This window comes from Capnocytophaga sp. G1920 (genome assembly GCF_051417515.1).
In genome coordinates this window covers 1-43,216 of record NZ_JBPRKH010000024.1, presented here as the reverse complement: position 1 = coordinate 43,216, position 43,216 = coordinate 1, and the positions used below count along the sequence as shown (strand labels likewise).

Here is a 43,216-nt window from a genome sequence, read left to right as displayed (position 1 = left end):
CATTCCTGTTTCCTGACCAAGAATTTGAAAATAAGTCTTATAAACTTTATTCTCTAAAGTCGTTTCAGCAAAAGCCTCTTTAAGGGCTTTTAACTCCTTTTTAAGAGCTTGAAGCTCCCCGATTTCATCAATTGTTTCCACGCGTACTATTTTATTTAATAAGTGATCTTTGCCATACTTTTTGAGCCATTTTTGAATCGTTGTACTTCCTCCAATGCCGTACTTGCGTCGGCAGTTTTCAATACTCAATCCGTTTCTCTCAATCTCTTCTACGATACTCAACTTAAAGCAATCACTGTACCGAACTGTTTCTTTCCTCCCTTTTGTCATATCTTTTTATGGTTTTTAGTGTAAACCTATTTCAGGATATGACAGATACTACTAAAGCCTATCCACCATATTCCTACTGTAATAAACGAGATGCGCATAGTGGTGAGAGTCGTTTCAGCATCAGTAGTAGCAAAGCCTACCCATTGTGGTTTCATTACAATTATGAGGTTAAAAATAAGCAATAATACACTACCTGTATACCCTAAGCTGTAGCCTTTGGCACTTACGGCGTCGTACTGTTCAGGGAGAGCGATATCGGGTAAATAAGAATTATAGAATACGATACTCCCCCAAAAGCCTACTACGCCACAAAAATAGCACAAGAGTCCGAAGTAAATATGTTCTAAGGAAAACCAATATAACCCTACACAAGAGATAGCTCCTAAATAGCAGAAAAAGCGCATAAAGCTCTTTTTATTCCCTAAGTAATCGGCGATACCACTGAGGATAGGGGAGAGTACTACCACTACTGCAAAAGCTAAAGCGGTTACAAAAGCAATCACAGAAGTGCTTTTAATCACCATTCCAAAGAGCTCAATATGGGTGAGCTTTGCAATGCGAAATAACAATCCGTAGAAAATAGGGAAGATAGTAGAGACAATGGTGAGAGAATAGACAGAGTTAGCCCAATCGTAAAAAGCCCACGCATTGAGTAGTTTTTTATGTCCTCGTTCTAATGGTTTCATATTAATTTTGAGTGCGTTTTGCGCCTAACTTTTCAATAGAGTAAATCACACAGAAACCTATAATAGCCAATAAGATAGCGGTTAGGATTTGCGGATTGGTATTGGTGATTGTTTTGAAAGCCCAAGGCGATATGCTTTTTTCCCATATCACACTGCCATTAGTAGGGTCTGTTTCGAGAGTTTCTTTCCAAGGCCATACTTTGTTCAGTGACCCAATAATAAAGCCTGTGAGTCCTGCAAAGGTAAGGTTTCGGAATTTAGCAAATAACCATTTTAAAGCTTTTGAAAAGCTAAGAATACCTGTGATAGCTCCAATAGCAAAAACGCCAATCACTTTAAAATTCCAAGAACTAAGCGCATCTAAAACAGTGTGGTAAGCCCCCAGAAGCACCAATACAAAAGCTCCTGATATACCTGGGAGTATCATAGCGCAAATGGCTAAGGCACCACAGAAAAAGATAAAGATAATACTTTGGTTACTGCCATTTACCAAAGGAGGAATAACAGTGATAATATAAGCAACAATCCCTCCAACTATCATAGCTAAAACAGCAGCGAGATTCCAACGTTTTATTTCTTTTGTTAGGAAAAAGACACTTGCAATCATTAGTCCGAAGAAGAAAGACCATACCATTATGGGGTGATTTTCTAACAGCCATTTCATACCTTTGGCAAGCGAAAGGATACTGATACCTATCCCTGCAAAGAGAGCTACAAAGAAATTCCCATTGATGTGTTTCCAGAAAGCAACTAACCCTTTTGTAAAAAGGAGTTTGAAGGCTTGTAAGTTTACTTTGCTGATAGAATCGACTAACTCTTCATAAATACCCGAAATGAAGGCAATAGTTCCCCCTGAGACTCCTGGTACCACATCGGCAGCACCCATAGCGAGCCCTTTGAGGGTGATAAAAAAGTAATCTAAAAATGTACGTTTCATAAAGAACGGTTTCTGTTTCAATATTGAACTTAACGGGTGCAAAAGTAATAAAATAATATTCATTGACCAAAAAGATAGAAGTTTAAAAATCTTTGTTATTCACTTTGGGAGCAAGGTTAATGGTTAATGATTAATGGTTAGTGGTTAATGGTTAATGGAGAAATTGGGAGAGGATTATATAAAGCTTATAGGAAGCTTATAGGATAAACGAACGATGAGTGGGTCTACAGTGGCTCTACAGTGGGTCTACAATGGGTCTACAGTGGGTCTACAGTGGGTCTACAACGAACAAAAGACGAACAAAAGACGAACAAAAGACGAACAAAAGACGAACAAATGACGAACAAAAGACGAACAATGAACGAACAAATGACGAAGAAAAGATGAACGATGAACGAACAAATGACAGATTTAAATTAAGGATATAATGGAGGTAAGAAAGAGATTATTGGGAGCTTTCAACTTTACCAAAGTCTGAAACTTTGGCAAAGTCCATATTGTGAAAAGGGAGTGTAGCGAGGCAAAGACGGTGCGGGCTGTACGGACAGACGGACAAAAGATGAACCTTATGGGATAGTATGCAAAAGGTGTATTAAGAAGATGCTGGTAATCAATAGGTATTTTGGTGAATAGAAATACGGGAAATATACTTATTTTGCTGTTTTGCTTTTTGCTTTTCAGTTTTTTTTAGTAATTTTGCACCCAAAATAACAATGAATGAAAGAAACGGATATCATCATTATAGGGGCGGGACCTACGGGATTGTTTGCTGTGTTTGAGGCAGGATTGCTTAGGTTAAAATGTCATTTGATAGATACGCTCCCTCAGGTGGGCGGTCAGCTTACTGAGTTGTACCCCAAGAAGCCTATTTTTGATATACCAGGATACCCGAGTGTAGGGGCTTCGGAATTAGTAGATAATTTAATGGAGCAAATCAAGCAGTTTCAGCCTGAATTTACGCTTGGCGAAACAGCGATGACTCTTACTAAAAATGATGATGGTACTTTTGTGGTTACTACTGATAAAGGCACCCAAATAAAAGGGAAAGCTGTAGCTATTGCAGGAGGATTGGGTACTTTTGAACCTCGCAAGCCTGAACTGCCAAACCTTGAACAATACGAAGATAGGGGAGTGGCTTACTTTGTGAAACACCCCGAGAGTTACGCAGGCAAACACGTGGTGATAGCCGGAGGAGGCGACTCTGCACTCGATTGGAGTATTTACTTAGCCGAGAAAGTAGCAACGGCTTCGGTTACCTTAGTGCACCGCCGTAATGAGTTTCGCGGGGCATTGGATTCGGTTGAAAAAGTGAGAGCCCTCAAAGAGGCGGGGAAAATCAACTTAAAAACGCCTTATGAGGTAGTGGGATTAGGTGGAGAAAAGCATTTGGAGTCGGTAGTATTGGAGCAGGAAGGGGGCGAAAGAGAAACTCTTGTAGCTGATGCTTTTATACCTTTGTTTGGACTTACTCCTAAATTAGGACCTATTGCTACGTGGGGCGTGGAGATTGAAAGAAATGCTGTGAAGGTGAACAATGCCTTAGACTATCAAACTTGTATAGAGGGAGTATACGCCATAGGCGACGTAAATACTTACCCAGGAAAACTGAAACTGATACTTTGTGGCTTTCACGAAGCGACCTTAATGTGCCAAAGTGTGTACAACCGCATTTACCCTAATAAAAAATATGTGTTAAAATACACTACGGTAGTGGGTATAGACGGTTTTGACGGTTCTCGCAAAGAGGCTGAAAAGGCAGTGGTGAAAGCGATTTAGATGAGGTAAGAGATAAGAGGTAAAAGGTAAAAGAAATAAAAAAACTAATGATTAAATAAAAGGATATGCCCATAACACTAACTATTAATGAGACGAGTGCTTCAGCATTGGCTTTTGTGGAATATGCTAAAAAACTTAGTTTTGTACAGTATACAGAAACAAAGGATGATGATGCGTTGCCTAAAACTAAACGTTCGCTGACACCTAAAGAACAAAAATTCAAGAAGATGCTTTTGCAAGGAATGAAAGAAGTGAAAGCGGTGAGAGGGGGAAAAATGAAAGCGCGTGATTTAGATGAAGTCCTCAATGAATTGTAAATTTTTATCAGCTGCTACTTTTGACAAGAATACTATTCGGAATAATTGCTTCTAAAATACTAATAACTAAATATAAAATGAAGAGTATAAATGTACTATTAGCAAGTGTCTTATTGGCAGGTGGTGTTTCGCTACACGCCCAAATAGATACTTTGGGTAGTAAATCCCTACAACTGAAAGGGAAAGTAAAGAAAGTAGAGGATTATTCATTTCTTCTGGAAGCGAGTCCGAAAGGTACTAAAACCTTTGATGGGAACACTTATAATGTTTTTCCTTATTCCGAAGAATGGAAGGTGGAAAAAGACGAAAAGAAGCATTCTAAAACTAATATATCTTATCTGTTCGACAACGGAGGGCGCAATCTTGAAATTAAAACCTATAATGCCGAAAATCGACCTTTTGGAGGAATGCGCTTCTTTTATGACAAGAAAGGAAAAATCAATAAAAGTCAGTCGGTGTTTACCTTGGGAGACGGAGAACTGACGGTGAACCGACAGTATTTTTACAATGAGAAGAATCAGTTGGTAAAGATTGATGAGAATGATGGGGTGACCAATGAGTGGCTTATCACTATCACGTATAAATACGACGATTTAGGTAACTGTATTGAGAAGAATAAGGTAGCTAGCGTATCGGCATTGGAGAAAGATATTCAACGATATGAGCAGAAGAACCTTGTATTGGAACAGAAAATACGTCCGGAGTACACCAAAGAGAAGTCGTATAAATACAACAATATGAACAAGGTGAGCGAGACAGAGGAAAAAGTGCTCAACAAGAATGTGTTTTTAAAAACAGAGAACGAATACGACAAGGATAAGAATTTAACCAAAGCGACGTATATTAACCAAGCAGGACAAGAGACCGTATGCCAGCACAAATACAACAAAGCAGGGCAACTCATACAGACCATTTGTACGGCTAATGACGATCCTAACTTTTACGTAGAGACGAATTATATGTTTAACAAATTTGGAGAGACGCAGATTATTAAAACACGGAAAGGGGTAGCCTCGACCAAAGTGTATGATGAGCACAACTTGCTTACTGCTTATACTACTCCTGATTTCAATTATAAATACCGTTATACTTTTGATAAAATGGGTAACTGGACACAGATTATAATGTTTGAGAACGACAAGCCCGTTTGTGCTCGCGTTCGCAGAATAGAGTACTTCCCCGCAAAATAAATGAACGAGATACATCTTAAAATAACCGATCGCGAGGGGCTTCTATACGAAATAGAAGCCCCTACTGATATGAATATGAACCTTATGGAGGTAATGCGTGCTTATGAAATTGCCCAAGATGGCGAGATAGGCATCTGTGGTGGTATGGCAATGTGCGCCTCTTGCCAGTGCTATATTCAGAATGCAGAAGAGGTGTTGCTTCCTGAGATGTCAGCAGAAGAAGAAGCAATGCTTTCGGAGGCTTTTTACGTGAAGCCTAATAGTAGATTAGGTTGCCAAATTCCGATTACACCTGAAATAGATGGTTTGGAAGTGGTATTAGCACCATTTGCATAAGAAAGATAAAAAATATCGAGAAGTATTTTGTAGTTGAGCATTAAATTACTACTTTTGCGCTGTTTAAATATTAATTCGCCAAATATGTTAAAAAGGAATCTATTCTTATGGCTCTTTACAGTAGCTATAACATTCGGTGCTTCCGCTCAAAACTATGAGTGGAAAGAAGCTCAAGGAGGCGGTTACACTTATAAATATGTAACGCACGACCCCACCAATGCAAGGTTTTATACCTTGAAAAACGGACTTACAGTTATTTTGAGTCCTACGAATAAAGAACCTCGCATTCAGTGCTATGTAGCTGTGAAAGCAGGTAGTAAAACCGACCCTGCTACTAATACAGGGCTTGCACATTATTTAGAGCATTTGCTCTTTAAGGGAACTGATAAATACGGTTCACTTGATTGGGCTAAGGAAAAAGTAGAACTCGACAAAATCGACGCCCTCTACGAAGAGTACAATCACACCAAAGACCCTGCTAAACGCAAAGCTATCTATAAACTGATAGATTCGGTTTCAGGAGTAGCTAGTAAGTATGCTATCGCCAATGAGTACGATAAGATGATGACTGCTATGGGTGCACAAGGTACCAATGCTTTTACTTCGTTTGAAAAAACAGTGTATACTGACGATGTGCCTGCTAATGCTATCAACAAGTACATTACTGTACAAGCTGAACGCTTCCGCAACCCTGTACTTCGTATCTTCCATACTGAATTGGAGGCTGTATACGAAGAGAAAAACCGCTCTTTGGATAGCGACAATAGCGAGGTGTTTGAAACTCTCTTCTCTGAGCTATTCAAAAAGCACAATTATGGCTTGCAAACCACTATCGGTACGGTAGAGCATTTGAAAAATCCTTCACTGAAAGAAATTCGCAAATACTTCCATACCTATTACGTGCCCAACAATATGGCAGTAATATTGGCAGGAGATTTCAACCCTGATACTGTTATCGCTCAAATTGATAAGGCATTTAGCTATATGCAACCCAAAGCAGTGCCTCAATATACTTTTGAGAAAGAAGCTCCTATTACAGCACCTATCATTAAGAAGGTAGTAGGACCCGATGCCGAAAGCGTTTCGATGGCATTCCGCTTGCCTGGTAACCAAGATAAAGATGCTCTCTTAGCCGATTTAGTAGGGGAAATTCTTACTAATGGTAAAGCAGGTCTTATTGACTTGAACCTTGTAAAAAAACAAAAACTCCTTGGGGCAAGTGCCTTTGCTTATACGCTTATAGACTATGGCGTATTATACCTTTCTGGAAGACCTCTACAAGGGCAGTCGTTAGAACAAGTAAAAGACCTTATGTTGGGGGAAATAGAAAACCTCAAAAAAGGTAACTTTGATGATGACCTTATTCCTTCTATCATCAACAACTTGAAAAAGCAAACCATTCAAGCGACTGAGTCTTATGGCAACCGCGCTAATATGCTAATGTCAGCTTTTACTGATAACTTAGACTGGAAAGACCAAGTAGCGTATGTGAACAACCTTTCTAAACTCACCAAAGCTGATATCGTAGCTTTTGCCAATAAATATCTCGGTAATAACTACGTAGCTGTGTATAAAGAGAAAGGAACTCGCCCTAATGTAGAGAAGATTGAAAAACCGGCTATTACTCCTGTTGAGACCAATGCTGATAAACAATCAGCTTTTGTGAAAATGGTGAACGAGATGCCAAGTACTCCTGTAAAGCCTGTTTTCTTAGATTATAATAAAGACCTACAAAAAGGAAAATTAGGCAAAGCAGAAATACTTTACGTACAAAACAAAGACAATGAATTGTATCGCCTTACTTTCCGTTATAAAGTAGGTACTCTTAATGATTTGAAATTAGCAATAGCAGCTAATTATAGTCAGTTTTTGGGTACTGATAAAAAATCAGCTGAACAGCTTACCAAAGAATTCTATAAAATAGCTTCAAGCTTTAGAATTTCAAACAGTGACGAGTATACTACTGTAAATATAGAAGGTTTACAAGAAAACTTTGAAGCAGCTGTGAAACTTTACGAAGACTTTATTGCCAATATTAAAGTAGATGAAGAAGCCCTTAAAGCCTTGAAAGCTCGTGTAGTTAAATCGCGTATAGATGCCAAAGCTAATAGAAATGCTATTATGCAAGCTTTAACAAATTATGCAATGTATGGGGCTAAAAACAAATATAACTACACCTTCTCTGATGCCGAAATTGAGGCTATTACAGGGAAAGAGTTGGTAGATAAACTTAAAAACCTAAACAATGTAGAGCAAACAGTTATTTATTATGGACCTGCTACCCTTTCAGAACTTACTAATAAACTAAAAACTTTGCATAAAGTCCCTGCTAAGTTTGCTAAGGTAGCTCCTAAAAAAGAGTTTAAACAAGTAGAGCAAACTAAAAACCAAGTGCTCTTTGCCGATTATGAAATGGTACAAGCTGAAACCCGTTGGATACGCAATACCGTTCCTTTCAATCCAGCTGAAAGTACTGTAATTAGTGCGTTCAACAACTACTTCGGTGGGGGTATGGGTTCTTTGGTATTCCAAACCATTCGCGAAAGTAAAGCTTTGGCATATAGCACTTATGGTTTCTACGCTTCCCCAAGAAAGAAAGCTGATAAATACTATATGCTTGCCTATGTAGGTTCACAAGCTGATAAGTTTAAAGAAGCCGTTGAAGCAATGAATGAACTGCTCAATACAATGCCTGAATTGCCTGCTAATCTCCAATTAGCTAAACTACAAATCAAGCAAGAAATAGAAACCGAGCGCATTACACAAGACGGTATTATTTATAGCTATTTAGCCGCACAAGAATTGGGTCTTAAAGACGATATACGCAAGCAAGTATATCAAAATGTAGATGGTATTACAATGAAAGACATCAAAGCTTTCCACGACAAATATCTCTCTAAAAAACCTTATACTTATGTGATTTTAGCTTCAGAAAAGAAACTCTCAAAAGATGACCTCCAAAAAATAGGAGACTTTAAGAAGCTCTCATTAGAAGAACTCTTTGGATATTAGAATAAGAAAATATTTTTTATTTCTCATAATCAGTGTTAAAGTCGTGCGACTTTAACACTGATTATTTATATATAATACACTCATTTACAATACTCATCTAAAATATTTTAAAGATTTGTGATAAAAATATTTGGTAGTTATTATTATTATCCGTTACTTTGCACCACAAAGTACTTCATTATGGAAGAGAATAAATACTTAAACGACCTACACGAGATACGCCAGATGATGCGTAAGTCTACCCTTTTTCTTTCGCTTAGCGGACTTTCGGGGGTATTGGCAGGTGTGTATGCCCTGATAGGTGCAGCAGGGGTATATATGTTGTTGGAACATCATTACATCTATTATCCTTATGTGCTTATAGAAAGTCGTACCTTTAAAGCTATTATGACAATTGCATTAGCGGTGCTTGTAGCCTCATTGGTGACGGCTTACTTGTTTTCGGCGCGTAAGGCAAAACGCAGTGGGGAAAGCCTTGTGAATGCTACCGCCAAAAGGGCTTTGTATAACTTTGCTATTCCGCTACTTACGGGTGGGCTACTCAGTGTATTGCTCATCAAAAATGGGTACTACGGACTGCTTGCGCCAATGACGCTTATTTTTTACGGATTGGCGTGTGTGAATGTGAGCAAATACACCTTTGGAGATGTACATTATTTGGGAATTACCGAGATTGTGTTAGGCTTGTTAGCGGTATATTTTCCTGGTTACGGACTCTTGTTCTGGACATTAGGTTTTGGAGTATGCCACGTTCTCTATGGAGGCATTATGCACTTTAAATACGAACGCAATAAAGGAAAAGACCAACAGTGACATAAGTCGGGACGAATAAAGAAGAAAATTGAAGACTTTTTTAGCACATATCAATAAGGCTTTTGACCATCGCATTCGCTTAGCCATAATGTCGGTGTTGATGGTTAATGACAGTGCCGACTTTAATACCCTGAAAGAACTCTTAGGGGTAACCGACGGCAATCTGGCAAGCCATACCCGTGCCTTGGAAGCTGAAGAGTATATCACTATTGAAAAATCGTTTGTGGGAAGGAAGACGAATACGAGTTATAAGGTAACTGAAAAGGGGAAAGAGGCTTTTCAAGAACATTTGAATGCACTCGAGAAGATTATTGGGAAATTAGCAAATTAGCAGATTTGTCGATTTGCCCCCGAACCCCCGAAGGGGGACAATCCGTAAAGGAGAAACATCAACTCCTTTCTTTTTTATAGAGATACTTTGAAATGCAAAGTACTTTTATTATTGTTAATTATTAATTGTAAATTCAAATATTATGTATCCAGAAAAACCATCAACAACATCTAATGTATGGCAATCAAACACTTTTCGTTTGGTGCTTATTGGGGCACTTACTTTGGTATTGCTCATTCCGCTCTTATTAGTGCAAAACTTAGTGAGAGAGCGCAAAGAACGTCAGGAGGAGGTTATCAATGAGATTGATAGCAAGTGGGGGCGCGAGGTCTTTTTCTATGGACCTATCCTCAAAATTCCTTACAAAGTGTACAGCGACAAGAACAAAAACGCTTTTGAGACACAGTACGCTTATTTCTTCCCCGAGGAACTGAAAAATACTTCGAATGTAAAGACTGAGGTGAAGAAGCGTAACAACTACGAATCGGTGGTGTTTAATGCGTCTATGGACTTTACGGGTAGTTATGTGGCACCTAATTTTATAGCCAAAGGAATTCCTAACGAAGATATCAGTTGGGATAAGGCTACGATTCTCATTCGCACTACTAACCTCGCAAGTATTAAGAATGGGGTAAGCATTCAATTAGGTGGCAAGGATTACGCTTTTGAACCTATCTATGAGCAAAAAGACGACGAGGATTATTACTATGAAAATGATAGTAAGGCTAATGAGGTGGCATCGCTTGAAACAGGTTTTATCAACTATCAGGAGTTTTTGGCTAACCCTTCGTTTAGTTTTACGGTGCAGTACGACGGTAGTAAGAAAATAGCCATTGTGCCCATAGGGAAGACTACCGAGAGTACCCTTACCTCTAACTGGGCTAACCCCAGCTTTACAGGTAGCTTTTTGCCTTACACCAAACAGATAAACAGCAATGGGTTTAACGCTTCGTGGAAGGTGTTGCACATCAATCGTCCGTTTGCACAACAATCGTTTGGGAGTTTGCCGAACATTTCGCAATACACTTACGATGTAGATTTTATCATTCCCGTAGACCAATATCAGCAGAATGAACGCGCTACTAAATACGGTTATTTGGTGATATTTCTCACTTTCTTGATATTCTTCTTGATACAAAGCATTAGTAAGATAAAGATTCACATCTTCCAATACTCAATGATAGGCTTGGCATTGGTGTTGTTTTACACTTTGCTCATATCGATTACAGAACACAGTAGCTTCTCGTTTGCTTACTTTATATCATCGGTAATGACGGTAGGACTTATCAGTTTGTATTCGGTTTCTATACTGAAAAACAAGAAGTTCCCTACTTTTATAGGACTTTCATTAGCAGCACTCTACGGTTTTATTTACGTGATTATTCAGCTGGAAAGTTATGCTTTATTAGTGGGAAGTATAGGTTTATTTACCATTTTGGCTATTGTGATGTATGTGTCGCGGAAAGTGGAATGGTCGGATTCAGGTAAATAGGTAAAAGATAAAAGGTAAAAGGTAAAAAGGACTGTTAGAGAACATCTGGCAGTCTTTTTTTATACCATAATGCCAAAAATGCCAATAATACCAAGTTAATGACGGTGTGAGTCACACAAGCAGGTGTGAGCCACACGAGCAAATAAACAATAAACGAACAAAAGACGAACAAAAGACGAACAAAAGACGAACAAAAGACGAACAAAAGACGAACAAATGACGGTGCGAGCCGCACGGGCAGATAGAGAAAAGACGAAGGAAAGACAAACAAATGACAAAGAAATGATAAAGGATAAGGCTTGCAAAATAGTAGGAAAAGTGGAGTTTGTAGAAGGTGATTATGGGTAGTTGTTGAATAATAGAAATAAAAGTATTATCTTTGCACCCTTTTTAACTGATAATTCATAACTAAAAACATAAAACTCAAGTGGCTATAATAATAACTGACGATTGTATCAACTGCGGGGCTTGCGAACCCGAATGTCCTAACAATGCTATTTATGAAGGTGCTGACGATTGGCGTTATAGCGATGGTACGACCTTAAAGGGACGTGTGGTATTACCGAGCGGATTGGAAGTGGACGCGGACGAGCCCCAGAAAGCTATCAATGATGATATTTACTTTATCGTGGCGGACAAGTGTACTGAATGCATTGGTTTTCACGATGAACCCCAATGTGCTGCTGTATGTCCTGTGGATTGCTGTGTGCCCGATGATGCCTACCAAGAAACAGAAGAAGAACTTTTGGCTAAAAAACGCTTTATTCACGACGAAGAAGCGTAGTTTTACAAAAAAAGTAGTATATTTGTCCCCATACTTTTAAAAAAGAGTATCTATGAAAAAAGAAGTAACAGATGTATTGGTAATTGGCGCAGGTCCTTCGGGTTGTGTATCAGCAGCCTATTTGCATAACAACGGTGTGAAGGTGCGCGTGGTAGAGAAAACAAAATTCCCGCGCTTGGTAGTAGGTGAGAGCCTTATTCCGCGTGTGATGGATCATTTTGAGGAAGCGGGTTTTATGCCAGCCTTGGAAGCCCAAAAGTACGAAGTAAAATGGGGTGCCCGTTTTATTCGTGGGGAACAAGTATGTCAGTTTGATTTTGGCAAGAAGTACGGCAAAGGTTGGGATTGGACGTGGCAAGTGCCTCGTGCCGATTTCGATAATGTTTTGGCACAAGAGGTCATTCGAAAAGGAGTAAATCTCACTTTTGAAACCGAAGTTACCAATGTGCAATTCTTCCCCGACCATCAGGTCACTACGGTGAAAGACGCTAATGGCGAGGTGAGCGAAATTACCTCTAAATTTGTAATTGATGCCAGTGGTTATGGGCGTGTGTTGCCTCGCTTGTTAGACCTCAATTCGCCTTCGAAGTTAGACGACCACTCGTCTATTTTTACTCATATCAAAGAGGGGAAGGTACGTCCTGCGGGTGAAGAAGGTACGCTTATTTCATTTGATGTATTGGAGCGTGAAGTATGGCTATGGGTAATTCCGTTCTCTAACGGCAATACCAGCGTGGGCATTGTAGGACCTACGCACTATATCAACGCTTTGTCGGCTTCGGGAGATACCGAAGAAGCTCTTCGCAAAGCAATCAAACGTTCTGACTTCTACCGAGCACGCTTTGAACATTCGGATTTTCTGTTCAAGCCCAATAAGATACAAAGTTATTCCTGCTCGGTGAAAAAACTCTTTGGCGAAGGGTTTGTGCTCACGGGCAACAGTACCGAGTTCTTAGATCCTGTGTTCTCCTCAGGAGTGGCTTTTGCTACCGAATCGGGGATGTTGGCGGCTAAATTGGTAAAACGCGAACTTGCGGGTGAAAAAGTAGATTGGCAAAAGGAATACGCCGAGTATATGCAACGTGGTATAGAGGTGTTTACTTCTTATGTAAGAGAATGGTATACAGGCAATTTACAAACGCTCTTCTTTCATCAGCCAGGAAATGAAGAGGTGAAGAAGAAGATATGTTCGGTACTTGCGGGTTACGTGTGGGATACTACCAATCCGTTTGTAACCAAACACAAGCATATCATTGAAAATATGGCATATGCCATTGATAACGGTTTGGGAATGAAGGAGGCATAAACTTTTTTGGCTGAACGGTAAAAAAGTAGTACCTTTGTGCCCACTTAAATACTCTTATAACTCTTAATTTTAAACTCTAAACTAAAAAAGTGCAAACAGAAGAAAAAGAATTGTACCGCTTTGTAGAAGCGGGAGATTGGACAAATTCCCTTTCAGATAGTGAAATCGAAAAACTTTTAGTAGAGACTGATTTCTCTCGAGAGCAAACCGACGAGGGACGTGACTACTGCTATTTCTTACATAAATACAGCAAAATAGACGATAATAGTGCCTCTGACTATACGTTGATGGCTTATACCCTTACCCAACCCGAAAACTTGGAACGCGCTTCGATGTATGATATGATACTCGAAGAAAATGAGTATTTCAGTATACACCGCATCAGTGTGTATCGCAACGCTCAGCTAATTGACAAAACAGCTGATACTACTATAAAAGTATTGGACAACGAAGGGCAAAGCGGTCGTGGTATTATCAGCAGTTCTAAAAAACTGAACTTCTCCATCAAAGACCTTCACTTAGATGATATCCTTATTTTGGAAGACACCAAAGAAAAGGTATTTACTGAGAAAGAGTTCTTGCGTCGGGACTTTATGAAATACGTATATGTAACCCCAGATACTTATTGGGCGTACGGTAAATACCACTTCAAACTCATCAATAATCGCGACAAACGCGTGGCTTATAAAGATGTGTTTTTCCGCGACGAGCAAGGCAACGTAATCCCAAGTCAGGTGAAATACTTAGCACAAGGAGAAGCATTTGAGATAGTACAAGAAAACTACATCAACCCAGTAGACCCTAACCGCGAAATTTTCCCTTTTATAGACTTCGCTACTGATAGTACTTGGAAAGAACTTTCTAACTATATCTATCCGCTTTACGAAGAAGTGTTCAAAGCACAACCCGCTGATTTTGCCCCCGATTTGGTGGAGAAACTCAACGGTATGGCTACCCTCGACGAGAAATTGCAATACGCTATAGAGTTCGTACAAAACAACATCTACTACGTGTACAACGCCGATGAGATGAATGGACACAAACCGCAAGCACCTGCACTTACTTACCAAAATAAGCAAGGTGATTGTAAAGCGAAATGTGTATTGTTAAAATCAATCCTCAACTATCTCGGTGTAGAGGCTTCAGTGATATTGGTGAACTACAATTCTGATTATTACTTGCAATTCTATCTCCCTTCGTTACTTTCGTTCAATCACGTAGTGGTGAAAATCAATTACGAAGGTAAAGAATACTTTGTAGATGCCACAGCTCGTAACGAGTTTGGTAAATTGGAGAAACGCGCAGTGATTTCTTTTTGTCACTTTATGGAAATCTTGCCTGACCAAGAGTTACAAGTGCGCAAACCTACCCATTTCGACAATTTTTGTATAGATGAGCACATCACCTTAGAAGCCAAAGGCAATACGGGCAAAATACAACTGCTTACTACCTATCGTTACAATCGTGCAAACTCTATGCGCGGTTACTTTAAGTCGAGCAACAAAAACGAACGTTTGGACAGCTGGAACAACTCCTTGTTCTATGCGCTCAACTATGTGAACGACCGCAAAGGCAAAGATTTCCGCGAGATTTTCAAAGATGCTACTTTGCAAATAGTGAAGGACGATAAGGTGGAAAATGAATTTGTAGTGAAGTACGAAGCAACTATTGAACAGCCTTATTTTATAGACAATGAAGGTCGTCGTTTCTTGATGTACTACGATGGTAGTGTATTGAAAAATAGTATTCGTGAACACCAGCACAGCGATGCGAGCTTCTGGCACAACTTCGATAGTGAGCGTTACGAAATAGAGCTCAAAACTGATGAAAATATCGATACTAAGGAAAAATACACCGTACAAGAGTGTGATATCGAAAATGAGTATTTCACCCATAAAACCCAAAAGTTTATCACTAAAAACTCTGGTAAGGTGATTGTGGAGTACAATCCGCTCACGAATATCGAATTGCCATTAGATAAATTGGAACCTATTCGCGAAGATTATCACACTATGGCTGATAGTAATTTTGGTATCGGTATCGATGTAGTAGAAAAAGGATTCTTAAATTCCTTAAAACGACTTTTTAAATAAGGAAATTTACATACAACTTTGCCAAAGGTGTGAGCCACACGGGCATTAGAACCCTTGGTAAAGTTTTATTAACAAAAATAATGAGTGCACTTATTCCAACCATAGAAACCCAATCGGAAGCCGAGATTGTAGCTTTTCAAGAAGAAAAACTGCGAGAGCTATTGCAATATCTCAATGAAAAATCGGTCTTTTATCAAAATCTCTTCCGCAAGCACCATATCCGTATAGAGGATATCCGCACCCTTGCCGATTTACAAAAAATACCCACAACCCATAAAGATGATTTGCAACGCGAGAACGACGCTTTCCTCTGCGTACCTAAAACTGCTATTGTAGACTATGCTTCAACCTCAGGCACTATGGGAACGCCCGTTACTTTTGGTCTCACCGATAAGGATTTAGACCGTTTGGCGTACAACGAAGCTATCTCATTGGCTTGTGCAGGCATTCAAAAAGGCGATGTAGTCCAACTGATGACCACTATCGACCGTCGTTTTATGGCAGGCTTAGCTTATTTCTTAGGCATACGCAAAATGGGGGCAAGCATCATTAGGGTAGGGGCAGGAATACCCGAATTGCAATGGGATTCTATCCGATTGTACGAACCTAAATATCTTATTGCCGTTCCTTCCTTTGTGCTGAAAATGATAGAATATGCCGAAAAGAATGATATCGACTATCGCGCTTCTTCCGTAAAGGGAGTAGTGTGTATAGGCGAGGCGTTGCGTAATCAGGATTTTAGCCCTACGCTCTTAGCGAAAAAGATTACTGAAAAATGGCAGGGATTACAACTTTACTCCACTTATGCTTCTACCGAGATGAGCACTACTTTTACCGAGTGTGAGTACCAACACGGAGGGCATCACCACCCTGAGCTCATCATCACTGAGGTATTAGACGACGAAGGACATCCCGTACCCGATGGTGAGAGTGGCGAGCTCACGATTACCACTTTAGGAGTGGAAGGTATGCCACTGTTGCGTTTTCGAACAGGCGATATAGTAGCGATGCACAGTACCCCTTGTAAATGTGGGCGACATACGGCACGAGTGAGCCCTGTACTCGGTCGCAAACAGCAGATGATCAAATACAAAGGAACTACTCTTTACCCACCAGCCCTAATGGATTTGCTTACGGGTTTTGAAGCCATAGAGAATTACATTATAGAAATCAATACCAATGATATCCTCACCGATGAAATCCTTATCAAAATAGGGACAAAAACTCCTACTGAAGCCCTTCGTGAGCAGATAAGTCATCACTTCCGTGCTAAACTCAGGGTAGTACCTAAGATTGAGTTCTGCGATATAGCCCTCATTGAGCAGCAGCTCTATCCGTTGGGCAGTCGCAAACCGATGAAATTTGTAGATAAACGCAAACCGTTAAATTAAATTGTATATGAAAACAAAAAAACTATTAGCAAATCTTATTTTTATGTGTTACTTTAGCTGTAACAGCCCAAGATTTTCAAGAATAGAGATTTGTTAAATCTTTATCTAACTCCATTCGATTGAAAGCAAAAAGCCCTTTTTCTATTTCTCGAGCTGTTTTGTTATGTTCTCTTGCAAGTTTTCTTATAAAATCTAAATAATTAAGCCAGCTATTAGAAGTAATAACTTTCCATTCAATTTTGTAAAGAGTCTTTAAAGCTTGCATACAGCGTTCATCAATAATGGGATAGTTATTATCACTATCTGTTACGCTTAAAATTGCAGAAGCAACTGGGATTCTTACACCTTTGAGTTCTGTAAGCTTCTCTATTTTTTTCTTTTCATCACTTTCTGCAAAGGCTTCTTTGGTGATTTTCTTTACAAGGGTTGCATCGTTGGAATCATATCTTTTTTTAGCGCGGCGTGATTTCCACAAGCAAATTTGCATAAATTGTTTTTTTGTGAGAAAGCCCTTTTTACGCCATTTTTTCCCACGTTTGTAAAGTTCTTTTTCTACATCGTAAGACTTTATGTAGAAGTCTAATTTTTCAATAAATTTATTCATTTTAATTCTTTTAGTACTTTATTTTTTAGAAGTAAAAATTTCTCATAAGAGTTGTAAGGAGCTCCTTCTTTAACTCTTTCACTATATGTATCGAATAATTTTTTTAGTTCTTCATTAGATATGTTTGCCATTTTGCCTACAAAGTAGAAAAAAAGACATTGGTCATAAAGGTAAGGTTTAGTCTCTATATTTTCTTGAACTACCCAATTGTATACTTTTTTGATGTCATAACATTCATTGAGAAAAGGTATCATAATAGTTTTATAATATTCTTCCCATTCTTTAAAAAGTTCCTCAGGTTCTTTATTGCGTATCATAGTGTGTTTTCTAAGTTCCTCAGGTGTCAAACGTCTACCAAAAGAATATTTGTCTGGGATCTCAGAAAAAGTACACCCTATTAATTCACTGTGAAAAGGGCTAATACCTAATGCTTTCAACTGCTCTAAAACTAAGAGATTCCGATAGTTTACGTAGGTTGTGAACCTATTTCTCGTATAGCGAAGACCAATTTCAAACTGATGCTCTCCCTCTGTTTTGGTGAAAAACATAAAAGAAGGTCTATCATCTTTATCTGACTCATATCCTTCGTCAGTTAATTTTTTATAAACCTTTTTTACAAATTCTTCCAAATATATAACCGTTCTCATTGTAGAATGATTTTTCGCCAAAAGTAAGAAAAATAACCTTCAAAAACAAGAAAAAGCTGTTTTTTTTTGATAATTATCAATTGTCAATTATCAATTGTTTCTCCCATTCTTCAAAAAACTTAGGCTTATACAGCGATAAGCTATTATCTTTTAATGAAGTAAATACTTGTACAGTTTCTCCCGTACAAACCAACTCATTGGCTTCGTTGTAGATAAAATACTGAAAGATGAGTTTCGCTACATTAGTGGGAATATAGTGAGTTTCAATACGCAAACGTTCGCCATAGCGCACCATCTTCTTGTGTTCGCATACACTCTTCACAATAGGTGTTGCATAGCCTTCGCGCTCTACATCAAGGTAAGAAATACCGTACTTTCTCCCAAAGGCTTCTCGTCCGTCTTCAAAATATTTGATGTAGTTGCCGTGCCACACAATACCAAGTGGGTCGGTTTCGCTAAAGCGTACCGTAATAATAAGGCTCTCAGATAAATTCGCAGGTTTATACGTTTCTTTTGGCTTTGTCATAATAAATAGAGATAAGAATACAACTGATGAAAAAGAGCAGTAAAGCGCCTATTTTAGGTAGCAAACTACTCGCAGAACCGCCTCTTAACAATACCTCGTAGAAAGCTTGTAATCCCCAGTTCATAGGGGAAATGTTAGAAAGCAATTGCATAATGTGGGGCATTGCAAAGGTAGGTATCCACACGCCCCCAATGGCTGCAAAAAGCACTGTGAGGGTAGCTCCCAAAGGCGCTGATTGTTCTTGGGTTTTTGCCAAAGTCCCTAAGAGTACCCCCAAACCTATCGCCGAAAGCCCTGACACTATGGCGACTAATAACAAGGATAAAAGTTTACCTCCCACATCCAACATTGGTAAGCCTAAATAAGGAAATACAAACACGCCCATTACTACCATCAAAGCGAATTGTAGTAAGCTAATCATCAGAAAAACAATGATTTTAGCGGTGAGTAATGCCCAGTAGGGTAGGGGACTCGTAAAGAGTCGGAGTCCTGTGCCTTGTGTTTTTTCCTTTACAATACTCGCCGATAGCGGTATGGTAATGAAGAAGATAGCAAAGAGAGCCCACGCGGGTACATTGTGCTGGGTAGCGTTGGGGATAGTAGCAGTAGCGGTATTAGGATTGATTTCTCTAAAACTTACTAACGCTTCTGTTTTTGGTAAACGCACCCCTTCCTCTAACTGACTCTCAAAGGCTTTATAAATAAACTGATTTTCTATTTGGTATAGCAATTTGTCAATACCACTCTTCACACTTTCTTTAAACGAAGTCTGCAAAGTAGGGTCAAAATAGAGGCGTATTTCTTTGGTAGTATAAGCCGTTTCAGTAGGCGTTACGGTCTCGCCTGCAAAAGTGTTGATAATCGTCTCAACATTCTGTTGCACTTTATTTTGCAAGCTGGAGGAGAGTTCAGCGGGAATTACAATAGCCAGCAGATAGTTGCCTTTCAGCACCTGATCACGTGCCATAGATTCACCAATAGGTTTGCCGTCTAATGTCTTCACTATATGGAAAGCACTTCCTTCTAAACTCTTACTGATGTTTTTGGCAATTTTACCGCCATCGTTATCTACTAACAGAACGGCTGTTTTCTGCTCACTGATATTCTTAAAAGCTCCGTCCTGCAATAGTGTAATGGTTACCACTAATAGTAATGGCATTGCAAAGAGAATGATAAGTGCCCCCACATCGCGAAGTAGCAATAAGGCTTCTTTTTTTATAGATTGAAACATAACGGTTTGAATAGGGGGCAAAGATAGTAAATAAATACCAAATGATTCCTATAATATCAGAAAAGACAATAACTGTCAATTTACGAATTTGCTAAATTGCTAATTACTTCGTACTTTTGCACCCTCAAATTTTTAAAACACAAATTATACCTATGACCGCTATTAGAAATATAGCTATTATTGCCCACGTAGACCACGGCAAAACTACCTTAGTAGACAAGATTTTACACCACTGCGCTCTCTTCCGCGAAAATCAAGATTCAGGCGAACTGATATTAGATAATAACGACCTCGAACGCGAACGAGGAATTACTATTCTCTCTAAAAATGTTTCAGTAGTTTATAAAGACATCAAAATAAACATTATCGATACACCTGGACACGCCGATTTTGGTGGGGAGGTTGAGCGTGTACTCAATATGGCTGATGGCGTGCTCTTGCTTGTCGATGCTTTTGAAGGTCCTATGCCACAAACGCGTTTTGTACTCCAAAAGGCTATAGAGATGAAGTTGAAACCCATTGTGGTAATCAACAAAGTTGATAAAGAAAACTGTACTCCTGATGAGGTACACGAAGCTGTATTCGATCTTATGTTTGAACTCGGTGCTGAAGATTGGCAGTTAGATTTTCCTACGGTATATGGTTCAGCTAAACAAAATTGGATGTCAGAAGATTGGCATAAGAGAACTGATAGTATTGCACCCCTACTCGATATGGTGGTAAAGTATATTCCAGCTCCTCAAATAGAAGAAGGTAGCTTGCAAATGCTTATTACTTCATTAGATTATTCTAGTTTTACAGGACGTATTGCTATTGGTCGTTTGCACCGTGGTACCCTAAAATCGGGTATGAATATTTCATTAGTAAAACGCGACGGAACAATTGTAAAATCTAAAATTAAAGAGCTACACCTCTTTGATGGTTTAGGTCGTAAGAAAGTAGAAGAAGTACAAGCAGGCGACATTTGTGCGATTGCAGGTTTAGAAGGCTTTGAAATTGGTGATACTATCGCCGATTACGAAAAACCCGAAGCACTTCCTACTATTGCTATCGATGAACCTACTATGAGTATGCTCTTCACTATCAACGATTCTCCTTTCTTTGGTAAAGACGGGAAGTTTGTAACCTCTCGCCATATCAAAGAACGTTTAGAGCGTGAATTAGAAAAAAACCTCGCTTTACGCGTAGAACCTACTGATAGTGCCGATAAGTTTATCGTTTATGGTCGTGGGGTTTTGCACCTTTCAGTACTCATTGAAACAATGCGTCGTGAAGGTTATGAATTGCAAATTGGTCAGCCACAGGTTATCATCAAAGAGATTGATGGAGTGAAATGCGAACCTATAGAAGAACTTACTATTGATTTGCCTGAGAATGTAAGTGGTAAAGCAGTAGATTTAGTTACCCTTCGCAAGGGCGAAATGCTAAGTATGGAACCTAAAGGTGAACGTATGATTATTAAGTTTATCATTCCGTCTCGCGGTATCATTGGTTTGCGTAACCAATTACTCACAGCTACTGCTGGTGAAGCTATTATTCACCACCGTTTCTTGGAGTTCCAACCTTTCAAAGGTGAAATAGCAGGGCGTATTAATGGTTCGCTTATTTCTATGGAGCAAGGTACTGCTATACCTTATTCTCTCGACAAATTGCAAGACCGAGGCAAATTCTTCATCTTCCCTGGTGAAGATATTTATACAGGACAAGTAATCGGTGAAAACTCTCGTAGTGGAGATATCGTAGTAAATGTAACGAAGACTAAAAAACTTACTAACGTACGTGCTGCGGGCTCTGATGAAAAAGTAAAATTAGCACCGCCTATTAAGTTTTCTTTAGAAGAAGCCTTGGAATATATCCAAAAAGATGAGTATGTAGAAGTAACTCCTAAAAATATGCGCTTACGCAAAATCTACTTAGATGAGAATGAACGCAAACGCCACGAAAAGGAGTTTAAGTAATCTTTAATATTTAATAAAAGAAAGCCTCAGTATATAAAAATACTGAGGCTTTCTTTTATGAATAATAGATAGATGATGAATAATAAAAAAAGTCGTCACTTCCCAGCAACGACTTTTCCTCATTAAAACAAAAAATTATGAAAAAAACTAAATTACTTCTCTTTTTCCATCTTGTCTTTCAACTCTTGTAATGCTTCAAGATCACCAAGTGTTGATTTTTCGACTGTAGATGAGCTGGTATTTACAGCAGCTTCTTTAGCTATTTTCTCTTCTTCTTCTTTGAAGATAGCAGTGTGAGAAGCTACTACACGTTTAAATTCTTTGTTAAATTCAATCACTTTGAAATCAGCAGTGTCTCCTTTGCCCAATTTCTTTCCGTCTTCTTTTTCTAAGTGACGTGAAGGAACAAACGCTAAGATATCGTCGTTGAAAGGAACAGTAGCACCTTTATCTACCATTTTAGAAATAGTACCTTTGTGAACTGTACCTACCGCAAATTCAGTTTCGTATTTGTCCCAAGGGTTAGGAGTGGTTTGCTTGTGTCCTAATGACAATTTGTGTCCTTCGGCATCTAATTCAAGTACTACTACTTCAATCTTATCACCAGAGTTTACAAATTCTGATGGGTGTTTAATTTTCTTAGTCCAAGAAAGGTCGGTGATGTGGATAAGACCATCGATACCTTCTTCGAGTTCTACAAATACACCGAAATTAGTGAAATTGCGAACAGTACCTGTATGTTTAGAACCTACTGGATATTTTTCAGTAATGTTAATCCAAGGGTCTGGGGTAAGTTGTTTAATACCCAAAGACATTTTGCGCTCGTTGCGGTCGAGAGTCAAGATAACAGCTTCTACTTCGTCGCCGAGTTTTACGAAATCTTGAGCAGAACGCAAGTGAGTACTCCAAGACATTTCAGAAACGTGGATAAGACCTTCTACACCATCAGCAATTTCTACGAAAGCACCGTAGTCGGCAATTACCACTACTTTACCTTTTACTTTATCGCCTACTTTAAGGTCGTCAGCAAGAGCGTCCCAAGGGTGTTTGCTAAGCTGTTTTAAACCTAATTGGATACGTGATTTGTTGTCGTCGAAATCAAGGATTACCACATTGAGTTTTTGGTCTACCGATACCACTTCGCTTGGGTGATTGATACGAGCCCAAGAAAGGTCGGTGATGTGAATCAATCCGTCTACGCCACCAAGGTCTACAAATACACCGTAAGAAGTGATATTTTTCACAACTCCTTCGAGTACTTGTCCTTTTTCGAGCTGACTGATGATTTCTTTCTTCTGTTCTTCGATATCTGCTTCGATGAGCGCTTTGTGAGAAACCACTACGTTTTTGAACTCGTGATTTACTTTCACAATCTTGAATTCCATTGTTTTGTTTACGAATTGTTCGTAATCGCGGATAGGTTTCACATCGATTTGTGAACCAGGTAAGAATGCTTCGATGCCAAATACATCTACTATCATACCGCCTTTGGTACGGCTTTTTACAAAACCGTTTACGATTTCGCCGTTTTCGTGTGCCAAGTTAATTCTATCCCAAGCTTTAAGCGTACGTGCTTTGCGGTGTGAAAGTACTAACTGACCGTTTTTATCCTCACGGATATCGATAAGCACTTCTACTTTGTCACCTACTTTGAGGTTCGGGTTGTAGCGGAACTCGTTGAGAGAGATAACGCCTTCTGATTTAGCGTTGATGTCGATAATCGCTTCTCTGTCAGTGATGCGAGTTACTACTCCTTCTACTACTTCATTGTCTTGAGTGTCAACGAAATTGTTTTTAACCAATTCTTCGAAGTTTTTCAATTGGTCTTCTTGTACGCTGTCAATACCTTCTTGGTATTTGTCCCAATCAAAGTTCTGTAAGAACTCTTCTGGATTTTGAGTGTTTTCAGCCATTTGCTGATAATAAAATTTGTATTTCCTAATTAGGAACGAGAGTATTTTAGTAGGGCTATTTCTAATAGGAAAGAATGAAACAATAATGATAAATTAATACTCTATGCCCTTAAAAAATTATGGCAAAATTACGAATAATCTTTGAATTAGCCAAATAATTTTATGATTTTTGAAGATGTTTTTTTATCTGTAAATGTGTATCTATTTGTTTATTAGATAATTATATGAATATTGTGTTAAGTAGAAATGTTACTAAGAAACAATCAATTCTACTGAAAAGTTTTTGTAATTACATCATTTGTATTTCTTTAAAGAACTGAGTAAATTCTTCTTCATATAATTTTTCATCTCTTTTTAAATCTTCTATGGCATATTGCATTTTCGAAACAAAGCCTGTACGCCTATCCATTCGGTATAATATGGAAGAGATACCTTCAAAGGTTTGATAGCTTTCTAACCAACGTTCGGCAATGATGTATTTGCTCAAAGTTTGAGCTTTATCGTTGAGCAAGTGCTGATGGCGTTCTAAGGCATCGTAAAAGTGCTGAACATATTGTTCTAAGGATTTATCAGAATATTCTTTCCAATGTTTAGCAAGACAATAATCGTAAAAAATATCTACCAGCACCCCTGCGTAATGGTTGTAAGTAGGCACCAATCGGTGTTTACTTTTCCGGAAAATGGCGTGTGCATCTGTGAAAGTATCTATTCTGCGATGTAATAAAATACCCCGTTGCATTGCTTCGGGGTATTGTAAGTATTCTTTGCCTCGTACGGTATCGGCGATAAAGTTGCCAATAGTGAGCAGTTCATCGCCTTCGCCTGAAAGGTAGATATGAGCTAAAAAGTTCATTATAAATAATCTTTTACCTTAGAAAGTGCTTCGGTAATACCACCGGGGTTTTTACCTCCTGCGGTTGCAAAGAAAGGCTGTCCGCCACCTCCTCCGTGAATGTATTTGCCCAGTTCTCGTACTATCTTACCAGCATCTAATCCTTTGGCTTGTGCCAATTCTTTATTGATATAGCATAACAAGAGTGCTTTGCCTTCTTCGTGAGCTGATGCAAAGAATACAAAAGCATTTTTTACCTCATTACCCAACTCGAAAGCAAGGTCTTTTAGAGTTGCTACTTCTGCATCTACTCGTTTTACGAGACACTGAACACCATTTACTTCTGTAAATTCAGCTTTTAAACTTGTTTTAAGTTGCTTAGCTTGCTCTTTTTTCAACTGTTCAAGCTCTTTGTGTAAAGCTGCATTTTCTTCTTGCAAGTGCATAATAGCTTTTACAGGGTCTTGGGCGTTTTTCAGCGTTTCTTTTATTTGTTCTACCAGCTGTTCTTGTTCTGTAAAATACTTCATAGCTCCTCCACGGGTAATCGCTTCAATACGGCGAATACCTGCTGCTACTGCACCTTCTGAGATGATTTTGAAATACCAAATATCGCCTGTGTTCTTTACGTGAGTTCCCCCACAAAGCTCTTTGCTATCACCAAACTGAATCATACGCACACGGTCGCCGTACTTTTCACCAAAGAGTGCCATAGCACCTGATTCCACGGCTTGTTGCATAGGAATATTACGATGCTCTTGCAAAGGAATTTTCTCAAAAATACGTTTGTTTACTAATTGTTCTACCTTTTTGAGCTCTTCCTCAGTAAGTTTAGCAAAGTGAGAGAAGTCGAAGCGCAAAGTTTCAGGAGCTACACGAGAGCCCTTTTGTTCAACGTGTGTACCCAACACTTCGCGTAAGGCTTGGTGTAATAGGTGGGTAGCACTGTGGTTAGCTTCTGCCATTTCACGTCCTACTGAATGTACTTCTGCTTTGAAAGGGTCGTTTAAATTAGTAGGCAGGTGTTCTGAAATGTGAATGATAAGGTTATTTTCTTTTTTGGTATCTAAAATATAGATAAGCTCACCGTTAGCACTTTGGAGTGTACCTTTGTCGCCTATTTGTCCACCTCCTTCCGGATAGAAAGGAGTAGTGTTGAATACCAGCTGAAAATGAGTACCGTCTTTCTGACTTTCCACTCTGCGGTATTTCACCAATCGCACCACAGCCTCTAAGGTATCATAACCTATAAACTCCTCTTCATCGTCGTCGCGGAGTATCACCCAGTCGTCAGCTTTTATTTGAGCTGCTGCACGTGAACGCTCTTTTTGTTTTTGTAATTGTTCTTCAAAACTAGCTTCGTCCATAGTGAGCCCTTTCTCCGAAAGAATGAGTGCTGTCAAATCTTTGGGGAAACCGTAAGTGTCGTATAATTCAAAGGCTTTACCGCCCGATAGTTGCTTGCCAGGACTGTTTTGTATCATCACATCTAGCATTAGTAAACCTTGTTCAAGCGTCCGCAAGAAAGAGGCTTCTTCTTCTTTTATGACGCTCATAATCAGGAATTGCTGTTTCTCCAATTCGGGGAAAGTACCTCCCATTTGGTTAGAGAGTGTCTCTACTAATTTGTAGATAAACGGTTCTTTTTGGTTTAAGAAAGTAAAGCCATAGCGAATAGCACGGCGCAAAATACGGCGTATCACATAACCAGCACCATTGTTAGAGGGCAACTGACCGTCGGTAATAGCAAAAGCCACAGCCCTAATATGGTCGGAAATCACACGAATGGCAATGTTTACTTGTTCTTGTTCAGCAGTTACACGGTCGCCTGAGGTATATCTACTTTGGGTAATCTCTTCCACTTTGTGAATCAGTGGGGTAAACACATCGGTATCGTAATTTGATTGTTTCTTCTGCAAAACCATACAGAGGCGTTCAAAACCCATACCTGTATCCACGTTGCGAGAAGGTAGTTTTTCGAGACTACCGTCGGCTTTGCGGTTGAACTCCATAAATACATTGTTCCAAATCTCAATTACCTGAGGGTGGTCGTTATTCACAAGGTCGCGACCTGGCACTTTGGCTTTCTCTTCATCTGAACGAATATCCACGTGAATTTCGGTACAAGGACCACAAGGACCTTGGTCACCCATTTCCCAAAAGTTATCTTTTTTATTTCCGAGAAGTATATGGTTTTCAGCAATCCGTTCTTTCCATATATCATAGGCTTCTTGGTCAAAAGGCACGCCCTCTTCTTCACTGCCTTCAAAAACAGTTACATAGAGGTTTTCTTTGGGAATTTTGTATATTTCGGTGAGCAATTCCCACGCCCAGCTAATGGCTTCTTTTTTAAAGTAATCACCAAACGACCAGTTGCCAAGCATCTCAAACATCGTGTGGTGATACGTGTCCCGACCTACCTCTTCCAAATCGTTGTGCTTCCCCGATACGCGCAAACACTTTTGAGTATCGGCTACGCGTTTGTATTTAGGTTTAGCATTACCAAGGAAGAACTCTTTAAATTGGTTCATACCAGCGTTGGTAAACATCAGGGTAGGGTCGTTTTTAACCACCATAGGAGCCGAGGGGACAATAGTGTGCCCTTTGCTTTCAAAGAATTTTAGGAATTGTTCTCTTATTTCTTGCGAAGTCATATATTTTTAACTAACGATTGACAGTTAATAATTAACATTTTCAGGGCGCAAAGGTACGAACTAATTAGCAAATTCACAAATTTGCTAATCTGCTAATTTCTCCCTCAGCTTTAACTGAGCAATCCGCAGAATAATGATGTTTTACAAAAGAATTATCTGTGCTAAATCTGTGTAATCCGTGAAGTCTTTGCGAGACTTTCAGATAGCTTACTGACTATTTGTTAGATTTGTAAAAATTTGTAAGATTTCTGTAGCGTAAGCTACACTCTTAATTTCCCCCTCAGCTTTAACTGAGCAATCCGCAGAATAATGATGTTTTACAAAAGAATTATCTGTGCTAAATCTGTGTAATTCGTGAAGTCTTTGCAAGACTTTCGGGTAGCTTACTGACTATTTGTTAGATTTGTAAAAAATTGTAAGATTTCTGTAGCGTAAGCTACACTCTTCTCACATCAATTAATTGAACCCTTGATTGATATTAGTAACATTCTAAATTCAATTGCTATTCAGTTAGTATTCAATTAATCTTTGGTCAGTCTTCATTGTAGAGCCACTGTAGAGCCACTGTAGAGCCACTGTAGAGCCACTATAGAGCCACTGTAGAGCTACTGTAGAGCCACTGTAGAGCTACTGTAGAGCTACTGTAGAGCTACTGTAGAGCTACTGTAGAGCCACTGTAGAGCCACTGTAGAGCCACTATAGAGCCACTATAGAGCCACTGTAGAGCTACTGTAGAGCTACTGTAGAGCTACTGTAGAGCTACTGTAGAGCCACTGTAGAGCCACTATAGAGCCACTGTAGAGCTACTGTAGAGCTACTGTAGAGCCACTGTAGAGCCACTGTAGAGCCTCTTATTGTTCAACTATCTTATAAGCTTTGTATAATCCTCTCCCAATTTCACCATTAATCATTAACTACACTTCCCATTTGCCAATTCCCTAATTTTCTAATTTTCTAATTTTCTAATTTTTCATCTACCCATAGGTTTTATTTATATATGTAAATATATGACTTTCATATTGTTACTACTACCTACGTACTATCTAAATTAAATTTTTGTTCTAACCATTTGGTTAATTCAAAAACTCGTTGTACCTTTGCCCCCGAAAATCAGAAGTAACGATGAAGAAGACAAAAGATATAAGCACCGAAGAACGCATCAAAGCCGCTGCCCGCAAAGTCTTTCATCAGAAAGGTTTTGCAGGTACACGCACTCGCGACATCGCCGAAGAAGCGGGTATCAACCACGCAATGCTCAACTATTATTTTCGTAGTAAAGAAAAGCTCTTTGAAATGGTAATGATGGAAACAATGGCGCAATTCTTTAAAGGAGTAAACCTTATGCTGAACGACGAAAGTACCTCTCTCGATGAGAAAATAGACCTCATCGTCTCTAACTACGTCGATTTACTCCTCAAAGAACCCGAATTACCTACCTTTATACTCAATGAGGTGCGTCCTAACCCGCAAGCATTTGTAGAGCAAAACCCTATTAAAGAGGCACTTACTCACTCTGTGCTCACCCGTCAATATGCCGAAGCCGTAGCCCGTGGTGAAATCACAGAGCCTAACCTAATGCAAGCTATCCTAAACGTCATCGGGTTGGTAATATTTCCTTTCATTGCAAAACCTATCCTAACCTCAATTATCAACATACCCGAAGAACAGTACAAAGCCCTAATGCTCCAGCGTAAAACCCTTATCCCCCAATGGATTAAGGTTATACTATATAAACAATAACATTTTTTTATCTATACCCTAACCAAATGGTTAAACTAATTTATTAACACTATAATACCCCTAAAAGCCTTAATTCATCAGTCTTTTACTCTGTTTTATGGCTTGCTATTATGAAACACCTTATCTTAACACTCACCGCATCTATAGCCCTTACTCTCACCGCGCAAGCGCAGGCTATCTTTTCTTTGGAGGACTGCTATCGTCTTACTCGTGAGAACTACCCTACCGTCAAAAAGCTCGATTTGGTAGCCAAAACCGAAGGCTATACCCTTGCCAATGCCAACCGTGCTTACCTCCCACAGCTCTCTATCTTGGGGCAAGCCACTTACCAGTCGGAAGTAACCGACCTCTCTAAAACCATTGTAGGAGCACTCCTACTGCCTCCTAACGTCTCTTTGCCTACTATCGACAAGGAGCAATACAAGGTGGTGGGCGAGGTAAGCCAACTGCTCTATGGGGGTGGTGCGATTCACAGTCAGAAGGCAGTCGCCAAAGCCCAGAGTGCTGTCCAAATGCAAGCGGTCGAAACCCAATTATACACCCTGAAACAACGTGTGAGTAACCTATATTTTGGGGTGCTCCTCATCAATGCGCAACTCTCTCAAAACCGTCTCAATATCGAAACGTTGGAGTCACAACTCCGCAAAGCAGAAGTAGCCCTAAAAAACGGCACGACCCTCCCCAGTAATGTAGACGAGCTGAAAGCCGAAATCCTCCGTGTAAGAATGCAAACCACCGAGTACGAAGCCACCCAAGCTATCTACTTGCAAATGCTGTCTACTTTCATAGGCAAAGAGCTCACCAACGCTTCCCAGCTCGCACAGCCTGCACCTCAATCCCAGTCTCAAACCCTATCCACCGAAATTTTTCGTTCTGAACTCAAAGGGTTTCAGCTACAGGAATCGTTGCTTAAAGCGCAAGAAAAACAGCTCAGTAGCGAATATATACCCAAGCTCAGTGCCTTTTTTCAAGGCGGTTACGGGCGTCCCACACTCAATATGCTCAGCAACCAAGCGGATTTCTACTACATCACGGGGCTTCGTTTGCAGTGGAATTTAAGTCCGCTATACAACTTATCGAGCAAGAGACACATTTTGCGCCTCAACCGCGAGAGTCTCACAACCGACCGTCAAGTCTTCTTACTCAACACAAAACTCGAACTCACTCAGCAGTCCGAGCAACTCAAAAAGTTACAAAAGCTGATAGAACAAGATGAAACCTCAGTAACTTTGCGCCATTCCGTCGCTAAATCTGCTGAAGTCCAGTTAGACAACGGGGTTATCACCACTCACGAATACTTGCAGAAAGTCAATGCTTGGCATCTTGCCCAGCAAACCCTTATCCTGCACCAAATACAACTCCTCCAAGCTCAAGAAAATCATCAATTAATTATAGGAAAATGAAAAAGATAGCACTTATTACCACATTGATAGCTTTAATAGCTTGCAATAATAAGAACAAATTCGACGCTTCTGGTAACTTCGAAGCCGACGAAGTCATTGTTTCTGCTCAACAGACGGGGCAACTCATCGACTACGATGTAGAAGAAGGCAAAACTCTTACCGAAGGTCAAAAAGTCGGTCAGATAAACGTTGCCCTTCTCAAGTTACAGAAAGAGCAAGTGGAAGCTACTATTGCCTCACTCAAAGAGAAAACCCAAAACCCTGCCGACCAGGTAGCACTCATTCGTAGCCAACTCGAAGTACAGCGCGCACAACTTGCCCAACAGGAACGTGAGCTTACGCGTACACAGAACTTAGTGCGCGGTGGGGCTGCCACCCAAAAGCAATTGGACGACCTCTCCGCCCTCATCGACCAGCTTCGCAAGCAGATAGCCGTAACCGAAAACCAACTCAAAGTGAGTCTGACCAATATCAACACCCAGAACCGCAACGTGCTCAGCCAAGAAGCTCCCTTGCAAAAGAATGCCGAAGCCGTTCAAGAGCAAATCAATCAGGGTGAAATTATCAACCCCATTGCGGGCACTGTGCTTACTAACTACGCCCTAAAAGGAGAAATGCAGACGTTCGGAAAGCCTCTCTATAAGATTGCTAATACTGATGTACTAACTCTCAAAGCCTATATTACGGGTGACCAACTATCTCAAATCAAATTAGGACAGCAAGTTACCGTGCGCACCGATGCCGGAAAAGGCGAATACCGCACCTATCAAGGCGAAATTATCTGGATATCCCAAGAGAGCGAGTTCACTCCCAAAACGATACAAACCAAATCTGAACGCGCCAACCTCGTATACGCCATCAAGATAAAGGTTAAAAACGACGGCTTTTTAAAGATAGGAATGTACGGAGAAGTAGTGTTCAAAAAATAAACTGATCAAAGAAAAGTGACTATTTTCAACATCTTTCCTTATTAGTTTTAGGTATATTCCCCTACACATATGAAATATGTATGGAAAGAGAAATTGTATAGGAGAGGATAGAGAGAAAAACAAAAAATTCGTATCTTTGTCATTATAATAGCAACAAAAATATCTAATAAATTATGAACGAATTTATCAAAGCATTGCATTATGACAAAAAAGACCCACGCATACCGGAAGAATACGATTTTTTCGGTGCTTTGGTGGGCGAATGGAATATCGAATGGGTAGACCATCTGGAAGCCGACGACCCCAGACGCGTAAAAGGCGAATGGATTTTCTCTTGGGTGTTGGAAGGTACGGCGATACAAGATGTCTTTATTGTCCCCTCACGCTCGGAGCGTTTGCAAAACAAACAGCCCGATGCCGAGTACGGCACCACGCTACGTATATTCAACCCCCGAAGCTCGACGTGGGATATTTTCTACGGTTGCAGGGGCGAGGCTATCCGTCTGACAGCTCGCACTAATGAATATGGTATAAGATTCCATGACAAGGGTTTGAAAGCTACGGCAAATGGGCGTTATTTATTTGAAACTTTTCCAGCTTCACGTAATAGTCTTGCTATTAAGCCCGAATGGAATAACATGACAGATATAAAACAATGGCAAATAAAAAAAGGAACATTACTTTTTGAAGGCGTTGCTGCTCCTCAAGGGAACTTAAGCGGAGGGCAAATTCAAAAATTTGTGGTAGATGACCCTGTAACCAGTTTAATTTAATTCATATGGAAAGTTTTGCTAATAATTTAATTTGTTTAATATCAGAGTTGAAGGCAGAACTTCAGAAGAAAGATAGTTACTTTCCTGCCCATCAACTGGAGAAAGCAATTTATATCTTTTCTATCATACGTGATAATATTTCATCTAAATCATTTGGTGATAATTTATCCAATGATTTAGATAAGATTATGCGCTGGTCAATAGATTCTTGGCCTTGGGATAACTTAATTACCAAAAAAACATGGTCTATCATTGAAGAATACAACAAGATAAAAAAGACATTACCTATAAAATAATATATCTACTTATCCGATAAAGTTTTATATAGACTATATCAAAAAGTTATCAACAGGTCTTTTGCTTGTTTTCCCTTTTTTCTTCTGATGGTTTTAAGGGATTGGGGTATGCTTCGTTTTTCATGTATATTTGTCCGTTTTTCTCTTTCTTTTTTTAGTCTGATTATTGGGGCTTTCTTTATCCAGTTCATTTAAAGGGAGAACAGGTATGGAGTGATTGAACAACTCTGGTCGGAATTCTATACCCCGATATAAGTTCCAAAATAAAACAAATGATTTTAGAAATTAAATTAGTAACAATTATAAAAAAAATATGATACGTAATTATTTTTACCTTGTAGTGGGAGTATTTTGCTTACTCTCTGCCGTTACTCACGAAATGAACGGCTTCACAACCCTTTTCCCTGCCTTGTCAAACACCAACATCGATGCTGAAAGCAAGGTAACATTCAATTATCTTTGGCATATCATAGCTACCGAAAACATAGTAATGGGTGTTGCTTTAGTGCTTATAGCGCTGCGCAAAAACGACAACGCAGGCAAGTATATTGCTCAGTTTGTAATGGCTTTATTAGCAGTACGTTGGGCAAGTATTGCATTTAGTACCCTAACAAGCGATGGAGGTAACCTTACCAAAATACTTCCTGAAAGTGTTATAATGTGGCTACTTATATTCCTATTGTGGTTAGGTGCAAGAAAAAAAGAACAATAAAAAGAGATTTATATATGACCCCCCCCGCTGGCGCGAGCCTGTGGCTCGTGTGTCTATCAAGAATAGAGCTTGTAGCTCATACTCTTAGCACATTTTTTGTAGCTTACTAACAAATACAACCCTATGTTAAAGAAATACGACAAAGTAATAGCAACGGTTTTCGCCCTGCTTACCATAGTTTTTATAGTAGTCTTTCTCACTAATGACTCCTTTTTTGAGTGGACTTTTGCGCGACATCACAATATATTGAGCTGGTATGTGCGCCCGCTCTTTATCGTGCCTATGGTGTATTTTGCTTTGAGAAAATCGTATGCAGGAGTGTCATTGAGTATCTTTTGCCTATTTACCAGTATGTTTTGGTTCTCCGTTCCACAACAAACCGACCCTAAGGTGCTCGGCTTCTTAGCCTACGAAATGGACTATCTCAAAGACACGTGGGACACAAAAAAGATACTTTTCTCACTAAGTGTACCGCTCTTTTTCTATCTGCTGATAGTCTCAGCGTGGAAGAGAAAATGGCGCTTATCGCTCTACACCGTAGTGTTAGCAGCGCTTTTAAAACTATTATGGAGCGTGGTGAGCAGTGGTGCAAGCGGTTGGTCAGTAGCCAAACCCGCTCTTGTAGGACTAGTAATATGCGTAGTATTTATTTTGATAACAAGAAGAAAAGATAAAAAATAAGGGGAAAAATCAGTGTCCATTTACCTTTGAGAAGAGGTTAATCACCACCACCCCAGCGATGATAAGCAGGGAACCCAGTACAAAAGGCAGGTCTATTTTATTCTTAAAAACAAGAATACTCACAATGGCTGTCAGTACAATCCCTACCCCCGACCAGATAGCGTAGGCCACCCCCAGTGGAATATTCTTGAGAGCTAAGGATAAAAAATAAAAACAAACACCATAAGACAACAGCGAGCCTACGGCAAACAACCACTTGGTAAACCCTTCCGATTTACCTAAAAGAGCAGTGGCTAAGACCTCTAAAACAATCGCTAAAGTGAGGTATAGGTAATGCATATAAAAGTATAGTATCTAAATTCGTGGCAAAAATATAACAATTTTACTGAAAATGAAATTAAAACTCATAGAACACATAAAGCTCACTAAAGAGCTCGTAGACCAAGAACACTTTTTCTCTGTGGGCTATTGCGAAGCAATCGAAACCCATTTGATGAAAGTACTTGTAAGTTGGGTAGCAGGCTATGAACGCTATTACCGCATAAGTGCCGAAGATTACGCATCGTTCGAAGAAGACCGTCCTGCATTCTACGAATTGTACAAAAACGAGCTCGGAGAGGATAACGAATGCTTTACTCAGAAGTTTATGGGGGCGCAAGCTCTACGCGATTATGACGGTCGTAAGAACTTTCAGACGTGTTATCCCTCAAAGGAAATAAACCCTTTTGGGCATTATGCCTATTGCAACGGAGTACTATATGCTCAAATCCTTTGGGACAAGGGCACAGTATACGTACCCCCTTATCAGAAAGTAAAAACCGCCAATAGCGAGTGGGACTATCCCTTGAGAAAAGATTGTTACATAGAAAAAGACCCCGAAGGCAAAGACCTCTGCTTTTGCCTTGATACAGAAAACGAAAAATAATCACCCTGCTGGCGCGAGCCTGTAGCTCGTGCCTATTAAGAATAAAGCTTGTAGCTCGTACTTATCTAAAATAATAACAAACTAAAAATACTAAAAATGAACCCTATAAACTATCAGAAAATAAACCAACAGACTATCAATAACTGGATTGATAATGGTTGGGAGTGGGGGCAACCTATCTCCCATACCGAATTTGAGGAAGCTAAAAACGGTAATTTTGCCGTCAAACTCACCCCAACTAAAAGTGTACCTAAGAATTGGATAGGCGACTTGCGTGGCAAAAAAGTGTTAGGGCTCGCCAGCGGTGGCGGTCAGCAAATGCCCATTTTCACCGCTTTAGGTGCAGAATGTACCGTATTAGACTATTCCGATAGGCAAATAGAACAAGAGAGAATGGTTGCCCAACGTGAGGGGTACCTCATTACACTTCTACAAGAAGATATGAGCAAACCCCTTCCTTTCTCCGACGATACCTTTGATATGATATTTCACCCTGTGTCTAATTGTTATATTGAAAAGGTAAAACCGCTCTGGAAAGAGTGCTACCGTGTGCTTAAAAAAGGAGGCGTACTGCTTTCAGGTTTGGACATAGGTATTAATTATCTATTTGATGAGGAAGAAAAAACACTGATAAATACCCTTCCCTTCAACCCATTAAATAACGAAGAACACCTACGCCAGATGCAGAAAAGTAATGGTGGCATACAGTTTTCACACACCTTAGAAGAGCAAATTAACGGACAGTTGGAGGCGGGATTCACACTCTTAAGCCTTTATGACGATACCAATGGCTATGGCAACCTACACGAACACAACGTCGCAAGCTATATTGCTACAAGAAGTATCAAGTAACAATCTCTATTGTATTTGCTAATTTTCACATTTGCTAATTTGCTAATTAATAAAATGACAAGCATAAGTATACATAACCTCAGCAAGTCCTACGGCAGTACCCACGCCGTCCAACACCTTTCCTTAGAAGTTAAAAAAGGCGAACTCTTTGGGCTCATAGGTCCCGATGGGGCGGGCAAAACCACCGTCTTTCGTATGCTCACCACCCTTCTATTACCTGATGAGGGCACAGCAAGCATCGAGGGTTGGGATATCGTTAAGGATTATAAGGAAATCCGCAAGCACGTGGGCTATATGCCTGGGCGCTTCTCTCTGTACCAAGATCTCACTGTCGAGGAGAACCTCTCCTTCTTCGCTACCGTTTTTGGTACGACTATCGCTGAAAATTACGACCTTATTAAGGATATTTACGAGCAGATAAGGCCGTTCAGCAACCGTCGTGCGGGCAAACTCTCAGGGGGTATGAAGCAGAAGTTAGCCCTATGTTGCGCTCTCATTCACAAACCCAAAGTCCTTTTGTTAGACGAGCCCACCACGGGGGTAGATGTGGTTTCGCGCAAAGAGTTCTGGGAGATGCTGAAGAAACTAAAGGAACAAGGCATCAGCATACTCGTTTCCACCCCTTATATGGACGAAGCCAGCCTATGCGACCGCATAGCCTTAATACAATCAGGCAAGGTGCTTTCCACCAGTACCCCCGAGCAAATCATCGCCCAGTATCCTACGGCACTCTATGCTATCAAGGCTCCCGACCTGTACGCACTGCTCCAGCACCTGCGCGAGCACCCCAACATTGATAGCTGTTACCCCTTTGGCGAGTACCTACACGTTACTCTCAAAGAAAATACCAACATTCCCATATTCGAGCAACAGCTGAAAAACACCTTCCCCCACCTCGAATGGAAAACCATTACCCCCACCATCGAGGACAGTTTTATCCGCCTAATGGAAGAAAATTAAAGTATAATAATTCAATAAATAAACACCCCTAAGAAGTAATTCAAATCGCTTTTGCGGTATATGCTTCCCTCTCCTTGGGAGAGGGGTAGGGGGAGAGGAACACTATGAACGCAATACACTGTCATAACCTAACAAAGCAATTCGGCGATTTCAAAGCCGTGAACAACATTTCCCTAACTGTTGAAAAAGGTGAAATCTTCGGTTTTCTCGGTGCCAATGGTGCGGGGAAAACCACCGCTATACGCATCTTCTGCGGACTTTCGTACCCTACCTCGGGCGAGGCTACCGTAGCAGGTTTCGATGTCTATCGAGAGCAAGAGCAGATAAAAAAACACATCGGTTATATGAGTCAGAAGTTTTCGTTGTATGACAACCTCACCGTGCAGGAAAACATCACCTTTTATGGAGGTGTCTATGGCTTGAGTCGCAAGGAAATCAAAACCCGCAGTACCCAGCTTATCACCAAGCTCGGCTTGGAGGCTGAAGCCAACAAACTCGTAGGGTCGCTACCTCTGGGCTGGAAGCAGAAGCTCGCCTTTTCGGTGGCTATCTTCCATCGTCCCGAAATCGTATTCCTCGACGAGCCTACCAGTGGTGTAGACCCGATAACGCGCCGACAGTTCTGGGATATGATATACGAAGCCTCCGCGCAGGGCATCACTGTATTCGTCACCACCCACTATATGGACGAAGCCGAGTATTGCCACCGCATCAGCATAATGGTTGACGGCAAAGTGGAAGCAATGGATACGCCGACCAACCTTAAAAACCAATATCACACCCACTCAATGGACGAAGTGTTCTACCAGCTCGCCCGCAAAGCAAAACGTAATGAATAACCCTCGTAGGGGCGAATGGCAATTCGCCTATCATTAGATATGAAACAGTTAATAGCCTTTATACGCAAGGAATTCTATCACGTATTCCGTGACCGCCGCACGCTACTGATACTCTTCGGTATGCCCATAGCGCAGATTATCCTTTTCGGTCAAGCCCTCAGCAGCGAGGTCAAGAACATCGGTATCGCTGTATTAGATGAGGCAAACAACACTTATAGCCAACAAATCACGCACCGTTTGCAGGCGAGTCCGTATTTTAAGCTGAAAGACCCTCTGTTCCGTTACGACCAAGTAGAAGACCAATTCAAGCGTGGCACTATAAAAGCTGCGCTCATCTTCCCTCCCGATTTCGGAAAAGACCTCTACACACCCAGTGGCACCTCCCTACAACTCATCACCGATGGCAGCGACCCCAATACGGCTAAAACAGTACAAAACTACTTCTCGGCTATGGTAGCCAGCTACCAGCAAGAACTGAATCCTACTGTGCAAATGCCCTACCAAATAACCGTAGAAAACCGAATGCTGTACAACGAGGAGCAAAATGGCTCTATGAACTTCGTTCCTGGGGTAATCGCACTCGTCTTTATGATAGTGAGCACTGCCCTCACCTCGGTAGCCGTAGTGCGCGAAAAAGAGTTAGGTACTATGGAAATCCTTTTAGTATCCCCTTTCAATCCCCTAAAAATACTAATAGCCAAAGCCGTGCCTTACCTTATTCTCTCGTTCATCAACTTCACCGTGATACTCCTGCTGTCGGTCTATATGCTCGATGTTCCGATACGTGGCAATTTGCTACTGCTTTACGCCGAGAGTACTTTGTTTATCATCATCTGTTTGTCGTTGGGACTACTCATTTCCACAAGCACTTCCTCACAACAAACCGCTATGCTCATCGCTATGATGGGGATGATGTTACCTACGGCTTTCTTTACCGGCTTTATGTTCCCCATAGAGAATATGCCCCTTGTTTTTCAGGGGATAGCCAAAGTATTCCCTTCAAGTTATTACTACGCTATTGTGAAGAAAGTAATGCTTAAAGGATTGGATTTTAGTTATATATGGAAAGAAACGCTCATTCTCATCGCAATGGCAGTGCTATTCTTAACCCTTGCAATGAAGAAGTTTAAAATACGATTACAATAATCCCCCAACCCACCAAACGGACTACTCCCTCTCCTTTGGAGTAGTCTCCGAATAGGAGAGTATGTGATTGGGGAGAGGATTTAAATATAAAAGAAATGAAAGTATTAAGCTTTATATTAGAAAAAGAATTTAAGCAGATATTCCGAGATAAGACGATCTTGGCAATGATGTTTGTGGTTCCTATCATCCAACTGATTATATTGCCCTTAGTTGCCAATTTCGATGTGAAGAACATTAACCTCGTTTATATCGACCACGACCAGAGTACCTATTCTCACCAACTGATACAGAAGATTACTTCCTCAGGGTACTTTAAACTCGTAGAGGCTCCTTTCTCTTACAAAGAAGGCATCGCCCTGATAGAAGACGGTAAAGCCGATATAGTTTTGGAAGTCCCCGAAGGTTTTGAGCGCAATCTCGTACGCGAAGGAAAGCAGACGCTTGGCCTCTTTATCGATGCCATCAACGGAAGTAAGTCGTCCTTAGGGGGAGCCTATTTGCTTTCAGTGATACGCGACTTCAATGCCGAGCTTGATGTAAATGTGAAAGCTCCCCAACGCATAGGCAATGTAGCCAAATTCAGTGTGGCGAGTACACACTGGTACAATCCACAAATGGAGTACAGATATTATATAGTTCCAGGCATTTTAGCCTTATTACTCACCATTATTGGGGGATCTCTCTCTGCGCAGAATGTAGTAAAAGAAAAGGAAATAGGCACTATCGAGCAGATAAATGTAACGCCTATTAAGAAGTGGCAGTTTATATTAGGAAAGCTCATACCCTTTTTGGTAGTAGGATTAATCCTGTTCACCTTGGGGCTTACGGTGATGTATGTAGTCTATGGCATCTTCCCAGCAGGAAATCTACTCACCTTGTATGCCTTTGCCACAATGTATCTCATTGCGATTCTCGGCTCCGGACTCCTCGTCTCCACCTACGCCGATTCGCAGTTGCAGGCTATGTTCATCACCCATTTCTTTATGATGATATTCCTACTGATGAGTGGTTTCCTCACCAGTGTAGACAGTATGCCCGCTTGGAGTCGGCAGGTGAGTAATGCCATTCCCATAACTCACTTTGTGAATGCTATCCGCTTAATTGTGCTCAAAGGTAGTAGTTTTGAGCAGTTACACATAGAGTTTTTGTATCTTGTAGGATTCGCTGTGCTGCTCAATAGTTGGGCTATTTGGAATTATAAGAAGACAAGCTAACATAATTCCTAATATAATACAAGAGTTCCATCAAGAGTACTAATCTTATTGTACTCAATGATGGAACTTATCATTTTAATATTTTAGGAGAACAGATTAGTCTCTTCTCGACATAAGTATTCTCAATATATACCAGAAAAGTAGCATAATAGAAGAGAACAACTGCAAGGCTGCCCCTACGTATTGGTCTGTGCTGTATACATTTTTGATGTTGTAGGTTTCATATAGTATACCACCTGCTGCCAAAGCAACCATTGCTACTGAAAACCAAAGTCCTAAATCGAAACCAAAGATAGCTCCTGCCACAATAAGTCCTAAGGCTACAAAACCTCCTATTACCAATATACTACGCAAGAACGAAAAGTCTACACGGGTGAGGAATACCACCGCTGTAAGTCCGCCAAATAAAGCAAGTGTAATAATACCGGCTTGCGAAAGGATAGCCGTACCATCGGTAAAGTACATCGCCAAAAAGATTATTGGCATAAAGATAACAGCTTCAAGTAACACATAAAGCCCTAAGCCCATATATTGGGTATTCTTATCTTGTGCTTGCGTCCATTTGCTGGCAAGGATTGAGCCTAACCAAAAGCCTCCCAAAATCAATAGCCATACCCATTTGCCACTTACCATAGAGATGATAAGGCTTTCTGGTACTACATTTAGCAAAATAGCTTCTACAGCTATAAATGCCAAAAGTGCCATTGCTACGTGTGAGTAAGTTTTGCGGTAAAAGGTAGCTTGTGCCTCATTAGTAGCATAGCTTACTATTTGAGGTGATTGATAGTTAGTGTTGTAGCTGTCGTAATTTGAATTATATCCCATATGTTTAATTAAAAATGTTTGTGTTCATATATCAAAAACTTTGCCAAAAAGTCTATTGGCATAGGTTGCTATAGCTTCTTGGCAAAGTTGTCAGGTGGGTAAATACTACTATAAAGTATTTACGTTGTTAAGGTCTTCAAACGCTTTTTTCAAACGAGTAACAAATGTCTTTTCGCCTTCACGAAGCCATACACGTGGGTCGTAGTATTTCTTGTTAGGTGCTTCGGGACCTTCTGGGTTACCTATTTGTCCTTGCAAGTAAGCCGATTTAGCTTTCATATAGTCGCGAACACCTTCAGTGAATGCGTATTGCAAGTCAGTGTCAATATTCATTTTGATTACACCATAAGAAATAGCCTCGCGGATTTCTTCGAGGGTAGAACCTGAACCACCGTGGAATACCAGGTCAAGTGCGTTGTGAGGCAAATTGTATTTCTTTGAAACGTAGTCTTGTGAATTTCTTAATATTTTTGGTGTCAATTTCACATTTCCTGGTTTGTACACCCCGTGAACGTTACCAAAAGCAGCTGCAATGGTGAATTGTGAGCTAATTTTAGAAAGTTCTTCGTAAGCGTAAGCCACATCTTCTGGTTGTGTGAAGAGCCTGCTACTATCTACGTGTGAGTTGTCTACCCCGTCTTCTTCACCACCGGTCATACCGAGTTCTATTTCCAAAGTCATATCCATTTTGCTCATACGTTCAAGATAACGTTTGCAAGTTTCAATATTTTCTTTGATAGGCTCTTCCGATAGGTCAATCATATGAGAGCTGAACAATGGCTTACCTGTTTCTTTGAAGTGTTTTTCTGATGCTTCAAGCATACCGTCAAGCCAAGGAAGTAATTTTTTAGCGCAGTGGTCAGTGTGCAAAATGATAGAAGCTCCGTAGGCTTCTGCCAATTGGTGAACGTGTTTAGCACCTGCTACCGCTCCGAGAACTGAAGCGCGTTGGTTGTCGTTATTCAATCCTTTACCAGCCATAAACTGAGCACCACCGTTAGAAAATTGGATAATCATTGGGGCATTTACAGCTACTGAAGTTTCTAACGCAGCGTTGATAGAGTTTGAACTGATAACGTTGGCTGCAGGAAGAGCAAAGCCTTTTTCTTTAGCGTATTTGAATACTTCTTGTACTTCTTTTCCAAGAATTACGCCTTTTTTAATGTTATGTGCCATTCTTTAATATAATTAATTTTAGTTTTCAGAATTACTCATTATGTCATAATTGACGGCAAAGATACGATTTTCTCATATATCTTCAAAATAAATCTTATATTTTTTAGTTCAAAAAACCAAAATTACTTCGTGTTTTTCATCACTTATCTTCCACTTATATTTGGTTTAAATGTTCCCTTTCTTCGTTCATTGTTCGTCATTCGTTCCTCTGCCCGTGTGGCTCGCACCGTCTTTTGTTCGTCTTTTGTTCGTCATTTGTTCGTCTTTTGTTCGTCTTTTGTTCGTTCTTTGTTCGTCATTTGTTCGTCTTTTGTTCGTTCTTTGTTCGTCTTTTGTTCGTTCTTTGTTCGTTCTTTGTTCGTCTTTTGTTCGTCATTCGTTCATCTGCCCGTGCGGCTTGCACCGTCTTTTGTTCGTCTTTGCGTCGCTATAGTTCCCCCTCTTTGAGGCAGGGCTGTTACATAGAGTTACAAATGTTTGATTTATAATATATTAAATTCATAAGTTCTTTGAAATTAATGATACTCCATTCCATAGCTGACTTGATAGAGTCTTTTCCATTAAGACGAAATAGGTTAATTGATATATTTCTCATTATTGAAAGATTCTCAGGAGCATTACCTGATTTAGTCTTACTCTTGTCCTCTTTCATTTGTACATCTTTCACCCAGTGCAAACGATTTTCTATACCCCAATGAGAACGTATGTGATTAGCAAAGAAATCAGCCTTATTCTTAGCTACACTGCTAATATGGTAAACTATCTCTATTGTCTGACCTTTCTTTGTTTTGACATAACGTGTTGTTTCTATAATTCGCTTTATACCAAACCATTCAGGAGAAATACCCTCTAAATTTTTATAAACTTTGGTAATACGCAATTCATCACGACCTCTTAGCAAAGAACACTCTTGGTAAGTGTGCATTAAATACTTTTTTGTAGCAACATTTGCTTTTATTTGCTCAAAAAGCTTTTTTTGATTACCTTTTACTTGTACTATGTAGTCATTTTTTGACTTTATAATAGTTTCAAGAGTTTTTTTGACAATGTAAGGCATCTAAAGTGATTATTTCACCTTGAATGTCTAAGGCTTGTAAGAGTCTTTGAACGGTATAAATTTCAGATTCTTTTTTGTTCTCTAATTTATCACAAGCTAATACAATGCCTCTTTGTGAAGCAAAAACACTTATCAATGAAACAAAATTCTGATAGTTATTTTGAGTGTCTTTAATAGTTCCTGCAATAGCCTTTCCATCAACAGCAAGTGTTTCACCTTGACACATTGGTAAAAATTGGGCAGTCCACTGATTGAATTTTTGGGCAAAATCATCAAAATCAATTTCCATAAATATCCTTCTAATAGAGCCATATGTAGGTACTTTACAGAAAGTTAGATACTTTTTAAACTCCCATTGGTTTTCTTTGAGGAAACGGCCTATTTCTCGATAACCAGTATAACCTGACATTATTGCTGTTAGGCACATAATCAGGAAGTTAGGCATTTTATGGCGGATACCGCGTCTTTTTCTAGTATCCTCTATACTAGATAACATTTCTATCAGTGTCATAGACTTTTACATTTTATT

At 39.9% G+C, this 43,216-nt stretch carries 40 protein-coding genes and 2 pseudogenes; 28 read left to right on the top strand and 14 right to left on the bottom strand.

Annotation, left to right across the window (positions count from 1 at the left end; genetic code table 11):
- From ACSQ7D_RS11560 to ACSQ7D_RS11550, 3 genes and pseudogenes are all read right to left on the bottom strand, one after another.
- A partial coding sequence (locus ACSQ7D_RS11560) for a transposase (protein WP_437136260.1) occupies positions 1–330 on the bottom strand: 330 nt, incomplete at its 3' end.
- Between the two features lie 44 nt (positions 331–374).
- Positions 375–1,016, bottom strand: a pseudogene (locus ACSQ7D_RS11555) (MFS transporter); the annotation flags it as partial.
- 1 nt (position 1,017) lies between these two features.
- Positions 1,018–1,953, bottom strand: a complete 936-nt coding sequence (locus tag ACSQ7D_RS11550) for a DUF368 domain-containing protein (protein WP_437136333.1) — start codon at positions 1,951–1,953, stop codon at positions 1,018–1,020.
- 218 nt (positions 1,954–2,171) lie between these two features.
- On the opposite strand from ACSQ7D_RS11550, the gene ACSQ7D_RS11545 reads away from it, so the two are divergent.
- The 14 genes from ACSQ7D_RS11545 (at position 2,172) to ACSQ7D_RS11480 (ending at position 16,794) form a co-directional block, all read left to right on the top strand.
- The gene (locus ACSQ7D_RS11545; RefSeq protein ID WP_437136332.1) at positions 2,172–2,381 is read left to right on the top strand and encodes a hypothetical protein; all 210 of its coding nucleotides are present in this window, start codon (positions 2,172–2,174) and stop codon (positions 2,379–2,381) included.
- Between the two features lie 289 nt (positions 2,382–2,670).
- On the top strand, positions 2,671–3,729 hold the full coding sequence (locus ACSQ7D_RS11540) for an NAD(P)/FAD-dependent oxidoreductase (protein WP_437136331.1): 1,059 nt from the start codon (positions 2,671–2,673) through the stop codon (positions 3,727–3,729).
- Between the two features lie 65 nt (positions 3,730–3,794).
- The gene (locus ACSQ7D_RS11535; RefSeq protein ID WP_009420942.1) at positions 3,795–4,046 is read left to right on the top strand and encodes a hypothetical protein; all 252 of its coding nucleotides are present in this window, start codon (positions 3,795–3,797) and stop codon (positions 4,044–4,046) included.
- Between the two features lie 77 nt (positions 4,047–4,123).
- Positions 4,124–5,236, top strand: coding sequence for a sugar-binding protein (locus ACSQ7D_RS11530; RefSeq protein ID WP_437136330.1), 1,113 nt, complete (start codon positions 4,124–4,126; stop codon positions 5,234–5,236).
- Complete coding sequence (locus ACSQ7D_RS11525) at positions 5,237–5,572, top strand: 2Fe-2S iron-sulfur cluster-binding protein (RefSeq protein ID WP_002672959.1); 336 nt, start codon at positions 5,237–5,239, stop codon at positions 5,570–5,572.
- A gap of 84 nt (positions 5,573–5,656) precedes the next feature.
- Complete coding sequence (locus tag ACSQ7D_RS11520; RefSeq protein ID WP_437136329.1) at positions 5,657–8,584, top strand: M16 family metallopeptidase; 2,928 nt, start codon at positions 5,657–5,659, stop codon at positions 8,582–8,584.
- A gap of 180 nt (positions 8,585–8,764) precedes the next feature.
- Positions 8,765–9,397: a DUF308 domain-containing protein gene (locus ACSQ7D_RS11515; protein WP_437136334.1), complete on the top strand. Its 633-nt coding sequence runs from the start codon at positions 8,765–8,767 to the stop codon at positions 9,395–9,397.
- A gap of 28 nt (positions 9,398–9,425) precedes the next feature.
- Positions 9,426–9,728, top strand: coding sequence for a winged helix-turn-helix domain-containing protein (locus ACSQ7D_RS11510; RefSeq protein WP_002672954.1), 303 nt, complete (start codon positions 9,426–9,428; stop codon positions 9,726–9,728).
- Between the two features lie 142 nt (positions 9,729–9,870).
- The gene (gene creD, locus ACSQ7D_RS11505; protein WP_437136328.1) at positions 9,871–11,220 is read left to right on the top strand and encodes a cell envelope integrity protein CreD; all 1,350 of its coding nucleotides are present in this window, start codon (positions 9,871–9,873) and stop codon (positions 11,218–11,220) included.
- A 216-nt stretch (positions 11,221–11,436) separates the two neighbouring features.
- Positions 11,437–11,568: a hypothetical protein gene (locus ACSQ7D_RS11500; RefSeq protein WP_437136327.1), complete on the top strand. Its 132-nt coding sequence runs from the start codon at positions 11,437–11,439 to the stop codon at positions 11,566–11,568.
- A gap of 79 nt (positions 11,569–11,647) precedes the next feature.
- The gene (locus ACSQ7D_RS11495) at positions 11,648–12,004 is read left to right on the top strand and encodes a 4Fe-4S binding protein (protein WP_437136326.1); all 357 of its coding nucleotides are present in this window, start codon (positions 11,648–11,650) and stop codon (positions 12,002–12,004) included.
- A gap of 52 nt (positions 12,005–12,056) precedes the next feature.
- On the top strand, positions 12,057–13,310 hold the full coding sequence (locus ACSQ7D_RS11490; RefSeq protein ID WP_437136325.1) for an NAD(P)/FAD-dependent oxidoreductase: 1,254 nt from the start codon (positions 12,057–12,059) through the stop codon (positions 13,308–13,310).
- 89 nt (positions 13,311–13,399) lie between these two features.
- Positions 13,400–15,403, top strand: coding sequence for a hypothetical protein (locus ACSQ7D_RS11485; RefSeq protein ID WP_437136324.1), 2,004 nt, complete (start codon positions 13,400–13,402; stop codon positions 15,401–15,403).
- 80 nt (positions 15,404–15,483) lie between these two features.
- Entirely contained in the window at positions 15,484–16,794 is a 1,311-nt protein-coding gene (locus tag ACSQ7D_RS11480) for a phenylacetate--CoA ligase family protein (RefSeq protein WP_437136323.1), read from the top strand.
- A gap of 76 nt (positions 16,795–16,870) precedes the next feature.
- Here ACSQ7D_RS11480 and ACSQ7D_RS11475 read toward each other — a convergent pair whose 3' ends face one another.
- The 4 genes from ACSQ7D_RS11475 to ACSQ7D_RS11460 form a co-directional block, all read right to left on the bottom strand.
- On the bottom strand, positions 16,871–17,398 hold the full coding sequence (locus ACSQ7D_RS11475) for a hypothetical protein (RefSeq protein WP_009418101.1): 528 nt from the start codon (positions 17,396–17,398) through the stop codon (positions 16,871–16,873).
- Positions 17,395–18,045 carry a hypothetical protein gene (locus tag ACSQ7D_RS11470; protein WP_437136322.1) on the bottom strand — a complete coding sequence of 217 codons (651 nt, stop codon included), beginning with the start codon at positions 18,043–18,045 and terminating at the stop codon, positions 17,395–17,397. The genes ACSQ7D_RS11475 and ACSQ7D_RS11470 overlap by 4 nt, the downstream gene beginning before the upstream one ends.
- Before the next feature lie 76 nt (positions 18,046–18,121).
- Positions 18,122–18,571 carry an acyl-CoA thioesterase gene (locus ACSQ7D_RS11465; RefSeq protein ID WP_437136321.1) on the bottom strand — a complete coding sequence of 150 codons (450 nt, stop codon included), beginning with the start codon at positions 18,569–18,571 and terminating at the stop codon, positions 18,122–18,124.
- Positions 18,546–19,802 carry an ABC transporter permease gene (locus ACSQ7D_RS11460; RefSeq protein ID WP_437136320.1) on the bottom strand — a complete coding sequence of 419 codons (1,257 nt, stop codon included), beginning with the start codon at positions 19,800–19,802 and terminating at the stop codon, positions 18,546–18,548. The genes ACSQ7D_RS11465 and ACSQ7D_RS11460 overlap by 26 nt, the downstream gene beginning before the upstream one ends.
- 152 nt (positions 19,803–19,954) lie before the next feature.
- Here ACSQ7D_RS11460 and typA point away from each other — a divergent pair, with 152 nt between their 5' ends.
- Positions 19,955–21,760, top strand: a complete 1,806-nt coding sequence (typA, locus tag ACSQ7D_RS11455) for a translational GTPase TypA (RefSeq protein ID WP_009410703.1) — start codon at positions 19,955–19,957, stop codon at positions 21,758–21,760.
- 152 nt (positions 21,761–21,912) lie between these two features.
- On the opposite strand, the gene rpsA is transcribed toward typA, so the two are convergent.
- The 3 genes from rpsA to alaS all read right to left on the bottom strand — a co-directional run bounded on the left by rpsA (position 21,913) and on the right by alaS (position 27,159).
- Positions 21,913–23,673 carry a 30S ribosomal protein S1 gene (rpsA, locus tag ACSQ7D_RS11450; protein WP_002672939.1) on the bottom strand — a complete coding sequence of 587 codons (1,761 nt, stop codon included), beginning with the start codon at positions 23,671–23,673 and terminating at the stop codon, positions 21,913–21,915.
- A gap of 289 nt (positions 23,674–23,962) precedes the next feature.
- Complete coding sequence (locus ACSQ7D_RS11445) at positions 23,963–24,526, bottom strand: ACP phosphodiesterase (RefSeq protein ID WP_009418041.1); 564 nt, start codon at positions 24,524–24,526, stop codon at positions 23,963–23,965.
- Positions 24,526–27,159 (bottom strand): alanine--tRNA ligase, encoded by a 2,634-nt coding sequence (gene alaS / locus ACSQ7D_RS11440; RefSeq protein ID WP_437136319.1) that lies wholly within the window; start codon positions 27,157–27,159, stop codon positions 24,526–24,528. Before alaS ends, ACSQ7D_RS11445 begins: the two co-directional genes overlap by 1 nt.
- A 1,122-nt stretch (positions 27,160–28,281) precedes the next feature.
- On the opposite strand from alaS, the gene ACSQ7D_RS11435 reads away from it, so the two are divergent.
- The 7 genes from ACSQ7D_RS11435 (at position 28,282) to ACSQ7D_RS11405 (ending at position 33,693) form a co-directional block, all read left to right on the top strand.
- Positions 28,282–28,899 (top strand): TetR/AcrR family transcriptional regulator, encoded by a 618-nt coding sequence (locus ACSQ7D_RS11435; protein WP_437136318.1) that lies wholly within the window; start codon positions 28,282–28,284, stop codon positions 28,897–28,899.
- 110 nt (positions 28,900–29,009) lie between these two features.
- Positions 29,010–30,302 carry a TolC family protein gene (locus ACSQ7D_RS11430; protein ID WP_437136317.1) on the top strand — a complete coding sequence of 431 codons (1,293 nt, stop codon included), beginning with the start codon at positions 29,010–29,012 and terminating at the stop codon, positions 30,300–30,302.
- Positions 30,299–31,231 carry an HlyD family secretion protein gene (locus ACSQ7D_RS11425; protein ID WP_437136316.1) on the top strand — a complete coding sequence of 311 codons (933 nt, stop codon included), beginning with the start codon at positions 30,299–30,301 and terminating at the stop codon, positions 31,229–31,231. The genes ACSQ7D_RS11430 and ACSQ7D_RS11425 overlap by 4 nt, the downstream gene beginning before the upstream one ends.
- Positions 31,232–31,404: 173 nt before the next feature.
- The gene (locus tag ACSQ7D_RS11420; RefSeq protein WP_437136315.1) at positions 31,405–32,004 is read left to right on the top strand and encodes a hypothetical protein; all 600 of its coding nucleotides are present in this window, start codon (positions 31,405–31,407) and stop codon (positions 32,002–32,004) included.
- A gap of 5 nt (positions 32,005–32,009) precedes the next feature.
- Entirely contained in the window at positions 32,010–32,300 is a 291-nt protein-coding gene (locus ACSQ7D_RS11415; RefSeq protein WP_002672917.1) for a hypothetical protein, read from the top strand.
- Between the two features lie 313 nt (positions 32,301–32,613).
- A complete protein-coding gene (locus ACSQ7D_RS11410) occupies positions 32,614–33,012 on the top strand; it encodes a hypothetical protein (RefSeq protein WP_012796906.1) in 399 nt (132 codons plus the stop codon).
- 123 nt (positions 33,013–33,135) lie between these two features.
- Complete coding sequence (locus ACSQ7D_RS11405; RefSeq protein WP_437136314.1) at positions 33,136–33,693, top strand: hypothetical protein; 558 nt, start codon at positions 33,136–33,138, stop codon at positions 33,691–33,693.
- Positions 33,694–33,702: 9 nt separating this feature from the next.
- Here the strand turns inward: ACSQ7D_RS11405 and ACSQ7D_RS11400 are convergent, their stop codons facing one another.
- Complete coding sequence (locus ACSQ7D_RS11400) at positions 33,703–34,032, bottom strand: DMT family transporter (RefSeq protein WP_437136313.1); 330 nt, start codon at positions 34,030–34,032, stop codon at positions 33,703–33,705.
- Between the two features lie 52 nt (positions 34,033–34,084).
- Here ACSQ7D_RS11400 and ACSQ7D_RS11395 point away from each other — a divergent pair, with 52 nt between their 5' ends.
- From ACSQ7D_RS11395 to ACSQ7D_RS11370, 6 genes are all read left to right on the top strand, one after another.
- A complete protein-coding gene (locus ACSQ7D_RS11395; RefSeq protein WP_437136312.1) occupies positions 34,085–34,618 on the top strand; it encodes a hypothetical protein in 534 nt (177 codons plus the stop codon).
- Positions 34,619–34,714: 96 nt separating this feature from the next.
- Positions 34,715–35,470 (top strand): class I SAM-dependent methyltransferase, encoded by a 756-nt coding sequence (locus tag ACSQ7D_RS11390; protein ID WP_012796903.1) that lies wholly within the window; start codon positions 34,715–34,717, stop codon positions 35,468–35,470.
- A 54-nt stretch (positions 35,471–35,524) separates the two neighbouring features.
- The gene (locus ACSQ7D_RS11385; RefSeq protein WP_437136311.1) at positions 35,525–36,430 is read left to right on the top strand and encodes an ABC transporter ATP-binding protein; all 906 of its coding nucleotides are present in this window, start codon (positions 35,525–35,527) and stop codon (positions 36,428–36,430) included.
- Between the two features lie 104 nt (positions 36,431–36,534).
- On the top strand, positions 36,535–37,269 hold the full coding sequence (locus ACSQ7D_RS11380; protein WP_437136310.1) for an ABC transporter ATP-binding protein: 735 nt from the start codon (positions 36,535–36,537) through the stop codon (positions 37,267–37,269).
- Positions 37,270–37,284: 15 nt separating this feature from the next.
- The gene (locus ACSQ7D_RS11375; RefSeq protein WP_437136309.1) at positions 37,285–38,415 is read left to right on the top strand and encodes an ABC transporter permease; all 1,131 of its coding nucleotides are present in this window, start codon (positions 37,285–37,287) and stop codon (positions 38,413–38,415) included.
- Between the two features lie 95 nt (positions 38,416–38,510).
- Positions 38,511–39,629 carry an ABC transporter permease gene (locus tag ACSQ7D_RS11370; RefSeq protein ID WP_437136308.1) on the top strand — a complete coding sequence of 373 codons (1,119 nt, stop codon included), beginning with the start codon at positions 38,511–38,513 and terminating at the stop codon, positions 39,627–39,629.
- Between the two features lie 96 nt (positions 39,630–39,725).
- On the opposite strand, the gene ACSQ7D_RS11365 is transcribed toward ACSQ7D_RS11370, so the two are convergent.
- From ACSQ7D_RS11365 to ACSQ7D_RS11355, 3 genes and pseudogenes are all read right to left on the bottom strand, one after another.
- Entirely contained in the window at positions 39,726–40,454 is a 729-nt protein-coding gene (locus ACSQ7D_RS11365) for a Bax inhibitor-1/YccA family protein (protein ID WP_009410716.1), read from the bottom strand.
- Between the two features lie 108 nt (positions 40,455–40,562).
- On the bottom strand, positions 40,563–41,630 hold the full coding sequence (gene fbaA / locus ACSQ7D_RS11360) for a class II fructose-bisphosphate aldolase (protein WP_002672889.1): 1,068 nt from the start codon (positions 41,628–41,630) through the stop codon (positions 40,563–40,565).
- 457 nt (positions 41,631–42,087) lie between these two features.
- Positions 42,088–43,183 (bottom strand): annotated as a pseudogene (locus ACSQ7D_RS11355) (ISAs1 family transposase).
- Between the last annotated feature and the right edge of the window lie 33 nt (positions 43,184–43,216).

What these genes read in the sequence shown, in the direction of transcription:
- ACSQ7D_RS11550 (WP_437136333.1), bottom strand. Translation starts at nt 1,953, where the DNA reads ATGAAACGTACATTTTTAGATTACTTTTTTATCACCCTCAAAGGGCTC.
- ACSQ7D_RS11540 (WP_437136331.1), top strand. Translation starts at nt 2,671, where the DNA reads ATGAAAGAAACGGATATCATCATTATAGGGGCGGGACCTACGGGATTG.
- ACSQ7D_RS11535 (WP_009420942.1), top strand. Translation starts at nt 3,795, where the DNA reads ATGCCCATAACACTAACTATTAATGAGACGAGTGCTTCAGCATTGGCT.
- ACSQ7D_RS11530 (WP_437136330.1), top strand. Translation starts at nt 4,124, where the DNA reads ATGAAGAGTATAAATGTACTATTAGCAAGTGTCTTATTGGCAGGTGGT.
- ACSQ7D_RS11525 (WP_002672959.1), top strand. Translation starts at nt 5,237, where the DNA reads ATGAACGAGATACATCTTAAAATAACCGATCGCGAGGGGCTTCTATAC.
- ACSQ7D_RS11520 (WP_437136329.1), top strand. Translation starts at nt 5,657, where the DNA reads ATGTTAAAAAGGAATCTATTCTTATGGCTCTTTACAGTAGCTATAACA.
- ACSQ7D_RS11515 (WP_437136334.1), top strand. Translation starts at nt 8,765, where the DNA reads ATGGAAGAGAATAAATACTTAAACGACCTACACGAGATACGCCAGATG.
- creD (WP_437136328.1), top strand. Translation starts at nt 9,871, where the DNA reads ATGTATCCAGAAAAACCATCAACAACATCTAATGTATGGCAATCAAAC.
- ACSQ7D_RS11500 (WP_437136327.1), top strand. Translation starts at nt 11,437, where the DNA reads ATGACGGTGCGAGCCGCACGGGCAGATAGAGAAAAGACGAAGGAAAGA.
- ACSQ7D_RS11490 (WP_437136325.1), top strand. Translation starts at nt 12,057, where the DNA reads ATGAAAAAAGAAGTAACAGATGTATTGGTAATTGGCGCAGGTCCTTCG.
- ACSQ7D_RS11480 (WP_437136323.1), top strand. Translation starts at nt 15,484, where the DNA reads ATGAGTGCACTTATTCCAACCATAGAAACCCAATCGGAAGCCGAGATT.
- ACSQ7D_RS11475 (WP_009418101.1), bottom strand. Translation starts at nt 17,398, where the DNA reads ATGAATAAATTTATTGAAAAATTAGACTTCTACATAAAGTCTTACGAT.
- ACSQ7D_RS11470 (WP_437136322.1), bottom strand. Translation starts at nt 18,045, where the DNA reads ATGAGAACGGTTATATATTTGGAAGAATTTGTAAAAAAGGTTTATAAA.
- ACSQ7D_RS11465 (WP_437136321.1), bottom strand. Translation starts at nt 18,571, where the DNA reads ATGACAAAGCCAAAAGAAACGTATAAACCTGCGAATTTATCTGAGAGC.
- ACSQ7D_RS11460 (WP_437136320.1), bottom strand. Translation starts at nt 19,802, where the DNA reads ATGTTTCAATCTATAAAAAAAGAAGCCTTATTGCTACTTCGCGATGTG.
- typA (WP_009410703.1), top strand. Translation starts at nt 19,955, where the DNA reads ATGACCGCTATTAGAAATATAGCTATTATTGCCCACGTAGACCACGGC.
- rpsA (WP_002672939.1), bottom strand. Translation starts at nt 23,673, where the DNA reads ATGGCTGAAAACACTCAAAATCCAGAAGAGTTCTTACAGAACTTTGAT.
- ACSQ7D_RS11445 (WP_009418041.1), bottom strand. Translation starts at nt 24,526, where the DNA reads ATGAACTTTTTAGCTCATATCTACCTTTCAGGCGAAGGCGATGAACTG.
- alaS (WP_437136319.1), bottom strand. Translation starts at nt 27,159, where the DNA reads ATGACTTCGCAAGAAATAAGAGAACAATTCCTAAAATTCTTTGAAAGC.
- ACSQ7D_RS11435 (WP_437136318.1), top strand. Translation starts at nt 28,282, where the DNA reads ATGAAGAAGACAAAAGATATAAGCACCGAAGAACGCATCAAAGCCGCT.
- ACSQ7D_RS11430 (WP_437136317.1), top strand. Translation starts at nt 29,010, where the DNA reads ATGAAACACCTTATCTTAACACTCACCGCATCTATAGCCCTTACTCTC.
- ACSQ7D_RS11425 (WP_437136316.1), top strand. Translation starts at nt 30,299, where the DNA reads ATGAAAAAGATAGCACTTATTACCACATTGATAGCTTTAATAGCTTGC.
- ACSQ7D_RS11420 (WP_437136315.1), top strand. Translation starts at nt 31,405, where the DNA reads ATGAACGAATTTATCAAAGCATTGCATTATGACAAAAAAGACCCACGC.
- ACSQ7D_RS11415 (WP_002672917.1), top strand. Translation starts at nt 32,010, where the DNA reads ATGGAAAGTTTTGCTAATAATTTAATTTGTTTAATATCAGAGTTGAAG.
- ACSQ7D_RS11410 (WP_012796906.1), top strand. Translation starts at nt 32,614, where the DNA reads ATGATACGTAATTATTTTTACCTTGTAGTGGGAGTATTTTGCTTACTC.
- ACSQ7D_RS11405 (WP_437136314.1), top strand. Translation starts at nt 33,136, where the DNA reads ATGTTAAAGAAATACGACAAAGTAATAGCAACGGTTTTCGCCCTGCTT.
- ACSQ7D_RS11400 (WP_437136313.1), bottom strand. Translation starts at nt 34,032, where the DNA reads ATGCATTACCTATACCTCACTTTAGCGATTGTTTTAGAGGTCTTAGCC.
- ACSQ7D_RS11395 (WP_437136312.1), top strand. Translation starts at nt 34,085, where the DNA reads ATGAAATTAAAACTCATAGAACACATAAAGCTCACTAAAGAGCTCGTA.
- ACSQ7D_RS11390 (WP_012796903.1), top strand. Translation starts at nt 34,715, where the DNA reads ATGAACCCTATAAACTATCAGAAAATAAACCAACAGACTATCAATAAC.
- ACSQ7D_RS11385 (WP_437136311.1), top strand. Translation starts at nt 35,525, where the DNA reads ATGACAAGCATAAGTATACATAACCTCAGCAAGTCCTACGGCAGTACC.
- ACSQ7D_RS11380 (WP_437136310.1), top strand. Translation starts at nt 36,535, where the DNA reads ATGAACGCAATACACTGTCATAACCTAACAAAGCAATTCGGCGATTTC.
- ACSQ7D_RS11375 (WP_437136309.1), top strand. Translation starts at nt 37,285, where the DNA reads ATGGCAATTCGCCTATCATTAGATATGAAACAGTTAATAGCCTTTATA.
- ACSQ7D_RS11370 (WP_437136308.1), top strand. Translation starts at nt 38,511, where the DNA reads ATGAAAGTATTAAGCTTTATATTAGAAAAAGAATTTAAGCAGATATTC.
- ACSQ7D_RS11365 (WP_009410716.1), bottom strand. Translation starts at nt 40,454, where the DNA reads ATGGGATATAATTCAAATTACGACAGCTACAACACTAACTATCAATCA.
- fbaA (WP_002672889.1), bottom strand. Translation starts at nt 41,630, where the DNA reads ATGGCACATAACATTAAAAAAGGCGTAATTCTTGGAAAAGAAGTACAA.